This window comes from Parashewanella sp. 2210YD4-3, from assembly GCF_056591735.1.
Window position 1 is genome coordinate 576,714 of record NZ_JBWQOG010000001.1, and the last position, 57,671, is coordinate 634,384.

Below are 57,671 nucleotides of genomic sequence, written 5' to 3' on the forward strand. Positions count from 1 at the left end.
CACTATCGAACTCCGTCACTTCATCGTTTTGGATAAAACCAAACTGTTTAAATCGAGCAAACCACAGCTTGCCATCTGGTGCCAAATGTAAGCTTCTGACCGATTCAACTTGATCAGCTAGCCTAGGAAGTATGGTCGACTTAAGAATTTGAGGCGAATCAACATCCCAAAAATACAAACCAGACGAAGTGGCAAACCAATACCGATTTCTCTTGGAGTCAAATACCACATCATAGATAGTTTTGTTCTCTAGCGAGCTATCTGTCCCTGCCCAATCCGCAAATCGAGTGATGTGCTTTGTATGTGGGTGTAGAATAAACAGGCCATCTGTACTGTTGAGCAGCAATTGACTATCTTGAAATGGTTGAATAGAAAATACGGTATCATTTGCCGCTAGCTCAGGCAGCATTATGGGTTCAACATGATGGGTTTTCCGATTAATGTGAACTACATAATTGGCGGTGGCCATCCATAATTCATCATTATCGCCATACATATTCCAAATGTCCTGAGACGGTAGCATGTAGCTGGACTTTCTAGATATCTCATCGGTAATGAAATCTGGAGTCTCATTGAAAATAGCAACGCCACGATGATTGCCAATACCCCAAATTAAATTGGTTTTGTCAGAAAAAAGTTTTTCTACTTGCTCACCTTGCTCAACATCATGTAGGTGCTGTTCAGTTAAAGACCAAATTTTCATTCCCTTTTCGGTAATAATCCAAAGTTCATCATAGGAATCAGAAGCCACTGAAAATACGGCTTGTTTCAAATGCTGTTGAGAACTGATCTTGGTACCATCAAACTTCAGTTGATATAAACCATTATTAGCGGCTAACCATACATGCTGTTTTTTATCTGAAATGATCTGATTAATAACGGCATCTTTTCCAGACCATTGCTGAATTGTGACTTTGAAGGTTTTTGTATCTATTACCGCAATTTGGTTTTCGCTGTATGCCAATAAGTGCTGCTCATCCATTTGCACAAGGCCAGTAAATTTGAAGTCATTATTAGTGAGCAGATGCGCAACTTCGGTTGCTGGCTTGTCTAAATTTTCAACAAAATAGAGACGTCCCTGCTGAGTTAATAAGTGAAAACTTCGATTCTCATACTTGACCAGCCCAGCTAGCCCATTAATCGGTTTACTTTGAAAGGCTGGAAACTGATTGAGTTCGGTAAATCGATTCGTACGTTCATCAAATACGAAAAGTTCGGATAACGTACTAACCAATATTTGTTTATCGTCTAAACAGGCGCCATTTACAAAAAACTCGTTATAAAAGTGTTCCTGTTGTCTACTACCGACTTTTTCAATGCCAGTATTCATCGCCCTAAACAAGCCTTTTTCTGTTAACAGCCAGCTGAAGCCGTCTCCATCAAAAATGACTTTTTGAACCATAGTGTCTAAGCCATCATTTTCATTCATTATACGCCGAGAAGCGTGCTCAGAATGAGCGTGAGATAAGGCTGAGAAAACCATAAAAAATAAACAAAACAACAACGCAGGCATTTTGGTCATAGCGAGTCCGACAATATTATTTTCTGGTACTTTTTAGTAGCACCACCTTTTATTCGTGCTCTCTGATGAAACAGATACAAACAGAACGAGACGATAATACGACAAATTTGTTACAAAGGTTTTAAAAATTAGAGAAATCTTACAGCACAACATTCTATAAAATCAAAGTTTTATAGTTTTTGTTTCACCTTTTTAAACAATCTTCTGGTATAAGACGCTTTACAGTCTGAAACTCTTCATCGGTAACATTGCTCATCACTAAAACAACTTGGGTGTTGGGAGTGTTTTTAGGAAGTTCTGATAAAAACACTTCTTGAGTATGTAATGAATTGCTCTCTTCTAAATATTTTTCAATTTGTTCCCCGATTATTAGATAGGTATTTTTCACCTTAGATTGCTTTAAAGCATCGAGCCATTGGACTGGCGGGCTACAAACAAGATAGAGATTCTTTAATTCCTCTTTGCATAGGGTTGTAAAAGCATTAAGCTCAGTTAGCTCTACGTTCCGCCACGGCTTTATTGTACTAAGGCAACGATCAGTTGTGGTCAACTGCAAAGACGTTGAAGCTTCAATCAGAGAAGCAGATATCATTCCTTTACCTGCACACAATTCAACTACGGGACAATTAAACTTGCTCAGTAATATTGCCAATTCATCAGCAAAGCATTTAGAAGAAAACGTAAAAATACCCAACTCGTGGTGAAGATGAACCAATAGTTTGTAAAAGCGTTGAATTTCTACTGGCTCGGTTAATCCATAGTGTGAACATCCATGAGGACACTTAATCCATTCACCGACTATGCTGGTTTTTTGTGACAAATTATAAAATCCATTAAAGGAATCAGGAATGTCACATAAAATCATTGCTTTAATATGATCCAGATGCAATGACAACACAGAGTGATCTAAATTTGATATTACCCTGCTTTCCAAAAGATCTCTAAGTTCAACTACGGCATGCGAAAACACATCCCAAAATTTTTTATGGTCTTGGATCAAGAGATCTTCTAAGGTTATTTTTTTACTTAATATATTCTCAATTAACCATTGCCTTTGCTCGTTAAGTATCGGTATTTGTTTGTGTTGGCGCTCAACAATGATTAACTTCTCAAGCGATTCAACCAAAGCTTCAGTAGTCTCAACATAAAATTGCACTTGCTCTGCCAACTGAACATCATATTTCCGCTCTAGGCTATCGGTACTTTTTTGTGGGTCAATTGAAGGATGAGAATGAAACTCTTGGTTTTTCTGCGTTTGTTCGGGATTACCTTCTGATTGTTTAAAGCATTGCTCTTCTTTGGGTTTAAAAAGCTCTACAAATTCTTGATGCTGTTCAGCTAATACTTGGTGTTGTACATTACTTGAGCCGAGGATCTCTGCAGTCATAACCATCCGACTGAGTTAATGATTTTTGACAAAATAACAAATTAATTCTTCATTATTAGTTAAATTTCGTTAATCTCAGGCATAAAAAAACCCCGACCAAGGCCGAGGCTTTTACATTAAAGCGAGTTATTAGTCTTCAGCAACAACTGAAACTTTAACTACTGCTTTAACTTCAGTGTGAAGTTGAACGTCAACATCAAACTCACCAGTGTGACGTAGCGCACCGTGTGGTAGACGAACTTCAGCTTTAGCCAGTTCAACACCAGCTGCAGTAACAGCATCAGCGATATCGCGAGTACCGATAGAACCGAATAGCTTACCTTCTTCACCCGCTTTAGAAGCGATAACAACAGCTTCTAGAGCAGCTAGCTTTTCAGCGCGCTCAGTAGCTACTGCTAGTTCACCAGCAAGTTTAGCTTCAAGCTCTTGACGACGCTCTTCGAAGAATTTTTCGTTTTCTTCGTTAGCAACAACTGCTTTACCTTGAGGTAAAAGGAAGTTACGAGCATAACCAGCTTTAACTGATACTTTGTCACCTAGGTTACCTAGGTTAGCAATTTTATCTAGTAGAATTACGTACATTATCAAATCCTCTATTTTTGACTGCTATTACTGATGTAAATCAGTGTATGGCAGTAGAGAAAGATAACGAGCACGCTTGATAGCGCGAGCTAGTTGGCGTTGATATTTAGCACTAGTACCAGTGATACGGCTAGGAACGATCTTGCCGCTTTCAGTGATGTAGTTCTTTAAAGTGGCAATATCTTTGTAATCAATTTCTGTCACACCTTCAGAAGTGAAACGACAGAACTTACGACGACGGAAATAACGTGCCATATTGACAGTCTCCTAAGTTTTCAATTCGACTTGTTCGGCATGAAGTACGGTCTTTTGTTGACCATTGCGACTGGTTTGTAATGAAATAAAACCGTCGACTTGTACTTCCATGCCAGCTTCTAAACTTTCAGCTATGAGCGCAAAACGCTCGCCACTTAATACCACTTTCATTTGCAGATAAATATTACGGAGCATATCGGCTTCATAACGCTGCGATTTATGTTCCAACAAGATAACCCAATGTGGGATGCCTGATGGACTCTTTAAGCGTTTCAAGCGATTAATTTCACCTGATAGGCTTAAGCGGTTAGTGGTCACTTAAAAGTTACTCAGCGGCTGCTTCAGCGCTTTCTTTGGTTTCACTTGCTGGCTTGTCTGCAGAAGGAGCACGACGAGAATCACGTTCTTCTTTAGCTTTAGCCATTGGTGAAGCTTCAGTCACAGCATGCTTAGTACGCATTACCATGCTACGCAGTACAGCGTCGTTGAAACGGAAAGCTGTTTCTAGTTCTTCAATTGCTTCTGCATTTGCTTCAACGTTCATAAGAACGTAGTGTGCTTTGTGCAGCTCAAGAATTGGGTAAGCCAATTGGCGACGGCCCCAATCTTCTAGGCGGTGAACGGTACCGTTTGCAGCGGTGATAACACCGGTGTAACGCTCGATCATACCTTGAACTTGTTCACTTTGGTCTGGGTGAACCATAAATACGATTTCGTAATGACGCATTTATTGCTCCTTACGGTTAATTAGCCTCGTGTTGGGATCAGTCAAACCAGTTTGAGGCAAGGAACGGATTATTTGGACTGAATTAGGCGCGAGATATTACAGAAAATAGCCACAAAGCGCAATAGATTAATATATGTGGCCACCAATTGAAGTGCTAATCACTTGCTTAACAGGGATGAATACGAAGAAACTAAATGAGCAAGCTGTCGTTTAGCTGTTTCGATCTCCTGACTATAACTACCATTACTTCGATTTTTAACGAGATAGTTGATTGCATCTTGTAGGTTAAAACAACTATTTAGCTTTTCAGCTGTTTCCCTCTGACTTTTTGAATAATTTTCAGGTAATAACACATTTTCAGGTGTTAGCTTGATTCCACCTAGTTTACATTCACCTTTTCTTAGACATTCATACAACATTCGAGCAGAAACGGGCTGTTGTCGACCTTGAATAAAAACAGGATCTCGTAATGAGTAGCTTGAAGCACTATCGCGCAAAACATTTGGAAAACCCTGTAGGTCAAGTTCATTTAACGATTCAAATAAGTCCTCAAGTGACTGAACATGATTCATCTTAACTTGCATTATTATTTCAGCCGTAACGCTTATACCCACAGCAAGTACTATTCCTCCAACGATAGCGCTCCCCCAAACAATCCCGCCAACAGCTATACCAGTAAGGCCGCCTATTTTCGTTGGATAAAATATCATACCAAGAAAAGTACACATCCCAGCTTTGCATGGAATCCCTATGCATCCTCCGTAGGTACCAACACAAAGGTGTTGATCCCCAAAAAAAGTATGTCTTTTGTAGTTTGACAAAGCTAAGCTGTATTCATTTAGTCTGCTTGGCAATTTACCGTATTGAGTAGGCTGCTGACAAATGACAGGACTTTTTGTCTCTGAGCCTGAAAATTGTATTAAAGAAGAAAACGGAGCTACTTGCGTTGCCTCATACCCCTTATGGCTTGAAGCGACATTGAGAAAAGGTTTTTTTTCTATCGAGTCAGGTAATACTCTTTCTGCGAAGGTTTGACCTACACAGTAAAAACATAAGTCATGAAGCACCTGATACATGGCATTACTTCCTGTGGATCTTGATTCACTGGAATACTAAATGCCTTTAAAATCATTTTGAAGTTAATCTTAATTCATTAAATTTTAAAGAAACTTTATTTTCATATTCGATCTAAATATGAAATGAACGATCAATTTATCAATGGCGGAAGAAATCTAATCCCTTCTGGCAACCAAAACTCATCGGCTGTATTACTATCACCATAGAACTCGACAGTATCATCATTGATTCGAATAAACGCTATGCGCCATATAGGGATGCCTTTGATTTCTTGGTCAACCGATTGAGAAAGTCTTGTATTCAATAACAGTTTAAATTCGCTATCATTGCTGATATGAAGCCTCTGCTTTAACACGTCCTTTGGAAGCGTTAACACAACACAAGCTTCGTTAGCACTGGCAGTCGATGAACAGGTTTGCCCATCTGGTAGTTTCCAGTCATGCCGACTATTTTTCCAATCGATACCCGTGATATCTCTAAAAGTATAAGTTTTTAAAGGGTTATAAATCGGAGCAAGAGATAAGTCATTTCGAAATTGGCTAATGAGCCCTTGAGTTATCTGTGCAGACAGTTGATTTGAAATCGAAGGTGCTTGTGTTGGCTGAGATTGAGATTGAACAGAAAATGTTATGGTTAACAAAATGATGAGCAATGAATGCTTAAGAGTTACAGTTCTCATATTCACCTCACTGACTATTGCTGACTACAATAAGTTACTAACAATCAACAGCGAGGTGTAATACTTATTTTTTATATATCATTAAGTTGCTGTTTGTCTTTGCCTGACTGCTTCAAATAAACAAATGCCTGTCGCCACCGACACATTCAAACTTGAAACCGTTCCCGCCATAGGAATCGAAATCAAACTATCGCAGGCTTCACGAGTTAAGCGGCGTAAGCCTTTACCCTCAGCGCCCATGGCAATCGCTAATGCGCCTTTCATGTCAGCATGATAAATGTCGCTATCCGCTTCACCCGCTGTCCCTAAAATCCACACCCCTTGTTGCTGAATATGACGCATAGTACGGGCAAGGTTAGTCACCTGAAATACAGGCACAACTTCCGCTGCGCCACATGCGACTTTACTTACGGTAGAAGTAATAGACACAGAGTTATCTTTTGGAATGATAATGCCATGAACACCTGCGGCATCGGCATTACGTAAACAAGCACCTAAATTATGAGGATCGGTAACACCGTCTAAAATCAATAAAAAAGGCTGTTCGGTTTTTTCGATCAAGATATCGAGGTCTTTTTCAATCAAAGCTTTCGCGGGCTTAACCCGAACGACGATACCTTGGTGTTGATGAGATTGCGCTTTGTCATCTAACACTTTACGAGACGCACGCTGCAGCGTAATACCAAAATTTTGTGCCAGCTTGATGACTTTATGCAAACGGTCATCATCACGACCTTGTAGCAGCCAAAGCTCAAGTACACGTTCAGGGGATTGTTTTAACAAGGATTCGACGGCATGAAGACCGTACATGATTTCAGACTTTTTCATAAAAAATCGCTGCACTCAAAAAGAATGCAGCGATTGTAGTGTTTTTTGACTCGAATACCAAACCTAGTAACGATAGATGTGTATATCGGTCAACAAAGTAACTACAGATGTGTATGTCGATCAACGAAGTAACGACTAGTGTTTATGTCGGTCAACACAGTTCTACTTCTTTTTTTTTCTATTTGGTGGACTATTCTTTTCTGCTTCAACAACCCACAAATAAACAGTTTCCATTATTAATCTTAACTGCTCTTTGTTCTGAACGCTTGATGGCCCTCGTTGATAACGCAGTTTCATAACGGTTTCGAAAACAATCTCTTGATAATTTTCACGGTTAATATCACCGTTCTTGAATTTACGATAAAGCTCCAATCCGGCGCAAAGGGTCATCGTTCTTCCAACTCCAGCCCGGCAATGAATGATAAAGTTTTGTTTTGTGTACTTCGCTAACTCTTTTATTAATTCGTCAAATTCTTTAGTTGAAACGGTACCGTGATCTCGCCATATTTTGCAATGAAATCGACTAATTAGCTTAATTTCACCATTAAATGTCACTCTATATATACTGGTGCTTCTAACCTTTGATTCCGTAGATTCGGTAGCAAGTTTTACAGTCAGATCAGGAGAAACTTTGTGATCTTTACTAGAAGATTGGTCAATTTCATCACGCTCATTCTTCGGTTTTACGCCAAAAGAGAAACCAACTTTTGAATCAATGGCCTTTTCCCTTTCTTCCTTAGTTGCCTTAGCTTTCGCATTTATAGGAAGTGGGTAATAAGGGACACAATCTTTGTCCCCACTTTGTGTTAAGTCGATGATTATACTGGTGTTACTTTGCATAGCCATCAACCAGAAATGTGCAGCTTCTTCTTCATTAATAGGATATTGTGTTGCAATATGCTTTTGTTGATCGAGCAAATCAACATAGTTAGAATGCATCGCATTTTGTTTTATATCAAAACCATCAACACTTTTTAATATAACATGAGTATTAAGGGAACAGCTGATCTCTATGAATCGAGCAAATGTAGGATTAGGCAGGCAAACTTCTAATTGCTCCCGTCCACCAAATGCTTGGCGAAGTATATAACTAGTTACATCACTGAGGTTTTCATACAGCTCTTCGATTCTTTCCTGTGTTGGCTCAAAATTTTTGGCTCCTCCCTTTGTTTTGTAATTTTTAAATAGATCACCACCGACCATTTCTTCTGTAGATAAAGGGAGCTGTAAAGATTTAAATTCTGACTGTGAACTATCTTGACGATGATATTTGACTAGTCCTGCGTGGTTCTCATCCCTTTCGCTGCATTGATTAACATCGTGTTCAAATAATGTTTGATCTTCTGAGTTAGCTTCTGAGGGTTCGAGTTCTGTATCAAGCGTTCTGTTAGCGGATAATGCACCTGATGAAGCTGATGGGGTACTTGCAGCCATAACACATCCTATTTATAACATTTCAATAAACCTATACAAAAAGTTTATGTTACAAATATGGAAGCACAACTTAATAATTGTTAACAAATAGTTTAATAAGCTGTATCAGGGTCTGTTGAACCAACTTATAACCATGCTAACCAGCAAAATATATTGCGAGGATGTTTGAACCATATTTGGGCTTCGGTCGCATCTCAAAGACTGAATAACATCATCAATCACATCTAGGTAATTCCCTTTGTTAAGTTCGTGTTTTTGAAATTTCACTTTCAACATCACTCCAGCAATAAGAGTACCCGTCCGACCAACGCCAGCTTTACAATGAATAACGACGACTTTATCTCGATAACTATAAAGCCTTTCCACTAAACTGTTAAAATAGGCAACGTCCAATGCCTTATGATCCTCCCATTTTTTAACATGGTATCGGTCTATTACTTTTGTAATACTTGAGCCTCTATATTCATCTTCCAGCACATATCGAAATGTTTTACTATCCGGTAAAAACATTTTTTCATCATATGCTATGGCTTTAACTTTAAGCCTCCCATATACCGCTGTTGAAAAAAATAATGTGGACGTAGGGTAATATACACAATTCGGTGCTTCATCCGTTAAGTCAATAATTGTTTCAACATCATATAATGAGACCATCTTCCAAAATGCTTCTCTTTTATTTTCCTTTGGATATTGAGTAGCAATAACCATTTTCATTTCAGGCACATTTATCACATTAGCATGCAGACTTTCCTTGGTCATACTCCCCTCTTCATTTGGAAGTTCGACTCGAGTCTCCAAACAAGAAAATACAGCTCGAGGGTAGCGAGCATCTGGTGTATTCCCCAACTGAATGTTGCTACTTTGATAAAGGGATCTAGTTTGCTTTTCCAAACTTGTATAGCGCTCCTTTAATGCTTCATTAGAAGGAGTTTTAACTTCAAGCTTGTTTTCTGTGTTTGTTGTACCAACAGCAGTCGGTAACAAATCATCACTTGGAGGTATGACAATCCATTCGTCGTTTGTTTTTGAATTTTCTATAGAAGAGATCGAAGCGCTAAAAAACCGCCTTAAAGAATTTGCTGTACTGGGAGAAACAAAACTAACAGCTCGATATACCCAGTTATCGCGATTATTACTAACCTGAAGGGAAGATATTACTGTAGCAGTGTTTGTTTGATGCATTTGATCAGAATTACAGGTTTCTGTTTCTATCGTTTCTGTATAAGGTGCAACCATAGCTTGAATGTAATCGGTAAGTATCGCTGCCTAACATAACTCCAAAACCAAATATCGAATAGTTAAATTATCTTTATAAACTAACCACATATTGCTTATTCATGCAATTAGGTATTTGATACCGAGCAATAATATCAACACTGAAACGAACAACAAAATACGCATAAATATCAATTAGTTAATCTGAAATTAACCATTGACTTGCTAGCATTTTTTAAGTTAAGTAGCATAGAGATCTAAATGCTGCATATAAAAGCCTAACCGTACAAGGAAAGCAAAAATTTAATTACTAGAGGCCGTTCCCAATTAGATTTTTGATTTGCTGCTGTTAATTTTTTAGGTTAAATAAGGCGGAAAATGTGAAGTGTAGTTATTCTAAACGAACATTTGACAACGCTGTTTAAACAAAAAAGAAACGCAGCCCTACGGGTTACGCCTAAAATTGGCAAACTCTGCGTCACTCATCATTCATTTAGCTCACTAAACTTCAATCTTCGTGCCTTGATTTTGCCAATTTTAGGCTGTAACAAATCAAAAAGTCTTTAATTGGGAACGGCCTCTACGGCGTGTAAATGACGAATAAAACAGCCAACCTATTTTCAAAACAAATTGGCTGTTTACAATCAATCAGCCTCTGCGCTTAGTTTTGGTTTTACTCGATTTGCGAGAAACTTTCGAAGGCTTCGTACTTTTATTTTTTGAAGATGACTTGGTATCTTTTCCATTTTGTTTCGATGAAGATTTACCTCTTGAACTCGATTTTTTACTATCGCCTCGTTTAGCCCCTTCAATATTCACACGCTCTCTGGCTGTTAAAGGTTTACGTCTGGAGCTTTTACGGCGTTTAGACTGAGCATCTCCGTCGATCACAAGATCGATCATGCGATCATCAAGATTGACACTTGCCACTTGTACCGTTACTTCATCACCAAGTTGATAAACTTGACCTGTGCTTTCGCCTACCAGCTTTTGACGTTCATGATCAAAGTGGAAATAATCATTACCAATGGTAGACACATGTACTAAACCATCAATAAACAGATCTTTGAGACGAACAAACATGCCGAAGTGAGTGACGGACGCAATCACGCCATCAAATACATCACCGACGTGATCTTGCATAAACTCACATTTGAGCCAGTCCGATACATCACGTGTAGCTTCGTCCGCTCGGCGTTCACACATAGAGCAGCTTTCAGCAAGCTTATCCAGCTCCTCTAATTGATAATGGTAACCACCTTCTGGCGTCCATTTTTCTTTAACATCACCTTGCTCTTTGGCGAGCAAATAACGAATCACTCGATGTAAGATCAAATCCGGATAACGTCGAATAGGAGAAGTAAAGTGCGCGTATTGCTCTAACGCTAAACCAAAGTGCCCATTGTTATCTGGACTGTAGACCGCTTGACGCATCGAACGTAGCAACATCACTTGAATCAACTCTGCATCAGGGCGGTCGGTAATTTGCTCCATCAAGGCCTGATAGTCAGCGGGTTGTGGCTCTGTTCCACCACCTAAGCTGAGCCCACGTTCAGCCAAAAAGCTCTTAAAGTTAGTGAGCTTCATATCAGACGGTGCTTCGTGCACGCGATAAAGCACTTCACCTTCATGCTTTTTCACAAACTTTGCTGCGGCTACGTTGGCTAAGATCATGCATTCTTCGATGATCTTATGAGCTTGATTGCGATGCCTTGGCTCAATACGCTCAATCTTACGCTGCTCATTAAAAATGAACTGGGTTTCTACCGTTTCAAAGCCAATGGCACCACGCTCGGCACGTTTTTCTTCTAACGTTAAATACAAACTTTGTAAGCATTTAAGGTGAGGTAATAACGCTTGTTGAGGGTGATCTGTACGTTCGCCGTCTAACATCGCCGCGACATCAGTGTATGTGAAGCGGGCATGTGAATGCATGACTGCTGGGTAGAACTTAAAACCAGATAAGTTACCGCGATCGGAAATGGTCATTTCCGCTACCATACACAAACGATCCACTTGCGGATTAAGTGAGCATAAGCCGTTAGACAGCTTTTCCGGCAGCATAGGGATCACTTGTGACGGAAAGTATACAGAGGTGCCACGGGCTTGCGCTTCGTTATCCAACGCAGAGTCTGTTCTTACATAATGGCTAACATCAGCAATCGCTACCCATAAACGCCAACCACCGCTTTTTTTATGTTCGCAATACACGGCATCATCAAAGTCACGGGCGTCTTCACCGTCTATGGTCACTAACGGCAAGTGACGTAAATCTACTCGTCCTTGCTTTTCGGCTTCAGTAACTTCATCGGGAATACGGCGCAGTTTTTTCTCAATTAATGGCGACCATTGGTGTGGTAGCTCATAATTACGCAGTGCAATTTCAATTTCCATGCCCGGCGCTTTATCTTTGCCGATAATTTCAGTGACTTTTGCGGTGGCCTTGACATATCGACTCGGGCGGCGAGTTAGCTCCACCACCACTACATCACCGTTTCTAGCTCCATTTTTATCTTCAGCCGCAATCAAGACTTCTTGAGTAATGCGTTTATCATCTGCCACAAAAAAGCCCATGCCGGCATCAAGATAATAGCGACCAACGAAAGGCGCTGTGCGTTCTGTGGTTAGGCGCACAATACGGGCATCTTTTTTGCCTCGACCATGCTCTGCTGCTGGTTGCGCTAATACTTTATCGCCGTGAAAGTACATCTGCATATCACGGGCTGAAATGTATAAATCGTCTCCACCCTCATCAGGCTGAAAGAAGCCAAAGCCATCTTTGTGACCAAGGACAGTTCCTGAAAGTAGATCCATACGTTCAGGTAAGCCATAACAACGGTTTCTGGTGAAAACCAATTGGCCGTCACGCTCCATAGCTCTTAGTCGTCGTCTTAATGCTTCAAGCTGTTCTTCATCAGTAATATTAAGTGCCGCAGCGATTTTTTCGCGGCTCATGGGGGCAGTTTGTTTTGTTAAATGGTCAAGAATAAACTCTCGACTTGGGATAGGGTTTTGATATTTTTCTTGTTCTCGCTTTAAATGCGGATCTTGTGTCATTCATTTTCCTTTTTGGCGCTTATCTTCTTTTTTGCGCCCTTTTTACAATGCTGGCCGGCATTTTAGTGGCCAGATGTTTCAATAGCTTTTCAGCTTTTACTTTATTTGCTTGGTTATCGAACACATTGTGATACAAGAGTCGATAACTGTGTTCATAATCAAACGGACTACCGTAACCTTCGCTAAGTAATTTCACCAACAACATTTGCGCAGGTATGTATCCGCCAGATGCCGCGGGTAATGCATATTTTACTGCGGTTTCATTATTTTCTATGACGCGTTCACCTTCATCATAGTAGCGTGCTAAACGAAATAACGCCTCATTACTGCCTTGGTTGGCGCTGGCGGTGAGTTGCGCCATACCTCTACGACTGTCTTGTTGCACACAAGTGCCTGTCAGCAGCATCTCTCCCCATAAAAACTGATACAGGGGTTCTTTAAGCACTTCGGCTCTGGCTTCAATATCTTCAACTAATTGGCAATCATCAAGTTTCACTTGCTGCAAATATCGATTTTGATGGATCAGTTGACTTAACTGTTTTACCGAATAGATATCAACCGCTTGCATTTGTGCAACAGCAGGTATAGTGAATGTTAGTACGAGAATGGTAAAGATACTACGTAACATAGATGAAATTATTAAAGACTCCATATTGAAGATCATCGACAGTATACCGCATTTCTTGAGGATATTTGGATAATTTTCAAACGGCATCAATTTTATCAGTGACTCCAATTTCAACTCCCTCGCCTTCTGACACCAATGCAAAGTGACTACACCTCGTACCACTAACCCAATATTTTGTGAATAGCTCAGCAATTTCATTAATTTAATTCGCTAGCTTGCAATAAATCCGTCATTGTTCCGTTCACATTTATTGCTGATTGCTTTTTGTTCAAACCTCCCTTAAGGTTTGATTAAGATACACGTGAGATTTCAAAAAGTTGTATCTCCCGAGCTCACGAGTATGGCTTTTCAGTCAACAATATTTCCATCATATAGAGAATCACTATGCTAATTGGAATCCCCAAGGAACAGGGTGGTGAACATAGAGTCGCCGCTTCTCCCAACAGCGTCACGCAGTTGATCAAATTAGGTTTTGATGTTGTTGTTGAAAACAATGCTGGAATAGACTCCAGCTTTACCGACCAAGCCTTTATTGAAGCCGGTGCCACCACCTCTACAGAGGTTTGGCATGCGCCATTGATTTTTAAGGTCAATGCGCCAACACCCGATGAAATAGAACGAATCCAAGCGGGTACTGTTTTAGTCAGCTTTATTTGGCCAGCTCAACACCCTGATTTAGTCCAACTACTGGCTGATCGCAATATTACCGTTCTCGCTATGGATATGGTTCCGCGTATTTCGCGAGCTCAGTCCTTAGATGCATTATCTTCAATGGCCAATATCAGTGGTTATCGAGCCGTTGTTGAAGCCGCTCACGAATTTGGCCGCTTCTTTACTGGTCAAATTACCGCAGCCGGTAAAGTGCCCCCCGCTAAAGTGTTGGTTATCGGTGCAGGCGTAGCAGGTCTGGCCGCCATTGGAGCAGCAGGCTCATTGGGAGCGATTGTTCGCGCCTTTGATACTCGCCTTGAGGTGGCCGAACAAATTGAATCCATGGGCGGTGAATTCTTAAAACTAGACTTTAGTGACGAAGACGGTGGTAGCTCTGATGGCTACGCTAAAGTCATGTCTGAAGAGTTTATTGCAGCTGAAATGGCGTTGTTTGCTGACCAAGCCAAAGACGTCGACATCATTATTACTACCGCACAAATTCCAGGAAAAACGGCACCTAAATTAATCAGCCAAGAAATGGTGGATTCAATGAAGCCTGGCTCTGTGATTGTCGATTTAGCCGCAGGCTCGGGTGGTAATGTTGAACCCAGTGTCGCTGGTCGTAAAATTGTCACAGACAATGGCGTCACTGTCATTGGTTATACCGACTTAGCGGGTCGTCTGCCTACTCAATCATCTCAATTGTACGCGACTAACCTCGTCAACTTAATGAAGCTGCTTTGCAAACAAAAAGATGGTGAAATTGAGTTGGATTTCGACGATGTTGTGACGCGAAATATGACCGTGAGCCATGAACAAAATATTATGTTCCCGCCTCCACCGATTTCAGTATCAGCCGCTCCAGCTCAACCTAAGCAAGAAGCGGTAAAACCTGCCGAAGTTAAAGAAGATAAGCCTTCCTCGATGAAATATTGGTTCGCAGGACTTGGTGCGCTTGCCTTTACCGCCATTGCAGCTACGGCTCCAGCGGCATTTTTATCGCACTTTACTGTATTCGTATTATCTTGTGTGGTGGGCTATTACGTGGTGTGGAATGTCTCGCATTCGCTACATACGCCGTTAATGTCGGTTACCAATGCCATTTCAGGCATTATTGTCGTCGGTGCTTTACTTCAAATCGGTCATGACTCAGTCGTCATCAACTTATTGGCCTTTGCCGCCATTCTTATTGCCAGCATTAACATCTTTGGTGGCTTTACCGTCACTCATCGAATGTTGAAAATGTTCAGAAAAGATCAATAGCGGAGATCATTATGTCTGAAGGGATTATTACAGCCGCGTATTTGATTGCAGCGGTATTATTTATTTTTAGTTTGGCTGGTTTGTCTAAGCAAGAAACAGCAAAGCAAGGTAATATTTCTGGTGTTCTAGGGATGTCAATTGCACTGCTAGCCACCGTCTTCCGTCCTGATACTATGGGTTTGGAATGGATTATAGCTGCAATGGTCGTCGGTGCCGTTATTGGGGTTTATCTTGCGCGTAAAGTGGAGATGACCCAAATGCCAGAACTGGTGGCTATGCTTCATAGCTTTGTAGGTTTAGCTGCAGTATTTGTTGGCTTTAACAGCTTTTTAGATCTACACCCTATGGAAGGCCAAGCGCTTCATGTATTGACTGGGGCTGAGTACACCATTCATCTCGTCGAAGTGTATTTGGGTATTTTCATTGGTGCAGTGACCTTTTCAGGTTCAATCGTCGCTTTTGGTAAGCTTCGTGGCATCATCAACTCAAAAGCATTAACACTGCCTCATCGCCATAAGCTCAATTTATTGGCCCTGTTGGTCAGCTTTGCCATGCTCATCCACTTTGCAACAATTGAGCAAAGCGTGACGACTTTGATCATCATGTCTATTTTAGCGGGGTTATTTGGCTGGCACTTGGTGGCGTCAATCGGTGGCGCAGATATGCCTGTGGTCGTGTCAATGCTGAACTCTTACTCGGGCTGGGCAGCGGCAGCGGCTGGTTTCATGTTATCAAATGACTTGTTGATCATCGTCGGAGCCTTGGTTGGTTCATCAGGTGCCATTCTGTCATACATCATGTGCAAGGCGATGAACCGCTCCTTTATCTCTGTCATTGCTGGCGGTTTTGGTAATGACGTGCAAGCTTCATCGAGTGATGAAGAGCAAGGTGAACACAGAGAAGTCTTTGCAGATGAAGTGGCCGACATGCTCAAGAATGCTCGTAATGTCATCATTACTCCGGGATACGGCATGGCGGTCGCTCAAGCTCAATACCCTGTTGCCGAAATCACTCAAAAACTTCGAAATAAAGGCATTAACGTTCGATTTGGTATTCATCCTGTTGCTGGGCGTCTACCCGGCCATATGAACGTGTTATTAGCCGAAGCAAAAGTGCCTTATGACATCGTATTGGAAATGGATGAAATCAACGATGATTTTTCTGATACCGATGTGGTACTGGTAATTGGTGCTAACGATACAGTTAACCCTGCCGCCATGGATGATCCAAACAGCCCTATTGCAGGCATGCCTGTGCTAGAAGTATGGAACGCAGAGCAAGTCATCGTATTTAAGCGCTCGATGAACACAGGTTATGCTGGTGTACAAAATCCACTGTTCTTTAAAGACAATACGCAAATGTTATTTGGGGATGCGAAGGCAAGTTGCTTGCAAATTTTAGACAAACTCTAATTTGCTAAGGCACGTTCAGCCAAACTTCAGAACACTTTGCAATAATTGGGTGCCAAAGCAAAAGCTTGGTACCCAATAATGAAATCTATACCTTCCTTTAGCGTAACGCTGCTAATCATTATTTCAACGCTACTATGCGCGGGGCAAGTCAGTGCCGATGATAGCATTTTTAGCTATTTTAATAATTCAACACCAATATCTATATGTAGCATCCAACCTTATACTCGCAACCTATTGAGTCAAATACCGAAAAATGAAGGAAGTAGTTATCGTAAAAACTGTAGTATCAATGGTATTGAAGCAAATCTGATAGTATTGATAAATAAAGGGAAACCAAGCATAGGAATTACTACATCACAAAAACGCATTCCCGTTTCTCCGATCACTCAATTAAGAACAATAACCATCACGGGCAGAGATGCAGACTTTGAATTATCGACCCAGATACATAATAACGAAGCTAACTATAAAGTAACCCTAGCTCCAGTCAGTAATTTTTCAGTCATTCTGCGCCATAATTGAACTCTCTTTCATATGAGAGCATCAAACTATGAAACCTAAATTAAGCACTCTAATTGGGTTACTATCAATCTATTGCTGTATTTTCCATGCCGAACTCGCACACGCCGAGTTATTTAACACCTATATTGCTAATAATACCGATCAACAAGTTTGCACTGTTCCAGCTTTAAAAGAACAGTTATTTTTTAGTATTAGTAACGGGGCTTCAACTGAAGATTGTGTCATTGATAATGTGAAATTTTGGGTTGGTCTTGCTATTAAGGGCAATCACGTTGAAGCAAGTATTGAAACACCTGATACGAAATTGCCTTATTCAAGTTCAAATGCAATCCGTCGTACAACTCTTAAAGGCGATCATGGAAATTTCGAACTGGCCGTAAAAATCTCTGAAAAAAGTGCGACCTTCTCAGTAACACCTATGCCAAACAAAGCGCTTACTGCTGAAGCAAACAAACTCTCAATCTTGACTTATAACTTATGGGGAACCAGCATTTATGGTTCAAAAAAAGTATCCGCTCGCTTTAATGAAATGCCAAACTACTTCCATAACTATGATGTATTGGCATTTGAAGAGCAGTTTGATGTAGCGCCAACAACTGCGCTTCATAATGCATTAAAGTCAGAGTATCCGTATCAAACGAGTAAGCTAAAAAAACAAGGTAAACTGCTACAAGCTGGGATCTATATCCTTTCTCGTTACCCAATATTAAAACAAGACTCAATGGTCTATCACTCATGTAACGGCCTGCAATGCTTTGCCTCTAAAGGCGTAACCTATACAGAAATCATTAAGAAAGGACAAAAGTACCACATCTTTGATACTCACACTCAGTCAAGCGAAAAGAGTTCTGACGTTAAAGCCCGTATGCAGCAGATTGCAGAGTTAGCACAATTTATAAAATCACAGCATATCCCGAATAATGAACCAATCATTATCGCTGGCGACTTTAATGTGAATATGGTTAGTCAAAATGGTCAATATGCAGATATGCTCACCTTGCTTAACGCAACCCATCCCAAGAGCAGTGGCTATCCGCTTACCTATGATCATAACGTCGATAAATGGTCCGTTGATGAACACGCTTATTACGACTATTTACTGTATGACAATGACCATTTAACACCGATTGCATCGGGCTTAAAAGTGATTGAACCGAGAAGTACAACGGTTCCCCTTTGGGGCTACTGGGATCTTTCCGATCACTTTGCGGTAGAGGGATTATTCGAATACGCAACTCCCGCTCAACGTTAGTTGCGTATAACACAGCCATTAAGTTTGTATGGGCTTTGCTGTTTTTTTTATTTAGATGCAAAAATTACAACAAACAAAAAAATACATAACACCAATCTGCTATCTATTTGGTTATAAAGTTTGTTGACACTTTTTAAACCACAATTCATTCAGCTTAATTTCAAATAGATAAAGAGATAATCAATGTATCATTCATTATCACGGCTATAAACAATGAAATCTAAATATCTGCAATGGTTAATAAGCTCGCTACTGGTATTATTCGTCAGCACTGTATCCGCTCATCCAGATAACATACAGCGGATGAATACCGCCTACCCTCGCCCATATAATATACTGCTGGCCAATAATACCCTTCAACCTCAGTGCTCCGTCCCTACTTTGCAAGAGGTAATATACTTGAGCATTGATGATGCAGGATCCAATACTAAAGAGTGCGTTCTTGATGGTATTAAGCTCTCTTTTAAGCTCTCTATCGCTAACAAAGTTATAAGCGCAGGCTTATCAACGCCATCAGGTAGCTTGCCACTCTCTAATGCGAGAGAGCGTAGAAGCATGGAAGTTAAAACCGACAACGGCCGTTATGAAATAGCTGAACAAATCAATGGTGATAATGCCGTATTTGCCATTACCCCAATTAAAGAACACCAGTTGACTTCAGAGGCTAACAAGTTATCCATCTTAACCTATGATCTTTGGGGGATAAGCGTTAATGGCGCTAAAAAAGTACAAGCACGCTTTGATGAAATGCCCAAATTTTTTCATAACTATGATGTACTTGCTCTTGAAGGGCAGTATGATCGCAAACCGACAGACTCGCTGCATACTGCTTTGATAAAGGAATATCCCTATCAGACTACTAAAATCAGACAGCGTGGCATACCAATAGAGGCTGGAATTTATATCCTTTCTCGTTACCCCATAGCAAAACAAGATTCTATTTTCTATAAAACCTGCAAAGGTCTTCAATGTCTTGCAACGAATGCAGCTATCTATACAGAAATAATTAAAAACGGACAGAAGTACCATATTTTTGATACTCATATTCAATCAGGTAACACGGACATTCAAGTACAAGCGAGAATGGATCAAGTGACTGAGTTGTCGAAATTTATTCAAGCACAGCATATCCCTAAAGACGAACCCATCATCATTGCAGGTAATTTTAATATTGATATGATCCATCAAGAGCCCAATTATCAAGATATGTTGACTCTATTGAACTCTACTCATCCCGACAGCACGGGTTACCCAATGACCTTTGATGCTGATGTCAACAAATGGGCAGCTCCTATAAACCCTGACAACAACAAGCTTCTTCATGCTTACTTTGACTACTTGCTGTACGATAATGACCATCTTACGCCGATTTCTACCAAGGTAGACGTTATAACACCAAGAAGTACAATCCCAGCACTATGGAATTACTGGGATCTTTCCAATCATTTCGCGGTGGAAGGCGAATTTGAATACGCCACGCCTTCTCAACACTGATTTTTAACCATAAAAAAAGCCCTGAATGTTCAGGGCTTTTTACATATTCAAACAATATTAAACTTGTGCTTGAGGGCGCATCGCTGGGAATAAGATCACATCACGAATCGTGTGAGTGTTGGTAAACAGCATCACCAAACGATCGATACCAATACCTTGACCTGCCGTTGGTGGCAGTCCGTGTTCTAATGCAGTGATGTAGTCTGCATCATAGAACATGGCTTCGTCATCACCGGCATCTTTCGCTTCAACCTGTGCTTTAAAGCGATTGTCTTGATCTTCTGCATCGTTAAGCTCAGAGAAACCATTTGCTACTTCACGACCACCAATGAAGAATTCAAAGCGATCTGTGATGAAGTGGTTGTCATCATTACGGCGCGCCAGTGGAGAAATATCCGCTGGGTAACCAGTAATAAAGGTTGGTTGCATCAACTGAGGCTCAGCCGTTTCACCGAAGATCTCTTCAAGTAGCTGACCACAGGTCCAGAATGATTCCACTTCGATGTGTAAGCTCTTAGCCAGCTTACGCATGAACTCGACGTCTTTCACTTCTTCATAAGTCATCGATTGGATGGTTTCATGATCTGGGTTATAGTGCTTGATCGCTTCTAACATGCTCATACGCGCAAATGGACCACCAAAGTCTACCGTGTGCTCACCGTAAGGCAGTTTAGTTGAACCACACAACTCTTGCGCGATTGAACTTAGCATTTCTTCGGTCAGATCCATGAGATCTTTGTAATCAGCATACGCCATATAGAATTCCATCATGGTGAATTCTGGGTTATGACGAGGAGACAGACCTTCGTTACGGAAGTTACGGTTGATTTCAAATACACGCTCGAAACCACCTACAACCAAACGCTTCAAATAAAGCTCTGGTGCAATACGAAGATACATTTCGATATCCAGCGCATTGTGGTGAGTGATGAAAGGACGCGCAGAAGCACCACCAGGGATGGTGTGCATCATTGGCGTTTCCACTTCCATGAACTCTTTTTTCACCATAAAGTTACGGATAGCGGTAACGACTTTTGATCGCATTTTGAACGCTTCACGCGACTCCTCGTTTACGATCAAATCAACATAACGCTGGCGGTAACGCATTTCTTGGTCGGTTAGACCGTGGAACTTTTCAGGAAGTGGGCGCAATGCTTTAGTCAGCAGCTGGTAGTCTTCCATGTTCACGTACAGATCGCCTTTGCCTGAAAGGTGCAGCTGACCCGTAACACCAATAATGTCACCAATATCTAAACCTTGGTACTTAGCTTTAAGCTCTTTTTGAACTGGCTTACCTGCATAAGCTTGAATACGGCCAGAAACGTCTTGGATCACCAAAAATGGACCACGCTTTGCCATAACACGGCCAGCGATCGAGCGTTGGATGCCCATTTCTTCTAGCTGTTCTTTGCTGTATTCACCATACTCAGCTTGAATATCAGCGGCCTTGTGTTTTCGATCGAAGCTGTTTGGGTGACCATTTGCAGGACAAGTTTCGCGAATATGCGAAAGCTTGGCACGACGCTCAGCAATGAGCTTATTTTCATCTTGGACGTGTTCAGTCATTTTCTTCTCTCGTTACAATTACAGGCCTGACTTCAGGCTAGCTTCAATAAATTTATCTAATTCGCCATCAAGGACAGCTTGAGTATTGCGGTTTTCAATGCCAGTGCGGAGATCTTTAATTCTTGAATCATCAAGAACGTAAGAGCGAATTTGGCTACCCCAGCCAATATCCGATTTCGCATCTTCAGCCGCTTGTTTATCGGCATTTTGTTTCAGCATTTCCAGCTCATACAATTTCGCTTTCAGTTGCTTCATTGCTGAGTCACGGTTTTTATGCTGAGAACGATCGTTTTGACACTGCACAACGGTGTTCGTTGGCAAGTGAGTAATACGGATAGCTGATTCTGTTTTGTTTACGTGCTGACCACCTGCGCCCGATGCTCGGTAGGTATCGATACGTAAATCGGCAGGATTGATATCAATTTCAATGGAGTCATCCACTTCAGGATATACAAACACAGAACAAAAAGAGGTATGACGTTTACCTGACGAATCAAACGGTGATTTACGTACTAAGCGGTGAACGCCTGTTTCAGTTCGTAACCAGCCAAATGCATATTCACCTGTGAACTTGATGGTCGCACCTTTAATACCGGCAACATCACCATCAGTGACTTCAATAAGCTCTGGTTTGAACTCGTGTGCTTCACCCCAACGCAGGAACATACGAAGTACCATATTCGCCCAATCTTGAGCCTCTGTACCACCTGAACCAGATTGGATATCAAGGTAACAATCTGAAGCGTCATTTTTACCTGAGAACATACGACGGAATTCAAGTTCTTCAAGACGAGCTTCTAAGTCGGCAAGTTCAATATTGGCATCGTTGAAGGTTTCTTCATCGTCTTCTTCAACGGCCAGCTCTAATAGGCCTTCGATATCTTCAAGGCCGCTGTCCATATCATCAATGGTTTTCACAACCGCTTCGAGGGAAACTCGCTCTTTACCGAGCGCTTGAGCGTTATCTGGGTTGTCCCATACTTCTGAGCTTTCAAGCTCACGAGTAACCTCTTCTAGACGCTCTTTCTTAGCATCATAGTCAAAGGTACCCCCTAAGAAGATTGGTCCGCTCAGACAACTCCTTAATTTTGGTTTTTACTGGATTTACTTCAAACATGAAATGAGTTCTTTTATCGAGTGTATATCTACATGAATAAATGAAGATACCTGTATAATATCAAGCCAGTTATTCTACCTTAAGCTATTGACGCTGAAAATAGTAAGTTGCGATATTCATGGTTACTCAATTTATCCCTTAAGTTCACTCAATAATGAAAATTAAACTTTCTTAATTTTGCAACTTTGCTCTTTACTCATAAACGCAGCTATGAAAAGTTAATCATAGAAATAACTAACTTATTGAGTTTTAATGGCAAGGGCAACTGTAGAAGTTAATGAGATCAGTGGACTTTCAGCAAAGGGGAGATCCAATGGCGAACCACTATGGAGTTGCGACTCAGCTAGGGTCTCTATTAAAACACGTAACAGTTGGCATTCAACAAACAAAAAAGAATTTTTTATTCGTATTTCCTGCAATCAAATCATAGCAGCTTGGCATGAGGGAACCCCACCAAAACACTTCCCAACTCATCTGCCATCTGACAGGCAAAAAATAAAAAACGGTGACTATTTTGCAAAAGGCTTACAAGAGGCTATCAATAAACACGAACAAACTATTTTAGAAATATTAAAATCCAACGCTACAGAACAATGTCAACCAGCCCCATTATCTCAATCCACGAGTAGTAGCAACCTTTCGCAATGGAGAACCTGTACCTCAACCGATCTTTCCAGCTCTGAAACAGCTCACATTCAGTCTAAAGCAACGCATTCTGTCGAACAATCACAGAGCGAGAGTGTTCAGGGTTATCTGTTAGTTTCTCCAAAAAACCCAAAAGGAGTCACTGACTCATCATGTTTATACCGCCCTATATCAAAGAAACCAGCAACATCAGTTGATACGCATCGACCCCACCATTCCACAACACGCTGCATATCATTTTCTCATACCTCGCAGCATAAGCCATATGCCGTAAAGAGACAGCGCTCCAGTTACTTATCACAACCTACAAATGATCCATTCCGAGACGATTGCCAAGTTTCATTAAGTGAAGAGGACAAACACCACACTCAATCATCTATAAGCCCAATCAAACCCAAAATAGACACTCCACCAGCTCAGTCAAAAAATAGACTGGTTATTTCTGATGCTCAACCTCCAGAAAGCCAATACGCAACCATGATCTACGATCCTAGTACAGGAGGAGCGAAACCATTGAATTACGAACAACTTGTATCTGAAAATAAAGAACTCAATAGGAAATTGAGGCTGGTTCAGAACGAAGTGTCACATCTTCAACAAACTATTCGAATACAAGAAAGCAAGAGAACTCAATCTCAGGTTCGGCAATTACCAAAGCAACAAGCCGAAATTAAACTATCTGAAAAAAAACTTAATGGGCAATGGGAATTGTTCCACCTATTCATAAAAGAAGCGAAACAAAGAAAGCTAGAGGCTGAGCAAGTCTACCAACGAGCTCAAGCATTAGAAGAACAAAATAAAATGAGGGCAATGTCTCTCGACAGAAAAGCCAAAGAGCTACTGGAACAAGATCAAAAATTTAAGCAAGCTCGGGACGTTTTAGAATGCGAAATTTATCGTGAATATGTTGAAATGTTACATATTTATCAGCAAATGAAACCGCATAAAAATAAAAGTGCGTCCATACTCACTACAAAACTAGATAGTAAAATACAGGAATACCAAACAAAAGCTCGCCCTAATCTATAGTGAACGTTAGAGTCTTTAGGCTCACGGTAACTTCTAACTTCTAACTTCTAACTTCTAACTTCTACACAAAATTGATGTTCAGTTAAAGCTGCGCAATAACCAAACTAAGAACAACAAGGATTACTCCAACTATAAATACATTAAGCTTTACAAGGCGCAGTAATAAGAAACCGATTGTGACAATGATAATTTCGCTAATATCATTGATTGCCGAAGTTATCACAGGGTTAAACCAAGCCGCCAATAAAATACCGACTACGCATGCATTGACGGCTCCAACGATAGCTTTCACCTTTTGATTATTCGCTAAAGCAAACCAGCCATCGAATACAGAAAGCATCAATAAAAAACCCGGAGCAAAAATAAATAAGGTGGCCAGTAAAGCTCCAACAAAAGCATTTCCTTGCCATATTGATGCCCCTAGAAAACTCGACAACGTAAACATAGGACCAGGGATCATTTGTGCAAAGCCATAGCCGCTTAAAAAGGTTTGAGGGTCAACATAATTACCAAGACTACTTTGCAATAATGGTAACACCACGTGGCCACCACCAAAGACTAACGTGCCGGATAAATAAAACTCTTTCAGTAAATCGCCATTTATCGAATGAGTCTGCAACATCAACAATAAGAATATTGAAATAAACAAGATCAAAGGGACAAAACGAACGTTAACCTTTCGTTCAAACTTCACATCACGGTACTGCCAAAAACCCAATCCTGCAGCCACCAAAAGTAACACCATTTGTACGCTAACGGAAGGTACTAAAACTAAAGCGGCAGTGGCGATACCAGCTAACGCTTTATGAGCAATCGACTGACAAAAGCTTTTTGCCATCGACAGCACCGCATCAGCTACCACAACCACAGCTAATAATTTTAAAGCAGAAATAATACTAATTAACCAAGGGGAGCTAGACCAAGTTTCAACTTTTAACAGTAACGCTAGCCCATACATGATAAGAAACGAAGGTAAGGTAAAGCCTACAAATGCGGCGATAGCGCCAGCAAGTCCCGCTTTTTGATATCCAATGCCGAAACCTAACTGACTGGAAGCTGGGCCGGGCAAAAACTGGCATAAAGCTAAGGTATGTCCGAATTGATCGTCATCAACCCATTTCAATTCATCAACAAAACGTCGACGAAAATAGCCAATATGAGCCGCAGGCCCACCAAAACACACCCATCCTAATAAAAAGAATTGTCTGAAAATTGTAAAAGCCACCACTTCTCCCACAAGCCATCAAGCTAACCAACCAGAGAGAGTGTATTACAAATTTATGTCACAAAAATGTCAGCCATTAATTCAAAGGAAAATTTGCTACCGATAAGCATAGAGAGAAAGTCATACTCAGGTGTTCACCCTAGAAAAAACATAAGCAATCGCCACTCATCAGACCAGTTGCATTTTTCTTACTTTGTTTTTCGATAGCTTCTGCTCAGGGATCTCTTATTCTTAAATTACACCGAAAATAAACGTTTGATGAGCCGTTTTGAATAGTTAAGAGTTAAATTTAATTTAGTGTCTATACTAAAAGACTAAATACCTCTAACTATACCAAATAGTTGCGCTCACATATTCTAAAAAGAATGTCATAACCATAATCAAAATCGCGCTACAGGCTTTCGCTACAGGCAAATTCGTTACACACACTGTTATGAATTGATTCATCAGTATGCAGGCTCCCAAGGAGAATCTCGATGGAAAAAGAAGATTTTGATGTATTACAAAGTTTTATTTCACAAGGTGGCACGCTAAAAATGCTTGCTGACGTGGATGATGAAGAATTAGGCACTTTATACCAATACAGTCTACAACTGGTTGGTTGTCATGATTATGAAGGTGCAAAACGAATCTTATACCTTTTATATCGCATTGACTCTTGGAACTTTGATTACTGCTTTAATCTCGCCCAGGTGTATCAAAACCTTGGTGAACACCATGAAGCCATATTCCTATTTGGTCGTGCAGGAATGATCCAAGTTGATAATCCACTTCCCGCATTCCAAGCAGCGCAAAGTTATTTAGCCTGTAAGAATTATGAATTTGCTGAAAAAAGCTTTAACGCATCAATCCGATGGAGCGAAGGTCGCCCAATGTATGCTGACCTAGAAGCTAACGCACAGTTCGCGCTAGAACAGCTTGCTAAGGAGAGTAGTAATGCCAGAGTTTAGTCGAGTTAACCATACACATACACATCACCAATATACGGATCCAGCAGTCGTTGGTGATGGACAAGCAGCGCAAGGTATCCATCATGCTAAGATGCCGACCTTTACCCAAATTGCACACCAGAGCAGCAATGCCTTCACTTTAGCCAATGAAATTGGTAAGCGACAAGGGCTGATTTCCAAACAAGAGGCCGAACGAGCATTAGGGCAAATATTGGCCAAGTTTGGTGAAGATACAACCCCTCCAATCGCTGATTTAGAAAAAACCAACATGAAAGCTATGGTGTTGATGGCGACTAACCTGAGTATCTCAACATTCAGTAATACCGCTCAAGCTAAGCTTAAAGCTCAAAAAATCATGACGGATACTCAAGCTTATTTGAATGATCAAAAAGTGAAAAAGTATCAAGATCAAATGAAAGCCCAAGCCGATCAACAGGCAAAAGCAAGAAAGGCGGGGATTTTTACCGCGGTATTTGACTGGATCATTAGTGCAGCTGAAGCAATCTACGGCATATTCAAACTTGTTGAAGGCATCGCCTCTGCTGTTGTCAGCTTTGGGGCTGATGCTGAAGCTTACATAGAAATCGCTGGTGGTGCCGCCTACCTTGCAGCTGGTGCTGCTGGGCTTGTAAAAGCCGCAGCTGAAACCTGTGCGCTAGCAGGTGTAGGTAACAAAGCTATTGAAGATAAAGTTGCTGAAATTGCAGGTTATGTGCAATTAGGCTGTGAAATAGCTGGCATGTGTGTTGATGTGTTTGGTGCTGGGTTAGCCTTTAAAGCAGCTCGCGCAGGCGCTAAAGTCGCTGAAGAAGGGGTGAAACTCGCGACTGACGTCGTCATTAAGACCACGACTGATTTAGCGGAAGCTTCTGTTAGTGCTTCGGTAGACGCCGGTGCTGAAGGAATGGTCGAATTAGAAAAAATAGCAGCTAAGGAAGCCGTTGAACAAGTTTCAAAAGAAATTGCAGAACAAGTTGCATCAGATGTTGGTAGTTCGATTGTTCAGAAGATTTCCTCTCAAGGCGCGGAAGTGGCCTCTGAGGAAGGCACAGAAGAAGGTGCAAAGATAGGCAAAAAAATACTCGTTAAACTCACAAGACGTATGTTCAAGCGCGTGTCTAAAGAGTTTGGTAAAGAAGCTATCAAAGAAATGACCAAAAAAGCAGTACAAGAAGCAATCGAGGAAACCGCTAAACAAGCGGCCAAAGAAGGTGGTGAAATTACTGAAGATACCGTAAAAGATATTAGTAAATTGGTCGGAAAAAAGGTCTCTAACCGCTTACTCAGAGGGGCTGTAAAAATCTCTACAAACCTCGCGTTTGATCTAGCTAGAGGTGCTGCTCAAGGGGGCCAACAAATCACCAAAGGTACCATTGCAGAAATTAAAGCTGTGACAGAGAAAGCCATTCAAGAATTGATCGTTGAACAAGACTTCCTCGAGTTCACTAGTGATTGGTACGACAAAACCAAGCAAGAGGAACAAAAATCAGCTAAAGATTTGATTTCAAAATCAGGAACGGCTCTTCAAGGAGCGACAGACGCCATCACCCAAACCGGTTCGATTCAAGCTCGCATCGCTGGTTCAATTGCAGGATAAAGAGGAAACTATTATGTCAGACGTAAGTTCATCATCTGCAGGCGCATCCAGTGCGACGTCGCCACAGATGCCCACATTAGATGAAATGAATCAACACCTAGATAATCTTGGTAAGAATCTGGATGGCGTTGATAAGCATGTGAGTAAAATACACAAAAATTACTCAAACCTGTCAAGCCAAGTTAAAACGGTCGAACACCCAAAACATCAGGATGATAAAGACTTTAATGACTTGGTGAATGAAAGTGTCGATAGCAAAAGTTACGACACTGGTACCCTTGATGGCAGCGCCAGTATGGAGGGTGCTGCGGCTATTGAAGAAATCAACCAGCTCATGATTAAGTTAGCGGATTTATTCAAGAAGCTGCGTAATATTTTGCAGGATTTTAACGTTGTGCAAGATAAGCTGGCATGGGACATTACCTTAGCCTCAATGGCTCAAAAACGTGATGGTATTGAGCATGCCATGATAGGGATGGCGATATCGGGTGCCGCAAGCATTGCCGGAGGTCTATTCAGTGTAGGCTTCGGCTTAGGTGGTGCTGCAAAAGGCAGTGAAGCACTCGGCATTTTAGGTCAAGGTCTTGGTCGCATGACAGACGGTGCTGGTACTGGCGCGAATGCATGGCAAACTCAGTTGAGTGAAAACGCCAAATTAATTGGTTCATTGGATGAAACCAACGCCAATACCTATATGAGAAAGTTAGGCGAAACCATGGAAAGAGCCAGAAAAACCTCTAGTGATATGGTGTCGCTGCTCGTCGAGCTAACTCAGTTACACCGTAGTATCGAAAACGCACTATCGATAAAGTAATCTGACTGAAAACCTCACAGCAAAATTATGACGTGAGGTTTTTCTTTATATCGAAATTAGGAGTCACCATGGATGAAGTTACCCAATATTTAGAGAAGCAAGGTATAGAAGTACAACCTGCGTATTTTGGTGAGAGCCATTTTGAATACGGTAAAACCTTGGAAACAGATAATTGGAAACTCATATACAGAGTTGACGATCACGTGATGACGGTTTGTGAAATGAGCAGCAAAACTCAGCCCGAAGGAATGGGGGGAGCCTTACTTGAGTTAATTCGCCAGCTTAAAAAATTCAAAAAAGAAGTCAATTCGTTAAAACAAGTTCGAGGTCGAGTACTTAAAGATTTCGGTTCGCCACAAGAACGTGAGCAACACCAAATGCTCGAACAACTGCTCATAAAGCAAGGTGCTAAAATTCAAGATGATGTGGAAGGTCCTTGGCTGGTTTATTAGAAATAATCGACTAGATACAACAAAGCCCCGCATAGAGTCGGGGCTTTTTGCATCTTTTATAAAGATAAATGGTCGGTGATAGAGGATTCGAACCTCTGACCCTCTGCTCCCAAAGCAGATGCGCTACCGGGCTGCGCTAATCACCGAAATTGGTGCAAGCTGAAATATTCAACTTAAAAGAAAGTGGTCGGTGATAGAGGATTCGAACCTCTGACCCTCTGCTCCCAAAGCAGATGCGCTACCGGGCTGCGCTAATCACCGAAAGGTGGGGTGACTGATGGGACTTGAACCCACGACAACCGGAATCACAATCCGGGGCTCTACCAACTGAGCTACAATCACCACATTTACATTTGCTAACAGAATATTCAGATACCGCTTAATTCCAAATGGTGCGCCCAGAAGGATTCGAACCCTCGGCCTCACCCTCCGGAGGGGTGCGCTCTATCCAACTGAGCTATGGGCGCTCAATCCGGTTAGCGCGGCATATACTAGGGATAACCGATGCCGCTGTCTAGCACTAGTTGCATATTTTTAATCATTTGGTCATCTTTTAGCAGTTTAACTCAAATTTTAAACATGAGCTGGTTAAAATTTGTCTTGGCAGTATAACAGATTCATGTAATTCTAGGGTGTAATAGAAAAAAAGATAATATGACTGGAGAGAGCGTATAAAATGGAATTTGACGTTATCGACCCCCAATTACCAGAGCAAGAACATCTTGACGGTCGTCTTGAAAAAAGAATCCAACGCCTCAAAGATATTCTTCATACCTACAAACACGCAAAAATTGCTCGTGATGTCTTAATTGAGATATCCAACCTCTCCGAGCGAACATCATCATTACCAGACTTCTACAAAGAAGTGCACCTATTGCTAAAAAAAATTATTGCTGCAGATAATTTCTATGTCGCCAGCCTTTGCCCATTGACCGAAGACATTGAGTTGATTTTCTTTATTGATGAAAAAAAGCCGAATCGAGACTTAATAAACCTCGAAAATATTTCAGAATTGCTTAAATTGGGGTTAACCGGCTATATCATTCGTACAGGGCAAACGTTACTTTGCGATCGAGCAAAGTTTAAGGAAATGATAGACGCTGATGAAGTTAAACAAGTCATGGATCCCCTAGTAAATGTTTGGCTAGGAACCCCTATAATTCGAGGAGAGCAAGTACTTGGCGCACTCGTGGTACAAAGTTATCAACAAGGTGTGACCTACAGTGATAGTGATATCGAACTGATGAAGTTCATTTGTCAGCATATTGCTGGCGTTTCTGAACGCATTGAGCATCAGCACAGTATGGAGCAAGCCATTACGATTCGCACTAATGAACTTATCCATACTCATAATGAACTTAAGCAAGAAATAGCTGAACGAATTCAAGCGGAAAAACTGCATAAGACCCTATTTGAAATTGCTAGCCTATGTCATGATGATTTGGATGACGAAGACTTTTATCAAAAACTCAGTAAGATATTAAAACAGTTTTTAGGTGATGGAAATTGCTACATTTCCTTATACGATCCAGAAAATCACAGCTTATTTTTTCCATTTTGTGCCCAAGATGATAAAGATAAACAAGTTATGCCAAAGCAGCGACCATTTTCTGATGGTTTGACTGAATACTTAATGAAGTGCGAGCAAGCACTGTTACTTGATAAGTCTGATTTGAGTCACCTTGTCGAAGATAAGCAAATTTACCAAAATATGGACTGCTGCCCTATTATTCTTGATATCTCACAGTGGATGGCGGCTCCGCTTTATATCGATAACCAAATCAATGGGGTACTTGCGCTATATCATTCTAATCCAGATATTGAATACCATGAGTCGAATTTAGAGTTACTTAACTTCGTGGCTCAACAAATTGCCATTGCCATTGAGCGCAAACGTGCCGCTGGCATTATGCAGCAAAATTACCAAAACCTTGAACGGGAAGTGAAACGACGCACCAGTGAGCTAGCTAATGCGAATAGGGAACTTAAGAAAGAAATCACACTGCGTCGAAAAATGGAGTTACAGTTAATCTACGATGCTAACCATGACCCACTGACAGGTTTACCTAACAGAGCCATGTTTATGGAGCGCCTTGAACAAGCTATCAGTCACATCAAACGTCATCCAGAACGACAATTTGCGTTAATGTTTATTGATCTTGATAAATTCAAACGGGTCAACGATACCCTTGGTCATATTGAAGGTGATCGGTTTTTAGTAGAAACAAGCGACCGACTGAAAATGTGTATTCGACAAAACGATACCTTAGGAAGATTAGGCGGAGATGAATTTGTGGTGTTATTAGACAGCATACAATCGCCACAAGATGCGATAGAAATTGCCGACCGTATCTTACAACTGCTCTCTAACCCTTATCAATTAAGTGGCAAAAAGTTTTACTCCAGTGCCAGTATTGGTATTGCCATCAGCTCTCTAGAAACTGAGGAAACAGAAAAGCTGTTACGATCGGCTGACCACGCCATGTATCAAGCTAAGGCTAAGGGGCGTGGCCGTTATGAAATTTACCAGCCACCGCATTAGGTGGCTGCTCACAATGCTTACCCTTTAAGCATATTCCTTAAATTGGAAATATTCGCTTTACCCGTTTGCTGACGCTGTTGCTCGCTTTGTTTGGGCTTCTGGTTTTCCCATTTCACATCATCTTGTGGTAATTCCATTAAAAAGCGACTCGGCTCGGTACGCATGGTTTCACCGAATTGTCGACGCTCTCGGCAAATCACAAACCACAATTCTTTTTGGGCACGAGTGATCCCCACATAGGCTAAGCGTCTTTCTTCTTCGACATTATCTTCATCAATGCTGGTTTGATGAGGCAATAATCCTTCTTCCATACCCACCATAAACACATAAGGGAACTCCAAACCTTTAGAAGCGTGTAACGTCATTAGCTGCACTTGATCACCAGTCTCTTCTTCACTGTTGCGCTCCATCATGTCCCGCAGTGTTAGTCGAGTAACGACCTCTGGCAAGGTCATAGGTTCATCTAAGTCATCGCCATTGAGCATTTCTGTCACCCAGCGATACAGCTCAGAAATGTTCTTCATCCGCATTTCTGCTGCTTTAGGGCTGGTGCTGTTTTCGTACAGATAATCTTCGTAATTAATATTGCGGATCAACTGCTTTATGGCATCAATGCCCTCACCTCGCTTAGCGATTTCTCCAGTATCAACGATAAACCTTCCGAACTCATACAGCGCCTTACAAGCCGACGGATTAAGAATATGATTTAATTCAGCCTCGAAAATGGCGCTAAATAACGAAATGTGTTTCTCATTAGCAAAGTTACCTAAATGCTCCAAGGTCGCAGGTCCAATACCTCGTTTGGGTAAATTAACCACACGCAAAAACGCATTATCATCATCAGGGTTCACCACTAAGCGTAAGTAAGCCATGATGTCTTTAATTTCAGCACGAGCGAAAAATGAAGTTCCCCCACTGAGTTTATAAGGAATACGGTTGGTCATCAGTGCCCGCTCTAGCAAACGAGATTGATGATTGCCACGATACAAAATGGCGTATTCACCATAACGAGTTTTCCCCATAAACTTATGACGAACAATTTCCGCCACTACTCGCTCGGCTTCTTGTTCTTCATTTCCAGCCATGATCACTCGTAACGGCTCACCATAAGCCAGCTCACTAAACAGTGACTTTTCATATACGTGGTCGTTATTGGCGATCAGAACATTGGCGGATTTGAGAATTCGCTGGCTTGAACGGTAGTTTTGTTCAAGCTTGATCAATTTTAGTTGAGGGAAGTCTTTACCTAATAGCACAAGATTTTGCGGTTTTGCACCACGCCAAGAGTAAATGGATTGATCATCATCACCCACCACGGTAAAACGCGCTCGCTCTCCAACCAATAACTTTACTAATTCATATTGGCTTGAGTTAGTATCTTGATATTCATCCACCAGCAGATATTGAAAACGCAATTGCCAACGCTCTCTAGATACTTCGTTATGTCTAAGTAATAAAGTAGGCAGTAAAATTAAATCATCAAAATCCAGCGCATTATACGCTTTCATGTGCTGAGCATAGCGTTTATATAGCAAGGCAAATAGCTGCTGTTGCTCGCCCTTAGCGGTTTTAATGGCGTGGTCAGGGATCATCAAATTCCCTTTCCAATTGGAAATGGTGGACGCTAAGGCACGAAGTAAATCCTTATCTTCTTGAAGTTCTTTTTCGGTGAGTTCTTTTAGAAGTGCCAAAGTGTCTTGATCATCAAACAGTGAGAAGCCCGCTTTTAGCCCCAAAGTTTTATATTCTTTTTTGATGATTTCAAGACCAAGGGTATGGAAGGTAGAAATCCACAAACCACGAGAAAGTTGCTTACCAATTGATTGCGCCACACGTTCTTTCATTTCTCGGGCTGCTTTGTTGGTAAAGGTTACCGCAGCGATATTTCTGGCTTTATAACCGCACTTTTCCAATAGATACGCAATCTTATTAATGATCACCCTCGTCTTACCACTGCCTGCTCCAGCTAAAACCAGACAAGGACCAGAGACATAGTGTACCGCTTCATTTTGACCAGGGTTGAGTTTCATTTACTTTTGTCATTTTGTGTCATAAACATCAATTTTAACAAAAGCAAAGTCATGATTAAACGTTATTAAAGTTGGAGCATGATAGGCTTAGGATGAAAATTGCAGCTTTGCTTTTTCTATCATTGCTGTTAACTCTTCATCACCAGTTAAGTGCACCGCCATTATTTTAAAAAGATCTCTCCATGTTCGCCCTTCACGGCTAAGAGTTAACCATTTTTGAATTACCGCTTTAATGAGCTCAACTCTCTGTTTGCGCCGATGATCTACTTTCATTAAATTTAATCCAGACTTTGAGATAAGCTTGCCAAGAAAAGGGGCCAAAACAGGATCTTTGGCACCCGCGATAACATTAACAAGTGATACTTCAAACTCTTCGTTTTCTCTTACTTTGATATCAGTAAATGCTTTTAGGGTGACGTGTTGCTCTAGACTGCGGGCTTCAGCAATGTGAGGCTCTGCAGCAAGAGTATGTCGATTTTCAAGCTGACTGCTTGTCAATATTCCTTGCTGTACTAGTGCCAGTCCAACATCTGCGGCTAAACTCACCATCTCCGCTGCCTTAAGGCAATCTATAAGAAGCTCACCTTTTGCTTGTTCAGATAAACCAGCACTAAGGTGCAGCCATCGTGTTACGACTTCGGTTGCTGTAGCCTCCCAACCTTTTTTACTTGGATCACATTTTCTTTTTACTAATTCATATTCTTCCCATTCCCTCAAAAGCCGCTTTCCAACGTTATCAAGATCAATCGCAATATGCTGAATCAATTTTATTGGCTTTCCATTAAGAGTCAGGCTCTCAAGTAAACCGATAGAGAGGACAGAAGGTCCCACTGCTCCTTCTGAGACAGGCATAACAGTAGCTGCCGTTTGCTCGTGTGCAGCGGCATGGATATATGCCTGATATCGTCGAGAGGTTTCCTGTTCACCTAGAACAGTTCCTTGTAGTTGAGTACATTGAAATACTTCAAATGCGAGCGCTCTCATTTCTGCTTCTCTTAGGCTGATGATTAAATGCTGCCAACTCCGGTAATTTCTATGCTGAAACTGAGTCAACCACCTTGAAAAAATGATTTCTACTATATCCTCAGTGCCATGAACGTTTGGTAAACATTCAATTTCTTGATATTGCTCACTGTCTTTATCATTAAGCAATGCAACGCAAAACCCTCTGATATTTGCCGCTGCAATGCGAGTTTTAAAAGATGGTCGACTAGCCAATGGCATATTATAAAGCTTCAACATTGTTATATCATCGCTCAGAACTTGTTGACTTAGTTCAAAAGAAGCAGGGCGTGGTTTACCTTTCGCAAAGGCCTCAATGACCTCACTGCCTTCAATACTTGCTTGTTCAAGACAATCAAACAAGTGCTGCCAATTTCTTGTTTTGGAATATTGCGTGCTTGTCAGCCACAAAGTAAGTGCAGAGGTTACTAGTTCTTTTTTATGTGTATTTTGCTTATCTAATTTTTGTTTGAGATCATCACAAATTTGACCATTTCCATCATTAAGAAGAAGCATACAGAATGTTTCGTAATCCGATCGTTTAATATGCTCAATAAAACTCAACCCTTGATGAATAGAAATGCCTTTCAAAGTAAGTAGTGAAAGTGCTTTTTTGTAATGACTAGAGGGTTGCTCTGTATCAAGTGATGGTTTTACTTCTGTAGGCATATTGGTATCAAGCCCAAAGACAGAGAAATGCTCAACAGCTTTAGCAGCGGCAGGTATATTAGCAGTTAACAAGCTTTCTTTAAGATGCTCCCAATTTTGAGTGGTCCGATATTCGGCGTTCGTAAGCCACTTTTTGAGTGCTTCTTCAACAATGGCTTCCCGCTTCCCTGCCCCCATCCTTGAAAAAGAGCGTTTAATCACTGAAGTTACATCGCCATTGTCATCTTCAAGTAACAACATGCAAAAAAAATTATAATCACCCGATGCAATCACTTTTATCAGACTTTCATTCAATGTCGTTGTGATTTTTTTCAGATTCAGTAATGTCAAAGTACTTGAGTTACTATCACTCACCTCTTCACTTTTAGGACTGATAGGCTGTGGTGAATAAGGTGATTGGCTACGACCATCATAATGATAAGTATTTTGATGAAAATTCTGTACTACAGACACGCTAACAGGAGCTAAAGGCGAAACTTCTTCCCGAATATGATGCCCATGTAATGAATCATTTTCAGTTTGCCCCCCTTTTCCCAAAATTTTTTTTGCCGTTTGCTCTACAAAATCAGCACCTCTATCCAAACTCCTTTCGATCTCACCTAATAACCTTGTAGCCATGGAAAACTCTCAATATCTAACAACTTCAAAATAAAATGCCAAATGGATTACTTGAAATGATGTCTCACTCTTAAGGCAGAAAGCCATATTTATAAGTAATGGCGACTTAATAGAACGTCGTTCACTATATTGAGTTATCTCATATCTTTGCTGAATGAATTCTGAATGAGAAAAAAGTTGTCAGCCCACTTTGACAGAAAGAAGAGCTTTTCTTTTTGCTAATTCATATTCTTCTCATTCACCCAAAAGCCGTTTTCCAACGTTATCAAGGTCAAGCGCAATCTTCTGAATTAATTTAATTGGATTTCCATGAGGAGTAAGGCTTTAGAGTATACCGATAGAGATAAAAGGAAGTTCCACTACATTTTGAGACAGGCATAACAGTAGTTGATGTTTGCTCCTGTAAAACAACACTGATATACGCTTGATGTCATCGAGAGGTTCCCTGTTCAGCTATTCCAGAGCCTTGAAGCGGAGTGCATTGGAATACTACAAATGAAATTGCTTTCATTTTGGCCTTTCTTATGACGTGTTTTACTCTATCAATAGGGTGCTGAACAAAAAGTGAATTAAGCGATAATGGATTACGAGGTTATATTAACGATTGATAGCTTTCTCAACGAGTGCTCATGATATTCGAAGCAAAGTCCAGAGACATAATGCTCTACTTTAACTGAAAGGCAACATACGGAATCTATGCTGATTTAACAATTCGCTGAATCAATTGCCTTGATTGCTTTTTTTATCGCAGCCTCAACTTGCTTGCACTCATATGATTGCCAAGTGCCTGAATTAACTAGAATACTAACTTTAAGATTGCCAAGAGCCTCTTTCCAATCTGATTGTCTATCGCACCAATTTTCCAAACAATACGTTAACGTTTTTGCTTTTACTTGTGTTGAATTGGCTACTTGTCGCTGTTGCCAAACAAAAAAAGAATAATGATCTAAATGCTTTAAAAAATCGGCCAAAATATCTACTGGATACTTCGCCAAACAGTTAATAATGCCAGATTGTTCTACTACCTGAAAAAGAGTTGAGGGTAAGTTAGGTACAGACTCTGTTACCTTAACGGGAAAAATTGAGATAAATCCTTCTTCGACCTCCTCCTCCTCCAGTACTTCTGAACCGTACATATATGGAGCGCTACTTCCTTCTAATTCACAACTGGGAACATAAGGATGCTTTATAACATTAGGATCATGCCCCCATTCATAAGAAGGCTGAGGTGAAGGCAATACAGAACCTGAATATGTGGCACAAGGTAAGCTCGCGCTGAAATGATCTCTGACATTATCTAATACATCATATCGAACATTTTTTTTCTCTGCCAACTGCTGCACAATTGATACAAACTCGGAACGACTTTGACCATAAAACTCAGGGGTTATCCCATTAGAAAAATGAGCAAGAATAGAGACGAACTCGCTCCAAGATCTTTCTTGGATCTGGAGCCATTTTGTAAATAAGCTTTCTATAGCTTGGGAGCGATCACTATAATGTTTCAGTGCAAGTGTAACCTTTAAATGACCATCGCCGTTACCAAATAACAATTCAGCCAAACGCTTGAGTTCTTCATCGGTTAATATAACGATATTCGCCATAACTCGACTTTCTGGTTCATCTTTATCCTGACATACCAACCCCATGAGAGTGAAGTTGTCATTACAAGTTAGAGCTGGTTGCGAAACGCCAATGGGGCTAGGTTTATCACTCTCTACATAACCAAATAGTTTTTTGATATTTCCAGCAATATCCCCGAAACCCGATCTTTCAAGTGCAGAAATAAACTGACTCCAGCTTTGTGGAGCAAATTCTTCGCGAGTCAGCCACCGAAGGATCATTTGCTCAACAAAATACTCAAAGCCATGCTCTAATACTCCAACATCTTTTTGGAGTATATCCACACAGTGACAATTTTTATCCTTCAGTAACACCATCCCAAAATGTCGAACATTGATTGTGCTTCCTGCCGCTATTCTAAGTATTATATTGTCTTTATTTGCATTGGGCGGAAACTGTAAATGCAGTTCTTTAATTGTTTCTAATGACAATTCAGGCCTAGAAGATGTTGGTTCTGGCAGCAATTCAGTAATTGTAAACGGAGGGATTTCGCTCGGGCTTGTATTCTGAAGACAATATTGATTGAACTGTACAATTCTATCATTCGCCTGAGATTGCTCTGATTGAAGAGCAACAAAGACTCTACTGCGAGTCACAAACAGCCTAAATCCCCTAAAAAATGTTCTAGTGGGTTCTATAATAAATCCCACAGTAGTCCGAACTGCCGCTTCCACTTTATAACCTCATCATTCTTATTTGCTCCCCTTAAAGCATAAAACATGCTGCGTATGCCTTAACTTATGATTCGTCTGTAATATTTAATCAAAATACACTTAGGTAAATTGTATTTCCCACTTACTTAACCGTTACTGAATACAAACAAAAAAAACACTTTTAATTAACCCAAAATCCCTTCCTGTACCAACTCTTAATAAATACTCGCTTTTCAAAAAATCACTTATCACTTGGTATTAAACTATGCTTTTAATTTCAACATATTTGAAGTCTCTGCGAGATCCCTTATGAAAAAATGGTTGTTCATAATGTTAATCCTTACCGCTGTCATTTTTGGTAGTGTTATCGGTTTCAACTTTTTTGTTCAGGGCAAAATTAAACAAGCGATTGCCAATATGCCAGAACCTACCATGCCAATTACAGTAGAGGTTGCACAACCCAAAAACTGGCAATCGACCATTAAAGCCATAGGGTTTATTGAACCGATTCAGGGAGTCGACGTCTCCAACCAGTTATCTGGGCTTATCACCAAAATCAAATTCAATAACGGTAGACGGGTAAAAAAAGGCCAAGTATTGCTGACCTTAAATGCGCAAATTGAGCAAGCCAATTTAAAAAGTAAATTAGCTCAATTACCTGCCGCCAAAGCTGATTTTGATCGATTAACCAAGCTATACCGCAAAGACTCAGTATCTAAACAAGACCTAGATAAAGCCCAAGCCAACTACCTTGCCATGAGCGCCGATATTCAAGCCTTACGTGCCACTATCGCTCAAAAGGTTATTCGTGCTCCGTTTTCTGGATTAATTGGTATCACCGATGTTCACTTAGGACAGTTTATTCAAGCAGGAACAAAAATAGTGCGGCTTGAAAGCGTTAAGACCATGAAAATCCGCTTTAATATTACCCAAAAGCAACTGCCTAATATTGCTATTGGTCAATCGCTAGATATAAAAGTCGATGCTTTCCCCAATAGAATCTTTAAAGGACGTATTTCAGCTATTGAACCTGCGGTGTTTTATCAAAGTGGGTTAGTTCAAATTCAAGCGGAAATACCCAATAACGATGAGCATTTACGAAGCGGCATGTTTGCCAATGTCAATGTCATTCTTCCTCCACTTAAACAACAATGGGTGCTCCCTCAAACCGCAATTAACTTTTCTTTATACGGCAACTCAATTTACATCGTTAAAAGTCAGCAAGAACAAGGTAAAGCAATCAAAAGGGTCTACCCTGTTGCGGTGGAGGTACTTGAGCGTCATGGCAACCTTGCCTTAGTTAAAGGCAACTTAAAAGCTGGAGAAAACTATGTTACTTCAGGCCAAGTCCGACTCAGTAAAGGCAGTAAAGTCAAAATCATTAAAGATACAGCGTTGAATTTACCAACTAAAATGCCTGAGCTTTAATGGAGGTTTGCCATGAAATTTACTGATATTTTCATTCGCAGACCGGTTTTTTCTGTATGCATCAGCTTACTTTTACTGTTACTGGGATTAAACGCATTAAAAGACATGCAGGTGCGTCAGTATCCAGATATGACCAATACCGTTATCAAGGTAAATACGGGGTATTACGGTGCCGATGCCAATCTGATCCAAGGCTTTATTACTCAGCCCGTAGAACAAGCGATTGCTCAAGCTGATAATATTGACTACATGACATCTTCAAGTTCAATGGGGTCTTCCACCATTACGGTACAAATGAAGCTGAATACCGATCCAAACGGTGCCTTGGCTGACGTACTGGCTAAAGTGAATTCTGTTCGCTCACAACTACCGAAAGAAGCTGAAGATCCCACGGTGGAGATGTCAACAGGCTCGCAAACCTCTGTCATGTACATTGCATTTTCCAGCGATAGTCTGAACTCCAGCCAAATCACTGATTACCTTGAACGCGTCATAAAACCTCAATTCTTTACCGTTAACGGCGTTGCTAAGGTAAACCTGTTTGGAGGGATCCCCTATGGAATGCGCATTTGGTTAGATCCAGCCCGTATGGCCGCATTTAACCTCTCGGCCACCGATGTTAGGCAAGTGCTACAAGCCAATAACTTCCAGTCAGCGGTTGGACAAACCAACAGTTATTTCACCTTAATGAATGGCTCTGCCGATACCCAAACCACTTCTGTGGCAGAGCTAAAACAATTAGTGATCCGCAGTGAAAAGGGAAAAATTGTTCGCTTAGGTGATATTGCTAAAGTCAGTTTGGATAAAAGCCATGATGTGTATCGTGCCTTAGTCAATGGCAAAGAAGCGGTAGTAGCTGCAATTGATGTTACACCAAAAGCGAACCCGATCGTCGTGGCTAAAGACGTGATGAAACTTATGCCAGAACTGCAAAGAAACTTGCCACCATCAATAAAAATGAAAGTGCAGTATGACTCTTCTCAAGCCATTAATGAGTCTATTGACGAGGTCGTGCAAACCATTGCAGAGGCCGCGATCATCGTTATTGTAGTGATCAGTTTATTCTTAGGCTCGTTAAGAGCAGTGTTGATCCCCGTAGTGACCATTCCGCTGTCTTTGATTGGTGTGGTGCTGCTTATGAGTATGTTCGGCTTTACCATTAATCTGATGACGTTATTGGCAATTGTATTAGCCATCGGCTTAGTGGTGGATGATGCCATTGTGGTGGTGGAGAATGTCGACCGCCATATTAAGCTTGGCGAGTCCCCTTTTAATGCAGCGATTAAAGGTACGCGTGAAATCGCCATGCCAGTGATCACCATGACCATCACTTTGGCCGCTGTTTATTCACCGATAGCCTTAATGGGCGGCATCACTGGCGCCTTATTTAAAGAGTTTGCTTTAACCTTGGCGGGAGCGGTATTCATTTCAGGCATTGTCGCTCTCACCTTATCTCCCATGATGTGCAGCAAAATGCTCAAAGCTCATGTCAGTCCTAATCGTTTTGAACAAGGTATTGAACGCTTTTTGACAGGACTGAGTAGTAAATACGATCGTGCATTAAGTGCGGTGTTAAATAAGCGTGCCGTTATTCTTGTCTTTGCAGCGCTGGTGATGGTGTCCTTGCCATTGATGTTTAAGCAAATCCCGACTGAATTAGCCCCTAAGGAAGACAATGGCTTAATTGTGGTGATGGCTACAGCCCCTTCCAATGCCAACCTTGATTACATTCAAGCCAATATGGCACTGGTAGAGCGCATCATTTCTGCTGAAAAAGAAACCGACGATACATTAACAATGGCGGGCATTCCGAGTTCCAATCAAGCGTTTGGGCTTGCACCATTAGTACCTTGGAGCCAAAGAAATAAGAGCCAAAAACAAGTTAATCAAGTATTAACCAAACAACTTAAAGACATACCAGGAATCGCCGTAACTACCTTTCAAATGCCAGAACTACCGGGAGCAGGTGAAGGGTTACCGATTCAATTAGTGATCACCTCAGCTAATAGTTTTGAGAATTTATTCACCCTTGGCACACAAGTATTAGCTAAGATACAAAAAAGCCCATTATTCGTGTATTCCGATATCAATTTGAAATACGATTCGGCCACCATGAAGCTCCACATTAAGCGTGACCTAGCAGGAGCGTACGGCATCACCATGCAAGAAATTGGTTCAACGTTAGCTACTTTTATGAGTGACGGCTATATCAACCGCGTCAACCTAGACGGACGCTCATATGAAGTGATCCCACAAGCAGCACGTAAGTTACGTGATAACCCTGAGGCACTCGCCAATTACTATGTGAAAGCCGCTGATGGTCGCTCCATACCATTATCCAGCTTAATTGACATCAAGGTTGTTTCAGCGCCGAAGTCTCTACCCCACTTTAACCAAATGAACTCAGTGTCTATCAGTGCCGTTAACGCCCCAGGCGTAGCGATTGGAGATGCTATCAAGTTTGTTGAAAATATCGCTAAGACTGATTTGCCTAAAGGATACAGTCACAGCTATTTAGGAGAAGCGAGACAATACATTACTGAAGGCAGCGCCCTTTATCTCACTTTCTTACTCGCCATCGCCATTATCTTTTTGGTACTGGCTAGCCAATTTGAAAGTGTACGAGATCCCTTGGTCATTTTGATTTCAGTGCCTCTTGCTATCAGCGGTGCACTAATGGCCTTGGACTGGGCTCATTTAGCACAATTAGCCTCTTTAAATATATATTCACAAGTAGGGATGATCACCCTTGTTGGTCTTATCACTAAACACGGTATTTTGATGTGTGAGGTGGCAAAAGAAGAACAAATAAACCAAGGCTTATCACGCATTGATGCCATAAAACTCGCTGCTTCGGTTCGTTTGCGCCCAATTTTAATGACAACAGCTGCAATGATCGCGGGTTTGATCCCTCTGCTTAATGCCATTGGCGCCGGTGCCGCAGCACGATTTAACATTGGTTTGGTGATTGTTGCAGGTTTGGCTATCGGTACGATATTTACCTTATTTGTGTTACCCGTAATTTACTCTTATATCGCGCAACAACATAAACCATTACCTGAAGTGAACGAATAGAGAGATTAAGCAAATGGCAACTGAAGTAAGACCTCTTATCTCCTCGGGTGAAATACAGCCTCCTAATTACAGTGAGGTAACACGAAATCAACCACCGCCCTATGAAATGGCGATACAGCCTGTCATTGTCGACCTCAACGACAATTCATTTAGAATAAATAGTGATGAAAATAATGATGATTATGTTTTGAATGACAAGTGCTCTCAGTGCTTTCGTAAATTTTGGCGATCGCAAAACACTGGTAATCCTGATGGTTGTTGCGCAACTGTTTTTTGTTGTATACCTGTTATTATTTATGAGACTTTAGGATTAAATCAATGTTTTGCTAAATTTCAACGCTCACCCCATTCTTTTTGATAGAATCACACTATTCGTTTTTACTGAGTACAAACCATGCTAAACCCCAAAAAAATTGAAGATATTGCTAAACAACTTACCGAAACTATGCCGGAGCCCATCAAGCAATTTGCTGGCGAATTTGAGCAAAAAAGTAAACAGGTATTACAAAATCAATTGATGAAGTTGGATTTTGTTTCGCGAGAGGAGTTTGAAGTACAGCAGCATGTGTTATTAAAGACCCGTGAAAAGCTTGAACAGTTACAAGCACAGGTAGCTGAGCTTGAGAAGCAAATCAATGAGCGTAAAAGCGATTAATTGTTATATTCGTTATTCAGCTATAACTTGATGTGGTGGAATATTCGCAGTCTGAGCTGTCATTATCAGTCAATTTAATCCCACGTTCCAACAAAACATGCAAACAAACCTCAGTAACCACTGGCTTCCAGTTCTCAACTTCACTTTGTGAAACCATAGATGCAGCGGATTGAGTATCCGCTGCTTCCCCATATTTTGATATTGCATTTACAATATACTGAGCCTCTAGCTTGGTCTTGATAATGGATTCCACCCAAAGTTCAAAACCACGTTCATTATGGAGAAACTCTGGGAATGAAAGCTCACGTATCTGGCTTAGTAATTCTGTAGAGTCGAGCTTGCCATCTGTTTGCTCTTTAGTTGACTTCTGTGATGAAAACTCACATTTTTTTTGACTATCCGATAATTCAGGTACTTGAGGCTCAACATCGTCTTGAACAGTAATCGTTCGACGCACATGAACTGGCACAGTTGGAATAATTTGAGGTGGGGCAGACTGCTGTTGCAGACTTCTGTTAGGCTCTGTAACTATTTTTGACTGTGGCTTAACCTTAGAATTCGGATTTGGTTTCGCTATTTTCTTAACGTTTATCGCTATATTTTGCCTATCCAAAGGCCTAACCTCATCATCGAATAATCTCGTCACACACTTGCCCAATAACCCACATACCACAGCAGGAATGACTATCGGCCATGCAATGACGCAACAGGTAAGCCCGCAACATAAAAGGCAATCATTTTGCGTAAAAGGTTCTGGTGCTGGCTGCTGATGAAACTGCTCAAAAGGAACATGCTTTGGCCCTTTAGTGACAACATAACCATCATCATAAACGGTTGAACCCGAACTATTATCACATTGTACAGGAAGATTATTGAGTGCTTGATCGGCAGGAATTCGATAAGGTACTTGGTTAGTAATCATAAATGTTAAAAACATGAAAGATTAAGCACAGTGTTGGCTTTCTTTCATGCTTAAACAAGTTAATTAACGTTCATCACTTATCCTTGTCGTCTTTATCATCCAAGCGATGATCCGGCTTTACTTCATCAGTTTTACGCTCAAAGTCGCCTTCAAAGACATCACCATCTTGTTTAAAGTCACTTTGACCAAAGCCTTGTTGATAATGAAAACCAGCCTGACGATTCACAATTTGAACCTTCATCTTTGCTAAAAGGAAGTTAGCGATGGGTTTACGAGTAAACGGAGTTAAAAATAAAATACCAACGAAATCAGTAATAAAACCAGGTAAAAAAAGCATCACACCGGCAATAGCCAGCATCATACTTTGGATGATTTCTGAGCCAGGCATCTCACCATGATCCACTTTACTGCGAACTTTTTTTAAATTCTCAATACCCTGACTGCGAACTAAAGAGCCACCAATAATGGTGGTAAGAATAATCAATGCTACGGTATTCCATGTTCCTAACACGGTACCAACATGGATCATCAAGGCTATTTCTAAAATGGGCAGTAAAATAAAGATCCCAAGTAAAGCAAAAATCATTCGATCTCCAAAAATCAAAACTCTATGAATAATTTATGGGGGTTATTCGGTCTTATTTCAAGTTATAACGAAATATAGTGTAACCTATTGGACAACCACCATAAGCCTTAGTTCTATTTATGATACCAACAGAGAAACAATTACACTTGCTGATCACTAGCGTATCAGAACTTGACCAAGCAAAATCTCTTGCAAGATTAATAGTTCACAGTCAGCTAGCCGCTTGCGTGCAATGTTATCCTCAAGTGAGCTCGATTTATCTATGGAAAGGGGAAATATGTGAAGACCAAGAAGTTATACTGCACATTAAATGTTTGCAAAAACATATACCTAAGCTTGAAAAATTGATAGAAAATCATCACCCTTATGACACACCTGAGCTGATCGCTCTTCCGATCGATCAAAGCTCAGAACCTTACTTGGACTGGATAAAGACGTCGACTCAGCCATGAAAAAACTCATACACACTTTTTTTGCTCTATTTATTAGTATCCCTTTAGGGTACAGCCTTACGGCTCAAGCGGGTATTTTTGATACTCAGCCAGAGCTATTGCCTGTCGAAAAAGCCTTTGATTTAGAGGCCAATCAAGCTGGCGATCAATTAACGCTAAACTGGGTCATCGATTCAGATGGCTACTACATGTACAAGGATAAGCTCAAATTTTCCATCAAGGGTGCCAAGATGGGAGCTGTGCTATTGCCAAAAGGCAAAATGCACCATGATGAGTACTTTGGCAACCAAGAAGTTTATACCAACTTTTTAGAGCTATCTGTGCCACTTAAAGATGTGACGCAAGGCGCCACGTTTTCAGTAACATTTATGGGATGTGCAGAAGGTCGCTTATGCTACCCACCTACAACACGAACCATTGATTTAAAATCAATTACCTCGGTAGTAAAGTCTGAAAAGGCTGCTACAGCGACAGAACCAGCCACTAAAGCAGAATCCAAACCTGTTGTAAGCGAGCAAGATAGTCTGAGCCAACTGCTGTCTAACAATAACTTGTGGCTGACCTTATTGATATTCTTTGGTTTAGGTGTCGGCTTAGCCTTAACGCCATGTGTCTTTCCAATGTATCCCATCCTTTCAGGGATCATCGTTGGTCAGGGTAAGAGCTTGTCATATTCTAAGGGCTTCGCTCTATCGATGGTCTATGTACAAGGTATGGCCATCACCTACTCCATATTAGGTCTTATCGTTGCTTCGGCTGGCTTAAAGTATCAAGCGGCTCTTCAGCAACCCGCGGTACTGATTGGGATCGCACTCCTTTTTGTTGTTCTCAGCTTATCCATGTTTGGCTTGTATGATTTGAAACTGCCATCAAAATGGCAAGAAAAAATGAATTCAGCCTCTAACAACCAAAAGGGCGGTAACTTCCTTGGTGTGTTTGTCATGGGGGCGATTTCTGGCTTAGTTGCTTCACCATGTACCTCTGCGCCGTTATCTGGCGTGTTAATTTACATTGCTCAAACGGGTGATTTAGTACTCGGCTTTTTGGCTCTGTATATTCTCAGCATGGGCATGGGACTGCCGCTTATCATTATGGGAACCTCTGGCGGTAAACTACTACCTCGTGCAGGAGGGTGGATGAATATCATCAAAACCGTATTTGGTTTCTTGCTCATTTCAGTGGCCATCATGATGCTAAGTCGCATTTGGTCAGGTGCAGTGATGGATGTGATTTGGTCACTCTGGGGCATCGCACTAGCAGGCTACTTGTTGCACGAGAACCGTAAAACTGAGCACAACTGGAAGCACAGCACCCGTGCCGTTTTACTGGCCATGTGTTTTATGGGCAGCTTCTCCTACGGCTTTAAATCGGTGATGTTTAAGCTTGGCTTTAGTGTTCCTGTTGCTGAACAAGCCGCTAAAGTTGAATCAAAAGGTTTTATTAAAATCAAAACCTTAGCTGAGTTACAGCAAGAACTGGCTAAAGCCAAAGCTGCAAACAAAGCCGTAATGGTGGACTTTTATGCTGACTGGTGTGTCGCTTGTAAAGAGTTTGAACACATCACTTTTGCTGACGCTAAGGTTAAAGAAAGAATGGATAACATGGTGCTAATCCAAGCTGATGTGACCCAAAACGATGATGACGATATTGAGCTTTTGGAAAACTACGATGTCTATGGTTTGCCGACCTTAATATTCTTCGACACCACAGGTAAAATCCGCGATGAGTATCGTGTTACTGGGTTTATGAAGCCGGAGCCTTTTGCTGACCATTTAGATTTATTGTTGAAATAAACGAACAGTATTAATCAACCCAATGCCGAATGTCTTTTACATTCGGCATTTTTATTTTTTATTGAGAAAAGTTGCTCAACTTACCTAACACATAATCAAATGCTCTGGCAGCACCAGAATAACTGTAACTATTCAATGAGCTATCATCCTTTTGATATTGAACTGTGAGAGTATCATAAGTGTTATGCAGCAAAGTATTGACCTTATCGATATCTGAAATATCCACACTCAACCACGCATTCGAAGAGCACGTAAAGGGGATTGTTGTCGACCCTTTTGTCTGGCCTTGGCTAATACCTTTGAAAACAACCTGACGAGTGACGCCATCCGTACACTTAGGCTTAGAGGTTTCATAATAACCCATTTTGCAATTTGAGCCTGCTGTATCACACTGCATAGCAAATTGTATTGATGACGCATTGTAAGGAAACGATATGGCTGCTCGCGTATTACCATCATCCAAGATTTGCCAAGCTCCGAAATTAAGTATGGGGATTGCTAATGCAGGCACGCTTAAAGCAACCAATAAGACTAACTTTTTCATTTAACTAACCTCTTGATGTGTGAATAATGACAGAAAATGAAATGGCTATAGATCCCCTTTAAACAGATTATTAGGATGCTGAGTCCAACTCATGTAAGGCTTACCTGTATCTCTTTTTTCCATGGTGATGCAATCGGGAACTGGGCAAGTGATTTGGCATAAATTGCAGCCCACGCATTCTTCCTCTATCACTTCTAACGTTCGCTTACCGTTATTATCAACATTCATTGAAATGGCTTGATGAGCCGTATCTTCACACGCTGAATAACAGCGACCACATTCGATACACGAATTTTGATCGATATTCGCGACAATTTTGTAGTTTAAATCTAGGTACTTCCAATCCGTTAAGTTTGGAACTGCCAAGCCACGAAATGCTTCGGTATTTCGGTAGCCTTTGCTGTCCATCCAATTTGATAAACCATCACAAAGCTCATTAATGATTTTAAAGCCGTACAACATGGCCGCAGTACACACCTGAACATTGCCAGCACCAAGTGCAATAAATTCGGCAGCATCTTTCCAAGTCGTAATTCCACCAATCCCTGACATCGGCAATGATGCTGTTTCTGTATTACGAGCAATTTGCCCCACCATATTCAAAGCGATGGGTTTAACGGCACTGCCACAATAGCCACCACTGGTGTATTTACCACCGACACTGGGAGTGCCCGCCATAGTATCCAAATCTATTTGGGTGATGGAGTTGATAGTATTAATCAGTGACACAGCATCTGCACCGCCTTTTAGAGCAGCATTTGCTGATAATAAGATATTGGTAATATTGGGTGTGAGCTTCACAATCACAGGCAGTTGAGTATGCTTCTTGCACCATGCCGTGACCATTTCCACGTATTCTGGTACTTGCCCTACTGCCGCACCCATCCCGCGTTCAGGCATGCCGTGTGGACAGCCAAAGTTTAACTCAATCCCATCACAATTGGTTTCAGCCACACGCTGTAACATCTGTTGCCAATTTTGTTCCTCACAAGGCACCATTAGGGAAACAATCACAGCTCTATCAGGCCAGTCCTTTTTGGTTTGTTTAATTTCATCCAGATTGACTTGAAGAGGTCTATCACTTACGAGTTCAATGTTATTTATTCCTAAAATGGCTCCTGATTGAAGCTTATGCGCCGAATAGCGGGAGCTGACATTCACGACTTCTGGATCCTCACCCAGAGTTTTCCAAACAACGCCTCCCCAGCCTGCTTCAAATGCTCGATAAACGTTATAGGCTTTATCGGTTGGTGGTGCTGAGGCTAGCCAAAATGGATTAGGGGATTTAATACCAATAAAGTTGTTCGTAAGATCAGCCATGGGATTGTTGCTCTAAATATTGATGAATTGAATAGGCCGCTTGCTTTCCATGCTCCACTGATTGCACTGTGAGATCTTCACCATCGTGATAAATGCAATCTCCACCAGCCCAAACGTTACTCAATGAGGTTTTATAATCTGAATCAACCTTAATTCGATGACGGAGTAATTCAGGTGCTTCACTGCCAGAAAAACACTGACCATCAAATTCTTGACCTATGGCTTTAAATACGGAGTCCGCAGCCAATTCAAAATGTTCTTGTTGTGATTGTAATTTTCCAGCATCATCAAGCTGAGTTCGCTCAAACTGAATAGCGATAAGTTGATGCTTTTTATTGGTTACAATCGAAGCCGGCCTTGCCCAAGTGATAATGGCAATACCATTTTGACGAGCAAACTCCATTTCTTTATGGGTTGCTGACATATTTGCGACACCACGACGATACACAAGCGTTACCTGCTCTGCCCCTAACCGCTTAGTTTGGCAAGCAATATCAATAGCCGTGTTTCCAGCACCAATCACCACCACTTTATTACCAACGGGTAGATTGGATAAGTCTTCCGCTTGCCGTATGTCAGTAATAAAATCTAGGCTGTTTTCCAGTCCCGATAAATTGTCTTGCTCTAACCCTAGCCGCTTACACTTGGTTAAGCCTAAGCCGAGAAACACCGCATCAAACTCTTGCCGCAGTGCATCCAGATGAACAGAATGGCCTAACTCTACTTGTGTATTAAGCTCAATACCGCCAATGTCCATAATGAAGGCTAGCTCTTTTTGAGCAAAGTCATCCTGCATTTTGTAATGAGCAATACCATATTCATTTAAGCCACCCGCTTTGGCGTTTTTGTCGAAAAGCGTCACTTGATGCCCTTGCCGAGCTAAATGATGAGCACACGCCAGTCCTGCGGGGCCAGCCCCTACGATGGCAATGTTTTTTCCTGTATCGGCTAAGCGCTGAAAAGGGTGAGTTTTAGGGGTAAAGTTGTCCAAGGCATAACGCTGTAAACGACCAATATTTATTGGAGCATATTCAGGATCTTTATTGCGAACACAAACACCTTCACACAGCACCTCTGTAGGGCATACTCTGGCGCAACTGCCGCCAAGAATATTAGCTTCCAAGATAGTTTTGGCCGCACCTTCGGTATTGTTATCGGCAATTTTTTGAATAAAAGAAGGGATATTAATGCCTGTTGGGCATGCTGAAATACACGGAGCATCTTCACAATATAAGCATCGGTTTGACTCAATATAAGCTTGATATTGACTCAAGGCTGGTTTTATATCACTAAAATTTTGCTGATATTCTTGGACTGTCAAACGGTGGCTTTGAATATCAATTTTTCTATCGTTACCCATAAGATTTGTTGATAAAAAATACAGGTAGACAGACTAATAATTCACCATTTTATAAACAATAAAAAATCAGTAATTGGTCAGCTTGAATTCAGCACTAAAGGTGCAGAACTTCTGCATGAGTAAATAACATATACTCAATTCATCTTGCGAGTGAACTTCACCCACTTAAAATGAAAAACACTTGAAACTAGACTTTATAAGTTATCTTATGTGCTCTCGTAATTCATTATTCGTCTACAAAGCGAAGTTAATCTTTTCTCTTTGTTGCGTTCTTTTTTCTAGCCTAACTTACGCTGAAGCGCAAGTGGTTCACTCCTTATCAGTCCAGCAAAATGATTTTGGTTCTCCCACCCCAATTGGATTTATCTACACCAGCACCAATAGCTCACTAGACAATAAAGTGATTCGATTAACTCGCTACAGTGATGGTTCTGTAGGCGACGAGAGCTTCTATTCAACACAAGGTAAAGGCGCAGCCGATCCAAATCGTTCAGGCAGCAGTTATGGCAATTTTAACTCTCAAGGCGCTATTCGAATCATTGGCAATTATTTACTTGTGGTAAATGCAGGCGACAGTACTATTTCTGTGTTTCAGATAAACAAAGCTGACGGTAATTTAGCTTTAGTCTCTAAAGTCCCATCCGGCGGTCTGCGCCCCGTTAGCATCGCATCTATTAGCATTATAGGTAATGACGAGGATCGCTGGGTATTGGTCGCCAATCAAGAAAGTAATCCTGTTATCATCGGAGATGAAGGCAATCTCCAACAATATCCGTCTAAAGATTATTTTTCACAAGATCTGACTCAGCCCGATCCCAGCGATCAAAATCGAAACATCACGATTTTTCGCTTTAATACTCAAACAGGTAAACTGACTAAACTGCCTCAGCCACTAATGACATTTAATCGTCAAAATGGCGGCCCAACATCAATTGATTTTGGCTATGGACAACAAAGCATTGCGGTTGCAACCAATGGCATTCCCCAATTAAACCCCAACACTCTTAACTCAACTCTTACAGAACAACACCCAAGTTCCGTTGTTATTAGATCTTTTAATCGCCTTACTGGCTCAGCACCTAACATGCCATACTGCAATTGTAATTGGACACTAAAAGGGATGGCTGGGGTTTCAAGCTTCAATTTTTCAAGACACTTTGACAATGTTACCTATTTACCTGCTACAAATTTATCAAGCTCTATTCGTGATCACGAAGTCATAGCAATAGACCAAAACGCTTTCAACATTACTCTTTGGGATAAAAGAATGTTAACGAGTACTCCCGAAAATGCAGGGGGAAACGGTTGGACTGTGCTTAGCCCTGATGGCTACACACTTTATATATCAAGTTTTGATCGTAATAGTATTTCAACCGTTCATATGGAAAGCACTTTCGGTAAATTTACAGGCAATATTCAAAATGCACAGCGTGGCGATTATGCCCCAACGGGTGACAGTAAGGATTTATACCTGACACCTGATAACAAATACATATACGATCTGGGTGCGTTTCGCTCCTATTCACTTAGTGGGTTTTCCATAAACAGTGATGATGGAAAGTTAGAATATTTAGGCCAATATACTTATCACTTAACTCAAGATGCTGTTGGCAAACCTGGCGTATATAACTTTATGGGGTTAACGGGGTTTGATATACCAAAACCTGTCAAATAGACACTTCTTTGAGAGTAATCTTGGTCAGTTAAGACAAGTAACGAACAAATTATCATCGCTCCTGCGAAGGCAGGAGCCCAGCTACTTTGATTTTCTATGAAAGTCACTGGATACCTGCCTACGCAGGTATGACGATTTCTGTTATCTGACAGGTATTATTTCTTTATGAGTGTTCAATACTAATACTTGCCCTGAACTTAGGTGAAATCATCTTTAACATCAGCAGTGGAAGAACAGCAAACGAATAAACCATCATCTGTTCTACAGCCGAAAGTGATAGTGCTTGCAGTGAGGTAACCAACAGAGCTGATACACTCATTTGGATCACACCTAACAATGCTGTTGCAACGCCAGCATTGGCTTTAAAAGGGGCGAGTGCTTTACCCACACAGGTTCCAGTCACAAATGCAAACCCCATTGAGCAGAGTATCACTGGCAACATATAATAGATCACATCATCAAGATGACTCAGTCCGAGAAACAGAAAACCTGATATCACAACCATAGCCATTCCAAATCGAATAATGCCGCTTATTGAATATTTTTCTAACAATTTTGGCATTGAAAAGCTAACAGCAATAATCGCAATGGCATTGATGCTAAACCAAAATGTAAAGGTTTCTGCTGGCAGTTGATAATGCTCTTCAAACAGGTTGGGAGCGGTACTCACAAAAGCAGTGATGGAAGCCATAGACAGCATGACAATGGTAGAGTAATAGATAAAACTGGGTGTCGCTAATACCTGCTTATAACTGGTTATAGCAAAAATAGGTTTATTCTTTTTAAGGGTTAGGTTTGACTCTTTAAAGCCTTTATAAGCGACTAAGCCGAATACTAAAGCAAATAGACCTAGGAAAATAAAGTTACTTTGCCAGCCAAAAGTAGACGTCAGGTGATAGCCCAGTATTGGTGCTAAGGCAGGAACACAAAAAAGAACCCCATTTAAATAACTGTATGCTTTGCTACTTTCAACAGCATTAAATCTATCTGTCACACTGGCAAAGACGCCAACCACAATGGCACAAGTGGCTAATCCCTGAAAAAATCGAACCATCAAATGCAGCGGCAGTGTATTCACTTGACTGATAACAAGAGCACTGAGCAGATACAAAACAATACCAAATAACACCACTGGACGACGCCCAATACGATCGGAGATCGGCCCCAAGATCAATTGACCTAACCCTAAACTGAAAATAAACACCGTAATCGACCATTGAGCATGAACAGCATTGGCATTAAAAACATTTGCCATAGTCGGTAATGCAGGTAAGAAAATATCAATGGCCAATGGGCTGAACATCACCAGTGGAAATAGAATTGCTATCGAACGGAACTGCTTCACTTCTTGTCGCCTCATCACAAAATAGGCTTAAAGTATAACCAGCTTCAACAATGACTAAAAATGATTTATATTTATCTCAAACATTCCAAAATGGAATACCATGAATCAAACCTTTGATCTAAACCTATTGAAAGTATTGGATGTTTTGCTTGAAGAAAAAAGCGTGACTCAAGCCGCTAAACGTCTGCACGTTACTCAATCTGCCGTCAGTAAGCATTTAGCCCGTCTACGGGAAATGTTTTCCGATCCCTTGCTAATTCGAAGTGGTAAGACGCTCAAAGCGACCCCAAAAGCACTAAGATTAGCTGTTCAGTTAAAAACCATTTTGCACGACATCAATCAACTGACCGAAGTTGAAGATTTTGAAGCCACTACCTGCTCACGCCGATTTCGTTTCGATATGATAGAAGTCGCTTACGCCTCGATTTTACCTGAATTTATGCCTCCACTTATCTCATTGGCACCGGAATTAAAACTGGATATTCAGACGTGGAATGAGCAAACCATGAAACGGCTGCTCAATTGTGAAGCTGACTTTGCCGTTCGTTGTTTAGAGCTTGATCCACGATCGCGAAACCACATCAGTACTCTACCAGAAGAACTAGAATACGCTGAATTATGTCGTGATCATGCAATCTGTATTGTAAGAAACCATCACCCTATATTGGAAGCACAGCAAACCATTGAGCACTTTTCTTCCCTTAAACACATTCAAGTCACGGGAGGTGGTAATCGCCATTGGCTTTATGATGAAGTCTTGATGCAGCAAGGGATCGATCGAGAAACGGCTATTGAAATGCCAGACTTTCATGGGGCGCTGCGCTTATGCGAGCGCACTGATCTATTGCTTTATGCTCCGTATCGTCAAATTAAGGACATCATAAAAGGCTATGATGTCACTTTAATTGATATCCCCATGCAAATGGAACCAGGTGTATTCGTATTAATGTGGAATCGATACTTCAACAATGATCCAGCCCATCAATGGGTTAGAAAGCAAATAGTGGAGACGGTTTCATTATGAACCGTCTTTATTTTTCGATTGTTTCAACTGTTCCAGTGATAACTCAGCTCCATCAATAAGTCTGAAATATCCATCTTGCGATGACAGCTGTAAGTCTACCCACATTTTTATGTGGCTAGCATCATCTGGATAAGATTGAAGCTTGGGCACGACTCGAATATTAATATCAACATTTTGATGCTTTGCTAAAAATTGTTGTAATTCCTTAAAGCTATTCTGGGCTGTTGAATTCAATTCAAGTGTATAAACATTTCGTTGCTCAGATGCTTGAAATATGCCGCCAGCAACCGTCACGTTTTGATGCCTTACTTCTGTCAGATAAAATTGACCTTTGTGATTGGCTGATGGCGATTTGATATCAATTCCTAACCAACTTTTATCTGAGTTAAGCAAAACCCCTTGTGGTAATGCTAATTTAACTCGCAACTCTTGAGGGGGCGTTCCCAATTAAAGATTTTTTGATTTGATACTCCCTAAAATTTGCAAAATCAAGGCACGAAGAATGAAGTTTAGTGAACTAAACGAAAGATGAGTAACGCAGAATTTGCAAATTTTAGGCGTAACCCGAAGGGCTGCGTTTCTTTTGCATTTAAACTGCGTTGTAAAATGTTTATGTAGAGTACTACACTGCACATTTTCCGCCTTGTTTAACCACAAAATTAACAGCAGCAAATCAAAAATCTAATTGGGAGCGCCCCCTAGGCTTAAGTTGATAAAAATCATCCCATCCGAAGCTGCTCATTTTCAACATAGTCGACAAAGGAATCGACGAACACGCACAAAGCAGCATACCTATGCTGCATACTATTATTTTTCTTATCATGTTTAGAGGGAATTCCCTACTCTATCAATGGCTGATTTCAGCCATTACAAGCTGTATTCAAACTCATAAAAATGCTGACCATTATCAACACGAATGTTCATTTGGCCTGACAGCCCAACTAATTCACCCGTACCAGAATTTGGCACCACCTCAAGAATCAACCTATCTTCACCACCGTCCATCGTACCAAAATGCTGTAATACAAATGATCCTTTTTTGCCTTGCAGTGAACCCACAACTTGTTCAATCGCCACATAGCCTGCTGAGCCTTTAACAGCGGTCATCGCGCTGAGCATTTCACCTTTACTCTCCGCTGCAAGTTCGCCATGGAAGATTTTATCTATCGTCATACGGCCAAGATTATTACCATTGACGCCTGCAGCGTGCGTATTCACTGTGCTGAGAGTGACTTCAAATTTTCCTGATACCTTCATATCCGCTCCGTGATAAATTATGGAGATCATAAACTACAAAGTTAATCTAATAAATTCAAGATATTGAACTTTAAATCCAGTAACTGAACCCTTGCTGAATTAAAGGGTACTTTATGTTGTAAAAGCATTATATTTGGGTAAATTCTACAGTATTGGTTTTCTTCACTTATCAAATAATGAGCACATCAGCAGCGCCAAACAGCTCTCCTCTAGTTTGTAATAACTCACATGAGCGCAGCCATATACATCAACAAACAAGAAAGACAATTCAAGGTTACGACATTAGAGAAGTAGCGCAAATGAAGCGAGAATGCCATGGTCATGCTGTTCGCGTATTTCATAAAAGGCAAGCTCAACGCTCAGGTGATAAACCCAAAACCTATTCGAAATCGAGTAGTCAACCTATACCTAAACGAACCTTCAGTGAACAAAAAAGTGATATTCATCATGATGATATTAGGCAGGCTACAGCTGGAATTGAACGAAATAGATTAATCCTAGAAAAATACGGAGAAAAAATCCCCCACTACAGAACCACACGAGGAAAAGCCTGCTTTTCCTTACTTGAAAAGGCAATTGTCGAAAACATTCATTTCTTATTTTCGAGTGAACTTACCCAATTCGACTTCGACAATGAAAGATTTATGATCATCATTCCAAACACGACCTTAACCAATGAAAGACTTCCGTTTTATCACGGAATAGAAAAAGAAAGCTTATCTTTTTTACATGGTGAAAAAGACACCCATGATGTAATGAGAAAAGCCACAACTGTCATATCAAAAACAAAAAAACCAAGACTCGTGATGGCCATTTCTGGTGAACTATTCTTCCTTCCCAAACTTCATATTGATGCTCAATATTGCACTAAAGCCTTAGAAATTTATTGTGATGCAACCAAAAAAGATTTCCGCTGGTTGATACCTGCACAGCATTTATTTACTAAATGTAAGTCCCCTGACATATTATTGATTAATCATTACTTTAAATTAATGGCTAAGGCTGTTGATCGTGGTATAGATTTTACTCATCAGTTGGTTCCTTGTTTTCAAACAGTCATGCAATTTGAAATCACCGACACAACAGTTCATCAAATTGAAATTGTATTTATAGAAGCCTCTAGAGTTTGTAACGAAAAAACGAAACAAGATCCTGAGTTCATTAGCAATCTATTAGAGATATGGAAACTCATGCCAAGAGGAGCAATAACACCGTCAACATGTACTGCTTTAGTGCACAGTTTTGCAGAAGCTATCAATCGGCAGAGACAATCATTTCTCGAACTGACTTCTGAACAACAGGAGTCTCGATTTGATTCTGATATCGAATTAGCTTCCAAATTGGTGAGCGCCTGTGGGGGGTTGGTGAAACTATTTCCAGAAGAGCTAGAGCTAAAAACAGCCTTTCTATCTCTTGTTGGACAAGCTGCATTTTATACACCTAATATCATTAATGCTGTGAAAGACTGTTTTTTAGAAGACCAATATGGCAATAGGATTCCACATTTAAAGGGCCCGTGGACACAGGCAGTTGCAAAAGCGACTGAAGCCGCTCCTGATGTGTATAAGACTAGACTTGAAGATTGTATCAAGGACCTTATTTCTACTCGTGATAATATTGATTGTATTTCAGCATTAAAATCACTCCAGTACACCTTACCTTTATGTCCTAAGCTGTTACCTTTAGTAAAAAAAACGATTTATTCTAACAGACAATCA

The 57,671-nt window shown here is 40.9% G+C and carries 47 protein-coding genes and 4 tRNA genes (2 of these 51 cut by a window edge); 20 read left to right on the forward strand and 31 right to left on the reverse strand.

Annotated features, from left to right (window positions below):
- The 13 genes from AC1EU0_RS02450 to AC1EU0_RS02510 all read right to left on the reverse strand — a co-directional run.
- On the reverse strand, window positions 1–1,522 hold the 5' end (the start) of the coding sequence (locus AC1EU0_RS02450) for an EAL domain-containing protein (RefSeq protein WP_480300339.1). 2,909 nt of this gene lie to the left of the window's left edge; only the first 1,522 of its 4,431 coding nucleotides appear in the window; it begins with the start codon at window positions 1,520–1,522; the stop codon falls past the left edge of the window.
- 184 nt (window positions 1,523–1,706) lie between these two features.
- Window positions 1,707–2,909: a hypothetical protein gene (locus tag AC1EU0_RS02455; RefSeq protein ID WP_480300340.1), complete on the reverse strand. Its 1,203-nt coding sequence runs from the start codon at window positions 2,907–2,909 to the stop codon at window positions 1,707–1,709.
- Window positions 2,910–3,038: 129 nt separating this feature from the next.
- On the reverse strand, window positions 3,039–3,491 hold the full coding sequence (rplI, locus tag AC1EU0_RS02460; RefSeq protein ID WP_480300341.1) for a 50S ribosomal protein L9: 453 nt from the start codon (window positions 3,489–3,491) through the stop codon (window positions 3,039–3,041).
- 27 nt (window positions 3,492–3,518) lie between these two features.
- On the reverse strand, window positions 3,519–3,746 hold the full coding sequence (gene rpsR, locus AC1EU0_RS02465) for a 30S ribosomal protein S18 (RefSeq protein WP_480300342.1): 228 nt from the start codon (window positions 3,744–3,746) through the stop codon (window positions 3,519–3,521).
- A 12-nt stretch (window positions 3,747–3,758) separates the two neighbouring features.
- Window positions 3,759–4,064: a primosomal replication protein N gene (gene priB / locus AC1EU0_RS02470; protein ID WP_480300343.1), complete on the reverse strand. Its 306-nt coding sequence runs from the start codon at window positions 4,062–4,064 to the stop codon at window positions 3,759–3,761.
- Between the two features lie 7 nt (window positions 4,065–4,071).
- The gene (gene rpsF / locus AC1EU0_RS02475; RefSeq protein WP_480300344.1) at window positions 4,072–4,473 is read right to left on the reverse strand and encodes a 30S ribosomal protein S6; all 402 of its coding nucleotides are present in this window, start codon (window positions 4,471–4,473) and stop codon (window positions 4,072–4,074) included.
- Window positions 4,474–4,631: 158 nt separating this feature from the next.
- Window positions 4,632–5,549 carry a hypothetical protein gene (locus tag AC1EU0_RS02480; protein WP_480300345.1) on the reverse strand — a complete coding sequence of 306 codons (918 nt, stop codon included), beginning with the start codon at window positions 5,547–5,549 and terminating at the stop codon, window positions 4,632–4,634.
- 131 nt (window positions 5,550–5,680) lie between these two features.
- On the reverse strand, window positions 5,681–6,229 hold the full coding sequence (locus tag AC1EU0_RS02485; RefSeq protein WP_480300346.1) for a hypothetical protein: 549 nt from the start codon (window positions 6,227–6,229) through the stop codon (window positions 5,681–5,683).
- A gap of 81 nt (window positions 6,230–6,310) precedes the next feature.
- Window positions 6,311–7,057 (reverse strand): 23S rRNA (guanosine(2251)-2'-O)-methyltransferase RlmB, encoded by a 747-nt coding sequence (rlmB, locus tag AC1EU0_RS02490; RefSeq protein ID WP_480300347.1) that lies wholly within the window; start codon window positions 7,055–7,057, stop codon window positions 6,311–6,313.
- Between the two features lie 162 nt (window positions 7,058–7,219).
- Window positions 7,220–8,491, reverse strand: coding sequence for a protein-tyrosine phosphatase family protein (locus tag AC1EU0_RS02495; RefSeq protein ID WP_480300348.1), 1,272 nt, complete (start codon window positions 8,489–8,491; stop codon window positions 7,220–7,222).
- 105 nt (window positions 8,492–8,596) lie between these two features.
- Window positions 8,597–9,727 carry a tyrosine-protein phosphatase gene (locus AC1EU0_RS02500; RefSeq protein ID WP_480300349.1) on the reverse strand — a complete coding sequence of 377 codons (1,131 nt, stop codon included), beginning with the start codon at window positions 9,725–9,727 and terminating at the stop codon, window positions 8,597–8,599.
- Between the two features lie 627 nt (window positions 9,728–10,354).
- Window positions 10,355–12,763: a ribonuclease R gene (gene rnr / locus AC1EU0_RS02505; protein ID WP_480300350.1), complete on the reverse strand. Its 2,409-nt coding sequence runs from the start codon at window positions 12,761–12,763 to the stop codon at window positions 10,355–10,357.
- 19 nt (window positions 12,764–12,782) lie between these two features.
- Window positions 12,783–13,391 carry a tetratricopeptide repeat protein gene (locus AC1EU0_RS02510; protein ID WP_480300507.1) on the reverse strand — a complete coding sequence of 203 codons (609 nt, stop codon included), beginning with the start codon at window positions 13,389–13,391 and terminating at the stop codon, window positions 12,783–12,785.
- Window positions 13,392–13,775: 384 nt separating this feature from the next.
- Between AC1EU0_RS02510 and AC1EU0_RS02515 the strand changes: the two genes are divergently transcribed.
- From AC1EU0_RS02515 to AC1EU0_RS02535, 5 genes are all read left to right on the forward strand, one after another.
- Window positions 13,776–15,305: a Re/Si-specific NAD(P)(+) transhydrogenase subunit alpha gene (locus tag AC1EU0_RS02515; protein ID WP_480300351.1), complete on the forward strand. Its 1,530-nt coding sequence runs from the start codon at window positions 13,776–13,778 to the stop codon at window positions 15,303–15,305.
- 11 nt (window positions 15,306–15,316) lie between these two features.
- Window positions 15,317–16,717, forward strand: coding sequence for a Re/Si-specific NAD(P)(+) transhydrogenase subunit beta (pntB, locus tag AC1EU0_RS02520; RefSeq protein WP_480300352.1), 1,401 nt, complete (start codon window positions 15,317–15,319; stop codon window positions 16,715–16,717).
- 78 nt (window positions 16,718–16,795) lie between these two features.
- Complete coding sequence (locus AC1EU0_RS02525) at window positions 16,796–17,239, forward strand: hypothetical protein (protein WP_480300353.1); 444 nt, start codon at window positions 16,796–16,798, stop codon at window positions 17,237–17,239.
- 28 nt (window positions 17,240–17,267) lie between these two features.
- Window positions 17,268–18,491, forward strand: coding sequence for a sphingomyelin phosphodiesterase (locus AC1EU0_RS02530; protein WP_480300354.1), 1,224 nt, complete (start codon window positions 17,268–17,270; stop codon window positions 18,489–18,491).
- Between the two features lie 213 nt (window positions 18,492–18,704).
- A complete protein-coding gene (locus AC1EU0_RS02535; protein WP_480300355.1) occupies window positions 18,705–19,985 on the forward strand; it encodes a sphingomyelin phosphodiesterase in 1,281 nt (426 codons plus the stop codon).
- Window positions 19,986–20,042: 57 nt separating this feature from the next.
- On the opposite strand, the gene lysS is transcribed toward AC1EU0_RS02535, so the two are convergent.
- Both lysS and prfB read right to left on the reverse strand, forming a co-directional pair.
- On the reverse strand, window positions 20,043–21,551 hold the full coding sequence (gene lysS / locus AC1EU0_RS02540; RefSeq protein ID WP_480300356.1) for a lysine--tRNA ligase: 1,509 nt from the start codon (window positions 21,549–21,551) through the stop codon (window positions 20,043–20,045).
- A gap of 18 nt (window positions 21,552–21,569) precedes the next feature.
- A protein-coding gene (prfB, locus tag AC1EU0_RS02545; protein WP_480300357.1) for a peptide chain release factor 2 occupies window positions 21,570–22,668 on the reverse strand; the annotation gives its coding sequence in 2 pieces (ribosomal slippage) (window positions 21,570–22,592 and window positions 22,594–22,668; 1,098 coding nt in all).
- Between the two features lie 252 nt (window positions 22,669–22,920).
- Here prfB and AC1EU0_RS02550 point away from each other — a divergent pair.
- Window positions 22,921–24,342 (forward strand): hypothetical protein, encoded by a 1,422-nt coding sequence (locus tag AC1EU0_RS02550; protein ID WP_480300358.1) that lies wholly within the window; start codon window positions 22,921–22,923, stop codon window positions 24,340–24,342.
- An 82-nt stretch (window positions 24,343–24,424) separates the two neighbouring features.
- Here the strand turns inward: AC1EU0_RS02550 and chrA are convergent, their stop codons facing one another.
- Window positions 24,425–25,567 (reverse strand): chromate efflux transporter, encoded by a 1,143-nt coding sequence (chrA, locus tag AC1EU0_RS02555; protein WP_480300359.1) that lies wholly within the window; start codon window positions 25,565–25,567, stop codon window positions 24,425–24,427.
- Between the two features lie 476 nt (window positions 25,568–26,043).
- On the opposite strand from chrA, the gene AC1EU0_RS02560 reads away from it, so the two are divergent.
- The 4 genes from AC1EU0_RS02560 to sseE all read left to right on the forward strand — a co-directional run bounded on the left by AC1EU0_RS02560 (window position 26,044) and on the right by sseE (window position 29,380).
- On the forward strand, window positions 26,044–26,517 hold the full coding sequence (locus AC1EU0_RS02560) for a SycD/LcrH family type III secretion system chaperone (RefSeq protein WP_480300360.1): 474 nt from the start codon (window positions 26,044–26,046) through the stop codon (window positions 26,515–26,517).
- A complete protein-coding gene (gene sctE / locus AC1EU0_RS02565; protein ID WP_480300361.1) occupies window positions 26,504–28,114 on the forward strand; it encodes a type III secretion system translocon subunit SseC family protein in 1,611 nt (536 codons plus the stop codon). Before AC1EU0_RS02560 ends, sctE begins: the two co-directional genes overlap by 14 nt.
- Window positions 28,115–28,127: 13 nt before the next feature.
- Window positions 28,128–28,928, forward strand: coding sequence for a type III secretion system translocon protein SseD (gene sseD, locus AC1EU0_RS02570; RefSeq protein WP_480300362.1), 801 nt, complete (start codon window positions 28,128–28,130; stop codon window positions 28,926–28,928).
- A gap of 68 nt (window positions 28,929–28,996) precedes the next feature.
- Window positions 28,997–29,380 carry a type III secretion system effector protein SseE gene (gene sseE / locus AC1EU0_RS02575; RefSeq protein WP_480300363.1) on the forward strand — a complete coding sequence of 128 codons (384 nt, stop codon included), beginning with the start codon at window positions 28,997–28,999 and terminating at the stop codon, window positions 29,378–29,380.
- A 69-nt stretch (window positions 29,381–29,449) separates the two neighbouring features.
- Here the strand turns inward: sseE and AC1EU0_RS02580 are convergent.
- The 4 genes from AC1EU0_RS02580 to AC1EU0_RS02595 form a co-directional block, all read right to left on the reverse strand.
- Window positions 29,450–29,526 (reverse strand) — tRNA-Pro (locus tag AC1EU0_RS02580).
- Window positions 29,527–29,564: 38 nt separating this feature from the next.
- A tRNA-Pro gene (locus AC1EU0_RS02585) sits at window positions 29,565–29,641 on the reverse strand.
- Window positions 29,642–29,646: 5 nt separating this feature from the next.
- Window positions 29,647–29,722 (reverse strand) — tRNA-His (locus AC1EU0_RS02590).
- Window positions 29,723–29,770: 48 nt separating this feature from the next.
- Window positions 29,771–29,847 (reverse strand) — tRNA-Arg (locus tag AC1EU0_RS02595).
- 209 nt (window positions 29,848–30,056) lie between these two features.
- On the opposite strand from AC1EU0_RS02595, the gene AC1EU0_RS02600 reads away from it, so the two are divergent.
- The gene (locus tag AC1EU0_RS02600) at window positions 30,057–31,922 is read left to right on the forward strand and encodes a sensor domain-containing diguanylate cyclase (protein WP_480300364.1); all 1,866 of its coding nucleotides are present in this window, start codon (window positions 30,057–30,059) and stop codon (window positions 31,920–31,922) included.
- Window positions 31,923–31,939: 17 nt separating this feature from the next.
- Here AC1EU0_RS02600 and rep read toward each other — a convergent pair whose 3' ends face one another.
- The 3 genes from rep to AC1EU0_RS02615 all read right to left on the reverse strand — a co-directional run bounded on the left by rep (window position 31,940) and on the right by AC1EU0_RS02615 (window position 38,460).
- Window positions 31,940–33,952 (reverse strand): DNA helicase Rep, encoded by a 2,013-nt coding sequence (gene rep / locus AC1EU0_RS02605; protein ID WP_480300365.1) that lies wholly within the window; start codon window positions 33,950–33,952, stop codon window positions 31,940–31,942.
- 87 nt (window positions 33,953–34,039) lie between these two features.
- Window positions 34,040–36,241, reverse strand: a complete 2,202-nt coding sequence (locus tag AC1EU0_RS02610) for a hypothetical protein (protein WP_480300366.1) — start codon at window positions 36,239–36,241, stop codon at window positions 34,040–34,042.
- Between the two features lie 704 nt (window positions 36,242–36,945).
- Window positions 36,946–38,460 carry a hypothetical protein gene (locus tag AC1EU0_RS02615; RefSeq protein WP_480300367.1) on the reverse strand — a complete coding sequence of 505 codons (1,515 nt, stop codon included), beginning with the start codon at window positions 38,458–38,460 and terminating at the stop codon, window positions 36,946–36,948.
- A 387-nt stretch (window positions 38,461–38,847) separates the two neighbouring features.
- On the opposite strand from AC1EU0_RS02615, the gene AC1EU0_RS02620 reads away from it, so the two are divergent.
- The 4 genes from AC1EU0_RS02620 to ubiK are packed head-to-tail and all read left to right on the forward strand — an operon-like array spanning window position 38,848 to window position 43,675.
- Window positions 38,848–39,945 carry an efflux RND transporter periplasmic adaptor subunit gene (locus AC1EU0_RS02620; protein ID WP_480300368.1) on the forward strand — a complete coding sequence of 366 codons (1,098 nt, stop codon included), beginning with the start codon at window positions 38,848–38,850 and terminating at the stop codon, window positions 39,943–39,945.
- A gap of 12 nt (window positions 39,946–39,957) precedes the next feature.
- Window positions 39,958–43,020, forward strand: coding sequence for a multidrug efflux RND transporter permease subunit (locus AC1EU0_RS02625; RefSeq protein WP_480300369.1), 3,063 nt, complete (start codon window positions 39,958–39,960; stop codon window positions 43,018–43,020).
- A 13-nt stretch (window positions 43,021–43,033) separates the two neighbouring features.
- Window positions 43,034–43,378, forward strand: a complete 345-nt coding sequence (locus AC1EU0_RS02630) for a hypothetical protein (protein WP_480300370.1) — start codon at window positions 43,034–43,036, stop codon at window positions 43,376–43,378.
- Window positions 43,379–43,414: 36 nt separating this feature from the next.
- Window positions 43,415–43,675 (forward strand): ubiquinone biosynthesis accessory factor UbiK, encoded by a 261-nt coding sequence (gene ubiK, locus AC1EU0_RS02635; RefSeq protein WP_480300371.1) that lies wholly within the window; start codon window positions 43,415–43,417, stop codon window positions 43,673–43,675.
- A 16-nt stretch (window positions 43,676–43,691) separates the two neighbouring features.
- Here the strand turns inward: ubiK and AC1EU0_RS02640 are convergent, their stop codons facing one another.
- Entirely contained in the window at window positions 43,692–44,612 is a 921-nt protein-coding gene (locus AC1EU0_RS02640; protein ID WP_480300372.1) for a hypothetical protein, read from the reverse strand.
- A gap of 58 nt (window positions 44,613–44,670) precedes the next feature.
- Window positions 44,671–45,183 (reverse strand): FxsA family protein, encoded by a 513-nt coding sequence (locus AC1EU0_RS02645; RefSeq protein WP_480300373.1) that lies wholly within the window; start codon window positions 45,181–45,183, stop codon window positions 44,671–44,673.
- 119 nt (window positions 45,184–45,302) lie between these two features.
- Between AC1EU0_RS02645 and cutA the strand changes: the two genes are divergently transcribed.
- Window positions 45,303–45,635 (forward strand): divalent-cation tolerance protein CutA, encoded by a 333-nt coding sequence (gene cutA, locus AC1EU0_RS02650; protein WP_480300374.1) that lies wholly within the window; start codon window positions 45,303–45,305, stop codon window positions 45,633–45,635.
- A complete protein-coding gene (locus tag AC1EU0_RS02655; protein ID WP_480300375.1) occupies window positions 45,632–47,428 on the forward strand; it encodes a protein-disulfide reductase DsbD in 1,797 nt (598 codons plus the stop codon). Before cutA ends, AC1EU0_RS02655 begins: the two co-directional genes overlap by 4 nt.
- A gap of 58 nt (window positions 47,429–47,486) precedes the next feature.
- Here AC1EU0_RS02655 and AC1EU0_RS02660 read toward each other — a convergent pair whose 3' ends face one another.
- Genes AC1EU0_RS02660 through AC1EU0_RS02670 form a run of 3 tightly spaced genes read right to left on the reverse strand, consistent with a single transcriptional unit; the run spans window position 47,487 to window position 50,652 of the window.
- Window positions 47,487–47,972: a hypothetical protein gene (locus tag AC1EU0_RS02660; RefSeq protein WP_480300376.1), complete on the reverse strand. Its 486-nt coding sequence runs from the start codon at window positions 47,970–47,972 to the stop codon at window positions 47,487–47,489.
- A 45-nt stretch (window positions 47,973–48,017) separates the two neighbouring features.
- Complete coding sequence (gene preA / locus AC1EU0_RS02665) at window positions 48,018–49,292, reverse strand: NAD-dependent dihydropyrimidine dehydrogenase subunit PreA (protein ID WP_480300377.1); 1,275 nt, start codon at window positions 49,290–49,292, stop codon at window positions 48,018–48,020.
- The gene (locus AC1EU0_RS02670; protein ID WP_480300378.1) at window positions 49,285–50,652 is read right to left on the reverse strand and encodes an NAD(P)-dependent oxidoreductase; all 1,368 of its coding nucleotides are present in this window, start codon (window positions 50,650–50,652) and stop codon (window positions 49,285–49,287) included. The genes preA and AC1EU0_RS02670 overlap by 8 nt, the downstream gene beginning before the upstream one ends.
- Before the next feature lie 208 nt (window positions 50,653–50,860).
- On the opposite strand from AC1EU0_RS02670, the gene AC1EU0_RS02675 reads away from it, so the two are divergent.
- Entirely contained in the window at window positions 50,861–52,327 is a 1,467-nt protein-coding gene (locus AC1EU0_RS02675) for a beta-propeller fold lactonase family protein (RefSeq protein WP_480300379.1), read from the forward strand.
- A gap of 163 nt (window positions 52,328–52,490) precedes the next feature.
- Here the strand turns inward: AC1EU0_RS02675 and AC1EU0_RS02680 are convergent, their stop codons facing one another.
- On the reverse strand, window positions 52,491–53,672 hold the full coding sequence (locus tag AC1EU0_RS02680) for a multidrug effflux MFS transporter (protein ID WP_480300380.1): 1,182 nt from the start codon (window positions 53,670–53,672) through the stop codon (window positions 52,491–52,493).
- Between the two features lie 100 nt (window positions 53,673–53,772).
- Here AC1EU0_RS02680 and AC1EU0_RS02685 point away from each other — a divergent pair, with 100 nt between their 5' ends.
- Window positions 53,773–54,696, forward strand: coding sequence for a LysR family transcriptional regulator (locus tag AC1EU0_RS02685; protein ID WP_480300381.1), 924 nt, complete (start codon window positions 53,773–53,775; stop codon window positions 54,694–54,696).
- On the opposite strand, the gene AC1EU0_RS02690 is transcribed toward AC1EU0_RS02685, so the two are convergent.
- Entirely contained in the window at window positions 54,691–55,122 is a 432-nt protein-coding gene (locus tag AC1EU0_RS02690; RefSeq protein WP_480300382.1) for a hypothetical protein, read from the reverse strand. The two genes, AC1EU0_RS02685 and AC1EU0_RS02690, sit on opposite strands and share 6 nt — an antisense overlap.
- Window positions 55,123–55,563: 441 nt before the next feature.
- Window positions 55,564–55,953 carry a DUF3224 domain-containing protein gene (locus AC1EU0_RS02695; RefSeq protein ID WP_480300383.1) on the reverse strand — a complete coding sequence of 130 codons (390 nt, stop codon included), beginning with the start codon at window positions 55,951–55,953 and terminating at the stop codon, window positions 55,564–55,566.
- Window positions 55,954–56,597: 644 nt separating this feature from the next.
- Between AC1EU0_RS02695 and AC1EU0_RS02700 the strand changes: the two genes are divergently transcribed.
- On the forward strand, window positions 56,598–57,671 hold the 5' portion of the coding sequence (locus AC1EU0_RS02700; RefSeq protein WP_480300384.1) for a hypothetical protein. Its footprint extends 477 nt past the window's final position; the window shows 1,074 of its 1,551 coding nt (coding positions 1–1,074); its start codon is at window positions 56,598–56,600; its stop codon lies beyond the right edge, outside the window.

What these genes read in the sequence shown, in the direction of transcription:
- AC1EU0_RS02510 (WP_480300507.1), bottom strand. Translation starts at nt 13,391, where the DNA reads ATGTTACGTAGTATCTTTACCATTCTCGTACTAACATTCACTATACCT.
- pntB (WP_480300352.1), top strand. Translation starts at nt 15,317, where the DNA reads ATGTCTGAAGGGATTATTACAGCCGCGTATTTGATTGCAGCGGTATTA.
- preA (WP_480300377.1), bottom strand. Translation starts at nt 49,292, where the DNA reads ATGGCTGATCTTACGAACAACTTTATTGGTATTAAATCCCCTAATCCA.
- AC1EU0_RS02610 (WP_480300366.1), bottom strand. Translation starts at nt 36,241, where the DNA reads ATGGCTACAAGGTTATTAGGTGAGATCGAAAGGAGTTTGGATAGAGGT.
- AC1EU0_RS02655 (WP_480300375.1), top strand. Translation starts at nt 45,632, where the DNA reads ATGAAAAAACTCATACACACTTTTTTTGCTCTATTTATTAGTATCCCT.
- AC1EU0_RS02675 (WP_480300379.1), top strand. Translation starts at nt 50,861, where the DNA reads ATGTGCTCTCGTAATTCATTATTCGTCTACAAAGCGAAGTTAATCTTT.
- rpsF (WP_480300344.1), bottom strand. Translation starts at nt 4,473, where the DNA reads ATGCGTCATTACGAAATCGTATTTATGGTTCACCCAGACCAAAGTGAA.
- AC1EU0_RS02515 (WP_480300351.1), top strand. Translation starts at nt 13,776, where the DNA reads ATGCTAATTGGAATCCCCAAGGAACAGGGTGGTGAACATAGAGTCGCC.
- AC1EU0_RS02455 (WP_480300340.1), bottom strand. Translation starts at nt 2,909, where the DNA reads ATGACTGCAGAGATCCTCGGCTCAAGTAATGTACAACACCAAGTATTA.
- AC1EU0_RS02525 (WP_480300353.1), top strand. Translation starts at nt 16,796, where the DNA reads ATGAAATCTATACCTTCCTTTAGCGTAACGCTGCTAATCATTATTTCA.
- rplI (WP_480300341.1), bottom strand. Translation starts at nt 3,491, where the DNA reads ATGTACGTAATTCTACTAGATAAAATTGCTAACCTAGGTAACCTAGGT.
- AC1EU0_RS02530 (WP_480300354.1), top strand. Translation starts at nt 17,268, where the DNA reads ATGAAACCTAAATTAAGCACTCTAATTGGGTTACTATCAATCTATTGC.
- AC1EU0_RS02640 (WP_480300372.1), bottom strand. Translation starts at nt 44,612, where the DNA reads ATGTTTTTAACATTTATGATTACTAACCAAGTACCTTATCGAATTCCT.
- AC1EU0_RS02625 (WP_480300369.1), top strand. Translation starts at nt 39,958, where the DNA reads ATGAAATTTACTGATATTTTCATTCGCAGACCGGTTTTTTCTGTATGC.
- AC1EU0_RS02630 (WP_480300370.1), top strand. Translation starts at nt 43,034, where the DNA reads ATGGCAACTGAAGTAAGACCTCTTATCTCCTCGGGTGAAATACAGCCT.
- AC1EU0_RS02670 (WP_480300378.1), bottom strand. Translation starts at nt 50,652, where the DNA reads ATGGGTAACGATAGAAAAATTGATATTCAAAGCCACCGTTTGACAGTC.
- AC1EU0_RS02620 (WP_480300368.1), top strand. Translation starts at nt 38,848, where the DNA reads ATGTTAATCCTTACCGCTGTCATTTTTGGTAGTGTTATCGGTTTCAAC.
- AC1EU0_RS02600 (WP_480300364.1), top strand. Translation starts at nt 30,057, where the DNA reads ATGGAATTTGACGTTATCGACCCCCAATTACCAGAGCAAGAACATCTT.
- ubiK (WP_480300371.1), top strand. Translation starts at nt 43,415, where the DNA reads ATGCTAAACCCCAAAAAAATTGAAGATATTGCTAAACAACTTACCGAA.
- AC1EU0_RS02645 (WP_480300373.1), bottom strand. Translation starts at nt 45,183, where the DNA reads ATGATTTTTGCTTTACTTGGGATCTTTATTTTACTGCCCATTTTAGAA.
- sctE (WP_480300361.1), top strand. Translation starts at nt 26,504, where the DNA reads ATGCCAGAGTTTAGTCGAGTTAACCATACACATACACATCACCAATAT.
- rlmB (WP_480300347.1), bottom strand. Translation starts at nt 7,057, where the DNA reads ATGAAAAAGTCTGAAATCATGTACGGTCTTCATGCCGTCGAATCCTTG.
- cutA (WP_480300374.1), top strand. Translation starts at nt 45,303, where the DNA reads ATGATACCAACAGAGAAACAATTACACTTGCTGATCACTAGCGTATCA.
- sseD (WP_480300362.1), top strand. Translation starts at nt 28,128, where the DNA reads ATGTCAGACGTAAGTTCATCATCTGCAGGCGCATCCAGTGCGACGTCG.
- rep (WP_480300365.1), bottom strand. Translation starts at nt 33,952, where the DNA reads ATGAAACTCAACCCTGGTCAAAATGAAGCGGTACACTATGTCTCTGGT.
- AC1EU0_RS02480 (WP_480300345.1), bottom strand. Translation starts at nt 5,549, where the DNA reads ATGTATCAGGTGCTTCATGACTTATGTTTTTACTGTGTAGGTCAAACC.
- AC1EU0_RS02485 (WP_480300346.1), bottom strand. Translation starts at nt 6,229, where the DNA reads ATGAGAACTGTAACTCTTAAGCATTCATTGCTCATCATTTTGTTAACC.
- AC1EU0_RS02560 (WP_480300360.1), top strand. Translation starts at nt 26,044, where the DNA reads ATGGAAAAAGAAGATTTTGATGTATTACAAAGTTTTATTTCACAAGGT.
- AC1EU0_RS02695 (WP_480300383.1), bottom strand. Translation starts at nt 55,953, where the DNA reads ATGAAGGTATCAGGAAAATTTGAAGTCACTCTCAGCACAGTGAATACG.
- AC1EU0_RS02550 (WP_480300358.1), top strand. Translation starts at nt 22,921, where the DNA reads ATGGCAAGGGCAACTGTAGAAGTTAATGAGATCAGTGGACTTTCAGCA.
- lysS (WP_480300356.1), bottom strand. Translation starts at nt 21,551, where the DNA reads ATGACTGAACACGTCCAAGATGAAAATAAGCTCATTGCTGAGCGTCGT.
- rpsR (WP_480300342.1), bottom strand. Translation starts at nt 3,746, where the DNA reads ATGGCACGTTATTTCCGTCGTCGTAAGTTCTGTCGTTTCACTTCTGAA.
- AC1EU0_RS02535 (WP_480300355.1), top strand. Translation starts at nt 18,705, where the DNA reads ATGAAATCTAAATATCTGCAATGGTTAATAAGCTCGCTACTGGTATTA.
- AC1EU0_RS02685 (WP_480300381.1), top strand. Translation starts at nt 53,773, where the DNA reads ATGAATCAAACCTTTGATCTAAACCTATTGAAAGTATTGGATGTTTTG.
- AC1EU0_RS02495 (WP_480300348.1), bottom strand. Translation starts at nt 8,491, where the DNA reads ATGGCTGCAAGTACCCCATCAGCTTCATCAGGTGCATTATCCGCTAAC.
- AC1EU0_RS02500 (WP_480300349.1), bottom strand. Translation starts at nt 9,727, where the DNA reads ATGGTTGCACCTTATACAGAAACGATAGAAACAGAAACCTGTAATTCT.
- rnr (WP_480300350.1), bottom strand. Translation starts at nt 12,763, where the DNA reads ATGACACAAGATCCGCATTTAAAGCGAGAACAAGAAAAATATCAAAAC.
- sseE (WP_480300363.1), top strand. Translation starts at nt 28,997, where the DNA reads ATGGATGAAGTTACCCAATATTTAGAGAAGCAAGGTATAGAAGTACAA.
- AC1EU0_RS02660 (WP_480300376.1), bottom strand. Translation starts at nt 47,972, where the DNA reads ATGAAAAAGTTAGTCTTATTGGTTGCTTTAAGCGTGCCTGCATTAGCA.